The sequence below is a fragment of the Pseudomonas sp. NPDC087614 genome, assembly GCF_044743485.1.
Taxonomy (GTDB): Bacteria; Pseudomonadota; Gammaproteobacteria; order Pseudomonadales; family Pseudomonadaceae; genus Aquipseudomonas; species Aquipseudomonas baetica_A.
The window spans coordinates 1-53563 of record NZ_JBIUWN010000040.1 but is presented as its reverse complement, the minus strand read 5'-3'; the positions used below and the strand labels follow the sequence as shown (position 1 = coordinate 53563).

Below are 53563 nucleotides of genomic sequence, written 5' to 3'. Positions count from 1 at the left end.
GGCGTCGGCGAAGGTCATCTGCTTCATCGGAAAACTCGGCGGGTGGAATCTGGGGATTTTGCCAAAATCAGAAAGTCTTTTTCAGAGTTTTCCTAAAGGCTGGTACGGCTTGTGCCGTGAGAAATAATGTTTTCGACGTTAAATTCTCAACACCATTTCCGATGGTCGAGGAGGTTTTTCGGCGGCTCAGTTTATATATGAATCATTAAGCGAGGGCACTATCAGCATCATCGGTCGTAGCGCGCCATTGGATGAGTTTGTACAGCTTTCGATTGTGCTTGCGCGATCTATGGAAGATGGCACGTACGAATTCGTTCACCTTGGCGAAGGGGGTTCGGGAGCCTTTGTATCCCATGCCGGCATAATTACCCTTCTCAAGGGCGCAGTTTCTTTCAAGAGAGATAAAGTATCTAAAACAATTGAGGTGGTTTTTGAAACGGACTTCGAATATGACGAAGAGCATTATCATATTTCAAGTGAAAGCGTCTTTCTCAAAGCAACAGGTCCACTTTGAACTCAACGTGCTGCTTTACCCTTGAGGGCGGCGATACATTCAGCGTCGATGTCGCCTGCCCGCAAGCCTTAATGCGCAAACTGCTCATTAAGGAATTTGTGGTGTGATGTCAGGCCTTGGCGGCCATTGCGGTCACTTCCACGCGCATGCCTTCTACGGCCAGCGAGGCAACGCCTACGGCTGCACGAACCGGCCACGGCTTGGCGAAGAAGCGCTTGTAAACCTCGTTGAACGCGGCGCGATCAGCCATATCGGTGAGGTAGATGGTCAGGTGCATGACCCGATCCATCGAACTACCGGCACGTTCCAGGGCAACTTTCAGCGCTTGCAGTGTGCATTCGCTTTGTTCGGTAATGCCACCCAGTTCCAGGCTGCCATCGGCGCGGGTCGGAATCTGGGTGGAGACCATGATCCCGCCGAACGTCGCGACGTCGGAGGAAATGGAGTCGGCGTCCGGATCGGGGGTGAAGGTGATGTTTTGGTTGGCCATGGGGGTCCTTGTCTGAGCGAGTGAATATCGCGGCAGTTTACAGATTCCCTACGGACATGGCCCCTTCAGAGAAAACGTACTGGCAATCCGGATCACACAGGCAGCGTCGCCGCCTCTGCCGCGATGGCTGACAGGACACTGGGTCGTGTAGCTACGCGGCGACTATAACTGGCGAGGGCCGGCCAGTTTTCTATGTCGATATTGAAGGTCGGTAGCCATGTGAGCACGGTGAACAGATAAGCATCGGCAACTGTGAACGTACCCATCAGATAGTCCCGATCCGAAAGGCTGTCGCTCAGGTAATCCAGACGTTTGAAGAGCTTTTGCCTGAAAACGGTTTTGATCGCTTCCGGGAACTCAGCACTGAACAGCGGGGCGCTGCCACCATGGATTTCGGCGCTGATGAAGTTCAGATGTTCCTGCAACCTCGAGCGCTCCCAGGTGCCGTTGGCCGCTGCCATTGCGTGGCCCGGGCCCTGATCCGCCAGATATTGAAGAATCGCCGGCCCCTCCGTCAGGACCTCGCCGTTATCCAGTTCCAGCGCTGCAACGTACCCCTTGGGGTTGATCTTGCGAAAGTCGCGCCCGTCGGCGGTGCATTTGCTCTGGTTATTGACGCGAATCAGTTCGAACGGCAAGCCCAATTCCAGCAGGACAATGTGCGGGGAGAGGGAGCAGGTCATGGGCGCGAAATACAGTTTCATGGCACTTCCTGGCTGAAAGAAGGTGTCAGGATCACTCGTCGTCTCAGGCTTCGCAAAGGTCATTTCGAGTGTTAGCGTATGACAAAATCTCATGGCCATTGAACTTCACATGTTTGCCAGACTTCCTTCTCTCAACGGCTTGAAAGCCTTCGAATCCGCCGCTAGGCACATGAGTTTCACTAGGGCAGCCGAAGAGCTTAACGTCACGCAAACCGCCATCAGTCATCAGATTCGCCGGCTCGAAGAGGCGTTGGACGTGCCTCTGTTTCTGCGCCTCAAGGACGGTTTGGCACTTACTGAGCATGGTCAGGCCTATTTGCCCGGTATCCGTTCGGCATTCCAAGGGCTGCGCTATTCGACCGAACAATTACTGGCGTCGCGCAACAACAGTGTGTTGACCCTCAGTACCTTGGTATCGGTGGCGTCGAAATGGTTATTGCCACGTCTGCCGTCGTTTCAGCAGGCGTATCCCCATATTGATGTTCGGGTCAGCGCCTCCACCGATCTGGTGGATTTTCGCAAGGGCGGCATTGACGCAGCGATTCGTTATGGTCGGGGCGACTGGAAGGGTTTGCGCGCCGACTTCTTGATGTCTGATGAAATATTCCCGGTATGCAGTCCCGCATTGCCTGGCGGGGCGAAGGCCTTGAGCACACCAGCCGATCTTGCGAACCACACGATGCTGCAAGTCAGTGGCATGACCGCCGGAGACTGGAACACCTGGCTCAGTGCCGCCGGTCAGCCAGCGCAACTGGCCGAAGGGCCAAGGTTGACGTTTGATCTGGCGATGATGGCGGTGCAGGCCGCTGTGGACGGGCAAGGCGTATGCATGGGGCGTTCGACCTATGTCGCCGATGATCTGCGAGCAGGGCGACTGGTGGCGCCATTTGCTCTGCGCTTGAAAGATGATTTGGGGTTCTATCTGGTGGCGCCTCATGAAACGGCTGATTCGGAAAAAATAGTGGCCCTCAGGACATGGTTACTGGCGTCGCTGGACAATAACGTGAGCGGTTCAATGGAGCGTGACCACCCTGCGACTTTCTCCAATCCTGATTCTGTCGAGGGCCCTGTTTAACGCATCAAGCGCGTCGAGAAGGGCTTTGGCCTCCGCTTCTCGACTATCCCCCCAGAGGCGTTCGGCCATTTTGTTCAACGCCTGGATGGCGCGTTCGATGTCTGCGGCTGTTGCGGTCTCTTGAACGACCGGCTGTTTCTTCGGCATTGCGACATCCTCGGCAAGTGCGTGCTATGGAAACGAGATAAAAGGGGTTCGATTACTAAAGGGTATAACGTGTCGAGCACGAAGGCGTACGCTGATCATGTCATTGCTGCGCCAGGTGTTATGGGTGATGGCACCACAATCAATCCAGTAAGGCGCGAGTGCCTTGGCTGGCTCCTGCTCAAAGGGGTCGACATGCTGTCAAACCTTGAACTGCGCCACATCATCGAATCGGCTTTTTTGCCGCTCTCGTGCACATGTCAGATTGAGCCACAGGGTTATCTTCAGGCGCAGATCCATGACCCTCTATCGGGGCGGATAGAGTTGATGGTCACAGGCATTTCCATCACGTGTCTGACAGGAAACCAGGCAATAACTGCACTCGTCGATGAAATTCGCGCAGAGCTCAGCCTTGCTCATGAAATGAGAGCGTGGCCGCGTGAAAGGGCGGCGTCTTCATCTCAGGCGTAAAACGGATAGTCGATGTAGCCGCGCTGATCACCACCAAAAAAGCTGCTCGGGTCCGGGGTGTTGAGCGGTAAGCCCTCGTGAATCCGTCGCGGCAGGTCAGGGTTGGCCAGAAAAGGTCTACCGAACGCGATGATGTCGGCGCGACCTGAGATCAGTGCTCGCTCGGCGGACTCGGCGTCATACCCGCCGGCCAGAATCAGAACGCCTTTCCAGGCTTGGCGAAGCTGGGCGATGATCGCGTCCCAGCGCGGGTCGAAGTTTTCGTCCTTGACCGTCCCGACCATCGCAGGCTCCACCAGATGCAGGTAGGCCAGATTCCATTGGTTGAGCATCTCGACGAGATGACCGAACGTAGTCTCGGGTGTGTCATCGCCCATGCCCATGAATCGTCCCATCGGCGTCAGCCGCACACCGACCCGTTCAGCACCTACTTCTTCAGCGACCGCCGCTACCACCTCCAGCAGAAAGCGTGCGCGATTCTCAACGCTGCCGCCGTAATCGTCTTCGCGCTGGTTACTGTTGCTGTTAAGGAATTGATCGAGCAGATAACCATTTCCGGCATGGATTTCCACGCCGTCCATGCCGGCATCCAGCGCGTTGCGCGCCGCCCCAGATACCGTTACCCTTTTCATCGACGATAAAAGTCTTGCCGGGCACGGGTAAGGCGCTGGGCGCAACCGGCAGACCGGCGTCGGGTTGGAAGCTTGGGTGCGAAACCCGCCCGACGTGCCCAGGCAGTGCCAGCAGTTGCATCAACGCGTTGTATTTGCCCAATCATCGTGGATCGAGCCGCATCAATGTGTTTATCGACTTTCTCGTGGAAATCCTCAATCCTGACGCCCCGTCCATAACCAACGCTTGACCGGCTCTATGCGCGAGTGATTATTTTGTCTGGAGCTATTTTATTTGAGCGGGACGAGGTGGTGTTGGAGTGCAGGGCTGCGGAATTGACTGAATAGGTGCTCAAACGGTTCAGAAAGACCGGCTTGACAGTTGCGAATCCCAGAAACGGCAAAACCCTGAATAATCAGGGCTTTGTCGTATAAAGATGGCGGAGGCGGTGGGGTTCGAACGCATGGAACTGCTACCGTCGACGGTTTTCAAGTTTGAAGATTAATCCTTATTTTCAGCAGTTTAGAAGATATTTATTTCTGTTTTGCAGGGCTGGTTATGCGACTCACGCTCTCTATAATGAGTCACCGGCCATGCCTAGAGCGCTTGTTGTGTCAACTTCCCCTGATCAAGAATTTGCTGTCGTTTTACGCCGTGCTTCAAACTGCGATCTAGAAGATCTGGTAGCCATTCGGATTGAAGCCATGCGCGAGAGCCTGGAGCGGCTTGGGCGATTTGATCCTGATCGCGCGCGCGAACGGTTTCAAAGTGGTTTCGACGCTAGCAGCACGCGCCGCATAGAAGTATCAGGTGATATGGTCGGTTTTGTTGTTCTCAAAGACCATCAAAGCGAGCTTCTGCTTGACCACTTGTATGTGATACCTAGCGCCCAAGGAGCAGGGATAGGCACCGAAGTTCTCACTCAGATTTTCAGAGAGGCGGATGAGATCGGACGCCCTATTAAGGTTGGCGCTCTCAAAGAAAGCGCTTCAAATCGCTTTTATATTCGCCATGGTTTCGTATTTGTCGAAAGCGGTGAATTTGATAATTATTATGTCCGCGCCAACAGTAATACCGTTAGTTTGGGTAACTAGGCGAATCTTGATACGGTGACCAGTCAGAGGTTGTACAGCCAGATGGGCATCAACCTGTGCGGCAACAGGTCGGAAATATCACTCGCCCGCTGCGTCGGCAGACGCGTGAGAACGTCTTCCAGATATCGACCTGAGTCATGCATCGTGACTTCGGTGTACGCTTACGCATCGGGCATGTGAAATTGAAGAGCTGCTGCCGCATAAATGGCAACTCGGTTAGCTACGCGAGGCTGGATGCCCGGACAGATACTTTCGGGAGTGAGTAATGAGCAATGACGCCTGTGCTTTAACTGCGCGCATGATTCGCAATTTCAATGATGTGCCGCTGCAATACGAGCGCCGCGACCCTCTTTACGAGAGCCATGGCGCGCGCCTCGGCACTGACACCGTCGCGCAGAAACTCGGTGCGTCGGTGGACATCGTCGCGCCAGGCAAGCGTTCTTGCCCCTACCACTTTCATTATGCTCAGGAAGAGATGTTCGTCATCCTGGAAGGGTTTGGCACCCTGCGCGTGGCGGGTGAAATGTTGCCGATCCGAAGCGGCGACGTCATCTTCATTCCGGCTGGCCCCGAGTATCCGCATCAGATCATCAACACCTCGGATGCGCCGCTGAAGTACCTGTCCATTGGCACCCGAGAAACCCCCGAAGTCTGCCAATACCCGGACTCCGGCAAATATCAGGCGATGGTCACAATCAATGGGGCGCGCGCGTTCACCGCTGTGCAGCGGCCCGGGACTACGCTTAATTATTGGGACGACGAACCATGAGGGCGCCGTGTTGATGAAGCCTGCCAGAGAAATGAATTAGGGAAGTCTAGTGACACTACATCTGGTTGATTACTAACTGCTTGGGTGCGCTCGCCGGGAGGTTACCGAACACTTGCAATCCGTTCCAGTTATCGCCTTCATATCGCTCGTAATCCCATTGGTGACCCGTCTGGCGGAACAAGGATTAGACCGGGTCGGCCTAGTGAAGCTAACTTGAGCGGCGTCCAGTCAGCGCCGGGGCGACGCGATCACGCATGTTCCGCTGCCAACATTGACCTGAACTGAGAAATGATCTTTGAAGATAGCCCGGCCCCTTCGAACACCGCGCAGGTGAAGCTAATGGGTGCAGGGCCTGGAGCAGTTATGATGCGGTCTGCAACCACAGCGACCGGACTGTTTCGATAAAGCGTGCGCCCTTCATAACCTACGGCATTCTGTTGTAAGAAGTCAGCGCTGTTCGAGGTATGAGGAACCGTGTCGAGAAGCCCGGCCCTGGCAAGTGCCAGCGTTCCCCCACAGATACCTGCAATTGTCGCCCCACTTGAGCGACTGGCATGAAGAAAGTCTCGAATATCCGGTGCTTCTGCACGCTCCCAGATCGTTCCTCCAATGATGACAACAACGTCCGGTTTCCAGTCCAGACATTGCTGCAAACTGCTATCAACCGTTACAGCCAATCCGCCCTGCGAGCAGAACTGCCCCGTAGCAGGAGCGAAAAACCTGACGTCGATCCCGTAAAACGGTGACGCAGTTCCAGCAATGAAAGCATATTCCCAGTCCGCAAAACCGGGTGTCAGTATCAAACCCACACGTGCCATCAGTCAGAATCCTCCATGAATGCCAATAACGAATGGCGACAATAAACAGACATCAAGGCTGCTTCGGGTCGGTTGCTGCGCCTTATGATAGGCAGCAATCGGCCAAAAACGGCCTGTCGATAACGCTTGATCAGAACGCCGTCTTCACAACCCTACGCTTCTAGACGGCGAGCAAGTGTACCGCCTTCAGTTTGTCATTGATGCTGCGTTTCACGTACAAACTCGATGAGCGCCTGTAGCGCCGGCGGTACGTGATGCCGGTTGGAATAATGGATAAAAAACCTGCTTGGCAGGGCTTTCCAGTCTTCAAGAATTTCCACCAACTGCCCCTGCGCTATGTACTCCCTTGCCATCTCCTCATACACGTACGCCATCCCGGTACCGTCCTTCGCGGCCTGGATCATCATGGTGTCATCTCCCAGTATCAACGGCCCTGTCACGGCCAGGCGCATGGGCAGGCCTTCGGCAAGACATTCCCATTTGTACAGTTTGCCGCTGGGAAAGCGTCTGCCAATGCAAGCGTGTTCAAGCAGCCTCTGTGGCGTTTCCGGTGTCCCGCACCCCACGAGATAACCGGAGGCAGCAACTGTGACAAATCACCTGGGGAGAGCCCTCCGGGACAGCGACCATTTCACCAGTGAGGATTTCGCCGAAGTGCACGCCGGCATCGAACCCTTTGTCGATGATGTCGCTCAACCCATCGTCAGTCACCAGCTCCACATTGATGCGTGGGTATTGCCTCCCTTCAACCGCCGTATTCAGCCTTGATGCGCGATATCGAGGATCAAAACCTGCCTTATTGTGCAACGGCGCAGGTTGGAGTGATTGCCTACTCGACTTTACAATCTGGCCTACCGACCGCAAGCCTGACCCGTGAGCGGATTGCACAGTTGTCCGACGACGACTGGCGAAAATCGCGTAGCGCCGACTTCCAGGAACCTCGCCTCAGCAATAACCTCGCTTTGGTAGAAGTCATGGCAAAAATTGGGGCCAGACATGAGGTCAGTGCGGCGGCCGTAGCCATCGCTTGGGTACTACGTGATCCGGCAGTCACCGGCGCTATCGTAGGCGTACGTCGGCCCGACCTAGTCCATGAATGGATTGATCGATGCCACCAGCATTCGTCTTAGCCACGCTGAAATAGAAGAAATGAGCCCCTATTTACCTGAAGGTAGAGGGACAAATGTACCCAGCAGCGCGGCCTGAGCAACCAATGTCAATCAATTGATACGTTGCTGACATAACCTCTATGCGGGAGGTAAGGGATGACCGCGAGCGATAGGGATCGCGGCCGACAAAGCAGACACCGCCGGCCCCTTCTGCTTGGCAGCGTGTGATCTCAGGAGTCAGCTGATGGCTCCTGGAGATCCTGCCGGTTACCTGGCAGCAACAAACAGTCGAGCCACGAAGATAGCCAGTTGATTCAATAGCTCGCGTCTAGCGGTCTGTAGTTGTTCACACATGACGCTTAAATCTACGTTGGGTACTTCTTCAAAAACCACAAGTACATCCTGAAGGTTGGCATCAATTAGACCTGTGGTCATCGGCTCAAAATACTCGCGAACTCAGATTGGGCCGCAACTCCTGCGCGAGTTCAATTAACGCGCGCAGTCGCGCCGGCACGAAGCGATGGCCCGAGTAGTAGAGCCTCAACCCACCAAACGACGGGCACCACGGGATCAATACCGGCACCAGGGCGCCGCTTGCCAGTTCTTCCTGGATGAACCACTCGGAAATGAAACCAATGCCAAGGCTCAACAACACGGCCTGTTTGATTGCCAGCATTTCGTTGGAGGCGAAGCACACTGGCAGATCCATCTGTACTTTCTGGCCATCGCGCTCCAATTCCCACTGGTATAGGCCACCATGGGCCATGCGCATACCGATACTCCGGTGGGTGAGTAGATCTCGCGGATGCTCGGGCACGCCGTGGCGTTCGAGGTACTCGGGCGTTGCTACCACGAGCATCCGGACGTCACCCGACAGTGCCACGGCAATCATGTCTTGCGGCACAGACTCTGCCAGGCGAATCCCGGCGTCGAAGCCACCGGCGATGATGTCGACCATGCTTGATTCGCTGACGATGTCGATGCGTACTTCGGGATAGCGCTGCGCGTACTGCTTCAATAACGGCTCCAGCAACAAGTAGGCCGCGCCATGCGGTGCATTGATGCGCAATGTGCCGCTGGGTTCATCGGGGCCGACGCTGGCCTCTTCGCCGGCACTTTTGATCTGTGCCAACGCAGGTGCGATGCGTGCCACATAGCGTTGGCCGATGTCCGTGAGGGCAACACTGCGCGTCGAGCGATTGAACAGACGTACCTTCAGGCGTGCTTCCAGACCAGCCACCGCGCTGCTCACGGCGGTAGTGGACATGCCCAATTCCTGTGCAGCGCCGCGAAAACTGCTGCGGCGCGAAACGGCCAGTACGACTTCCAGCTCGGTCATTCCTGATCTGTGCATGGATTGTCCTGAATATAAGGATGGTTCATATGCCAAAGGATGGCTTATCGGATTAATGAACCCTTCATAGACTTCATCACAATGGCTCGATTCAGGCGAGTCATTTTGAGCGAGGAGTCATCATGCAGCGCATTGAACACATCTACATCAACGGGGAGTTCGTTACGCCACACGGCCAGGAATGGTTCGACCTTCATAACCCGAGCACCGAGGAAGTCATTGGTCAGGTTCGGTTGGGCGATGCATTGGACGCACAGCGTGCCATCGCAGCAGCCAAGGCGGCGTTCCCGGCGTGGGCTCGTACAAGCCGGGAAGAACGCATTTCGGTATTGCAACGCATGCACCAGGCCGTGGCGGCAAAGGAGGAAGAACTGCTGGAAGCCATCCTCGTGGAATACGGCGCACCTGCGAATCGCGCGCGCTCGATGGCGACTTACCCGGCCGATGTGATCGCGCAAGCAATCGATGCACTGGAGGCGTTCGATTTTGAGGAGCAGGTCGGCATGGCCAGGGTCATTCTGACGCCCGTGGGCGTTGCCGGTCTGATCACGCCCTGGAACAGCAATGCGGGTTTCATCTGCAACAAGCTGGCCACCGCGCTGGCAGCAGGCTGCACTGCCGTCATCAAGCCAAGCGAGATGAGCGCGTTACAGACGCAGGTCGTGGTCAGTGCGTTGCACGAAGCGGGGCTGCCACCGGGTGTATTCAATATCGTCAACGGGCGAGGCGATGTAGTAGGTGAGGAAATCGCCCGTCATCCCGATGTTGCCAAGATCTCGTTCACGGGGTCGTCCGCTATCGGGCGACATCTGGTAAAAACCGGTGCTGACACCATGAAGCGTGTGACGCTCGAACTTGGCGGCAAGTCGCCCACCGTTGTGCTTGACGATGCGGATTTCCACGCAGTGATGCCGTTAGTAATGCAAACCGGATTTCTCAACAGCGGCCAGGCTTGTATCGCGGGCACTCGCATCCTCGTGCCACGCAGCCGGTTGGCAGAGTTCGAGCGGATTGCGAAGGAGGGTGTCTCACAGATTCAATCGGCTGATCCGCGAAACGCCAACACCGACATAGGCCCGATGGTGAGCCTGAAACAATGGGAGCGGGTGCAGCGCTACATCCGCACTGGCCAGGAAGAAGGCGCGAGGTTGTTGGCAGGTGGCGAAGGTCGCCCGGACGGCTTGCATGCCGGATGGTTCGTGAAGCCCACGATCTTCACTGATGCCAACAACCGGATGCGCATCGCGCGTGAGGAAATCTTCGGCCCCGTGCTGACGATCATCCCCTACGAGGATGATGCCGATGCGATCAGCATTGCCAACGATACGGACTATGGGCTGAGCGCCCTGGTGCTGGGAAAAAGCTCCGAACGTTGTATGAACGTCGCCCGTCAGATCGATTCGGGACGCGTGCTCATCAACACCTTGGCCCACGAACCGCGTGCCCCCTTCGGTGGATTCAAGCAATCAGGGCTTGGGCGCGAAATGGGCAAGTGGGGGATGAGCGCGTATCTGGAGCCCAAGACATTACTCAGGTACGACCCGTTGGAATGACTGGGCCAGTGGGGTCCGAAAGGCAGGGTTGCGCAAATGGCAGAAAAGATGCGGAAAGGATCCGTGTAGGTCGAAGCAGAAGTCTCAAACCCCATAAACGACAAAGCCCCGAATAATCGGGGCTTTGTCGTACATAAGATGGCGGAGGCGATGGGATTCGAACTCATGGACCTGTTACAGTCGACGGTTTTCAAGACCGTTGCCTTAAACCACTCGGCCACACCTCCGTTGCGTTGCGGGCGCCAGAATACCTGAAAGCAACACCCAGTCAAACTCTCTGCATGGCTTGTTACAGAGCGTCTGTTATGATCTTTGCGACTGAACGTTTCAAACCAACAGGAGTGTCGCCATGCGCGAACAGGATTACGCAGTTAATAACAGCGTGCAGGCTGAGCAGCTAGAGGTTAGCCGCGTCCTGCGCAACACTTACGGCCTACTGGCTCTCACCCTCGCATTCAGCGGTGTGATGGCTTTCGTTGCCCAGCAGATGCGCGTTGGCTACCCGAACATTTTCGTGGTGCTGATCGGCTTCTACGGGCTGTTCTTCCTCACCAACAAACTCCGTGATTCCGCGTGGGGCCTGGTGTCCGCGTTTGCGCTCACCGGTTTCATGGGTTTCCTGCTCGGCCCGATCCTCAACCGTTACTTGGGTATGCAGGGCGGCGCTGAAGTGGTCAGCTCGGCGTTCGCGATGACTGCACTGGTGTTCGGTGGTCTGTCGGCTTACGTACTGATCACCCGCAAGGACATGAGCTTCCTCGGTGGTTTCATCACCGCTGGGTTCTTCGTGTTGCTGGGCGCAACGCTGGCCAGTTTCTTCTTCCAGATCAGCGGCCTGCAACTGGCGATCAGCGCAGGTTTCGTGCTGTTTTCGTCCGTCTGCATCCTGTTCCAGACCAGCGCCATCATCCACGGCGGCGAGCGTAACTACATCATGGCGACCATCAGCCTGTATGTATCGATCTACAACCTGTTCATCAGCTTGTTGCAGATCTTCGGCATCATGAGCCGCGACGACTGATCGCAGCCCGCTTCAACAAGAAACCCGCTTCGGCGGGTTTTTTGTTGCCCGAGAAAAAGGGTTGTGGCTATTGACTCTCGAAATGCCGGGAAAGGCTGGCATCTTTTGAAATGACCTGCAGCCGTGAGCATGCAAAAACGGCTGCCAAAACTCAGGCCCGCCTTCTGAAGCACCAACACGAGCTGCGCCAGTGGTACTAGAGGCTGTGGCAGCATTGCGGTCCGTTAGCGGCCAGACCTACACATCAGGTCTCGACATCGACCTCGGCGCCTCCACCATCGGCAGGTCTGGAAAGATCCGAGCAATTGCGCCCCAGACCTGCAACAACTGCTCGAATAAACCGCTGTAGCCTCTGGATGTCTTGGCGTCCGGAGGTTTCAATCAGTTGACCACGATGCTGCCGTCGGCCTGTTGTTTGTAAATCGTATAGGGCAACAGCAAAGTGTCGAGGATGCCCGAGGCGGCCGCATCGACTAACAGGCCGAACGAGGCGTTGTTGTGGCTGAACGCATCGACGTCTTCCGGCTTTTCTGCGTGCAGCATGCAGAAGTCGTAGGTCACGCCGCTGTAGATTCGGGGGACGGCGCCGCAGTAGGTTTTCTTGGTTTTGAGCTGCTCGGTCGCACTCTTATCGCTCAAAACAACGGTCTGTACCGTGCCGCACCCGGTCAGCAACATCGCTACCAGCATCAATGCCTGAATTTTCATACCGCCAATCCTTGCCGGAAAAACCTCAATCTACCCCGATCTTGCGCCCAATGCACTCAAGCCATCGGTGGCAAACGACGCTTGACCGGGGTCTTCTTGACGATTGCCGTATTGGTTTCGGCCAGGGTATTGAGGCGATCGAGCAGGGTGTCGAGTTGCTCCATCGAGCGCACATGCAGTCGGGCGATAAAGCAGTCCTCGCCCGTCACCTTGTCGCACTCGGTGAATTCTGGAATCGACATGATCTGCCGCTCAACCTCTTGAAGCTGCCCCGGCAGCGGACGGACGCGGACGATGGCCTGTAATTGATAACCGAAGCACTTCGGATCAATCTCCACGGTAAAGCCCTTGAGCACGCCGCGTTCTTCCAGGCGCCGCAAGCGCTCGGCCACGCTGGGCGAGGACAGGCCACTGATCTGGGCCAGCGCCTTGAGCGAGCGCCGCGAATCTTCCATCAGTGCGCTGATGAGTATCCGGTCGATATCGTCGGTCATGAATTCAACTCCAGTATTAGGCTGTCTGCGTAAATAACCCGCGATAAGAAAGGCAGAAATCGAGTTTATCCTGTTTATTGCGCTGGAGCGGCCGCGTGCCTGCTTGGCATACTTTTGCCACGCTTTCCTCCAACGTAAAGGAGATTTGATGATGGACAACACACTTCGTCGTGGCTCAATCGAGATGACCGCCGCCATGCTGATATCCGGGACAATCGGCTGGTTCGTGCTGATGTCCGGGCAGCCGGTGCTCGATGTGGTGTTCTGGCGCTGCGTGTTCGGTGCCGTCACCTTGCTGTTGATTTGCGCGGCGTTCGGTCTTCTACGCCCGGGCATTGTGACCCGCGCCACGTTCTTGCTGGCGGTACTCAGCGGCGCGGCGATTGTCGGTAACTGGGTATTGTTGTTCGCCTCGTACTCTCGGGCTTCGATTGCCATCGGCACGGCGGTGTACAACGTGCAGCCGTTTATGCTGGTCGGATTGGCAGCATTGTTTCTCGGCGAGAAAATCACCTTGCAGAAGCTGTTCTGGCTGGGGATTTCATTTATGGGGATGCTGGCGATTGTCAGTGCCCACGGCCAGCAAGGCGAGGGCGGTGATGACTATCTGATCGGCGTCTCCCTGGCGTTAGGCGCGGCGCTTCTCTATGCGATGGCAGCGATGATCATCAAGCGCCTGACTGGCACGCCGCCGCACCTGATCGCACTGATTCAGGTGTGCACCGGGGTACTGCTGCTCGCGCCGTTCGCGCATTTCAGCGAGTTGCCGCAAGCGCCGGGTGCGTGGGCCAGTCTGCTGGCGCTGGGCATCGTCCACACCGGCCTTATGTACGTGCTGTTGTACGGCGCGATTCAGAAGTTGCCGACCGCACTGACCGGCGCACTGTCCTTCATCTACCCGATTGCCGCGATTTTCGTCGACTGGTTCGCCTTCGGCCATCGCCTGGAAGTGCTCCAGTGGGGGGGAGTGGCCGCGATCCTGCTGGCGGCCGCCGGTATGCAAAGGGGGTGGGGGTTCAAGAGTCGGCGACTGGTAACGCCGTAGCCCTCAGATGTTCCAGCGCGGCGCGGTTTTCGCCAAGCGCTGGCGCATCTCAGCGACGTTCGCGGCGAGTTGCCGGGTCAACAAGCGATAGCCATCCAGCGGGCTGTAGACGGGGGCGTCAAGGCTGGCATCCGGCAACTCCAACGAGCGATCCAGTCGCTGCGTTGCGCCGGATTTCAGGGCGCGGGCCATGCCGATCAATTGCACGCGAATCTGCCGGTGCTCGGCCTGTAACGCCGATTGCAGGTGCGCCATGGCGTGCGGGTCGTTGGCATCCGGGCGGGTGTTGCCGAGGATCTCCAGCGTGCTGATGCACATGCGCAGGTTGCGCTGAATCGCATCGAGCTCTGTCATCGAGACTTTCACTTCCTTGGACACCGACGGCATCAGAGAGCGCAGTTGCACCATTACACCGCTCAAGCGCCCCATCAGTTTCAGATGCTCATCAGCGCTGACCGCTTGGCCACTGATGATCCGCCCATACACGGTGGCGCAGTCGCGCAAGGCGTCGGCCAGTTTGTAGCGCCAGGAATACACCGCGTACAGCGGCAGGGCGAAGGAGAACGCCAGGGCCAGCGCAATGCCGATCAGAATATCGACCCCACGCCATAACCCGTCAGTGATCGGATTGTCGCCGTGCCCGGCGACAATGAAAACGGTAATCGCCGAGAGCAGGGCGGTGTAGCCACCCTTGCCGATGGCGTGATAGGAGAAAAAACCGCAGACCACCGCCATGGCGAAGTACGTCAGCCACGGCATCCCAAGCCACGCCTGCTGAGCCACCAGCAGCAAACCCACACCGGCGCCGATCAAGGTGCCGGTGGCGCGTTCGGCGGCTTTCTTGCCGATATTGCCGTGGTGCTGCAAGCCACCGATCACCACCAGCATGGTCACGGACGCCCACTCGCCGTGGGGCAGGTTGATGCCGGTGGTCAGCAGGATGGTCGCCAACAACCCCAATGCCACCCGCACCGCGTGGATCAGTCGGGCGTGTCGGTAGCGCCGATACGGGTCCAATAACGGACGCAGGATTCGGCGCAACAGCGGTGGCAGTCGGTGGTTGCTGAACGTACTCAGTGCATGGCCCTCGTCAGAAGATGTAATCGGTGGTCAGGAAGCTCGAATCGCGTCCTCGAATGATTTCGCTGATCAGATCCTTGTTGCTGTCCTGGTACTTGGTCGCCACCAGTGTGCGGATCGAAAACACCCGCAGTGCATCGTGTACCGACAACGTACCTTCGGCGGAGTTCTTGCGACCGTTGAACGGATAGGTGTCCGGGCCGCGCTGGCACTGGGCGTTGAGGTTAATCCGTCCGACCTGATTGGCGAAGGTGTCGACCAGACGCCCGACCGCTACCGGGTTGGTGCCAAAGATACTCAGTTGCTGACCGAAGTCCGATTCCAGCACGTAATCGATCACGGTATCGAGATGGCGGTACGGCACGATCGGCACCACCGGGCCAAACTGCTCCTCCTGATAGATGCGCATCTGCGGATTCACCGGGTACAGCACCGCCGGGTAGAAGAATGACTCGCGGGATTCACCGCCGTTGGGGTTGACCACCTCGGCGCCCTTGCTGCGCGCATCCGCCACCAGAGCATGCAGATAATCGACCTTGCCCGACTCTGGCAGTGGCGTCAGCGACACGCCGCTGTCCCACGGCATGCCGGGTTTGAGCGTAGCCAGTCTGGCGTTGAATTTCTCTATGAAGCTATCAACGACATCCTCATGGACAAACAGGATCTTCAGCGCCGTGCAGCGTTGGCCGTTGAACGACAGCGAGCCGGTGACGGCTTCGCTGACCGCATTGTCCAGATCGACTTCCGGCAGGACGATGCCGGGGTTCTTTGCATCCAGCCCCAACGCGGCACGCAAACGGTGAGGTTTGGGGTGCAGTTTTTTCAGGTCGCTGGCGGCTTTGTTGGTGCCGATGAACGCGAAGATATCGATTTTGCCGCTGGCCATCAGCGCACTGACGGTTTCGCGGCCGCTGCCGTAGATCACGTTGATTACGCCCGTGGGGAAGCTGTCGCGAAACGCTTCGAGCAAGGGGCGAATCAGCAGGACGCCGAGCTTGGCCGGTTTGAACACCACGGTGTTGCCCATGATCAGCGCCGGGATCAGCGTGGTGAAGGTCTCGTTCAGCGGATAGTTGTAAGGCCCCATGCACAGGGCCACGCCGAGCGGCACGCGGCGGATCTGGCCGAGCGTGTCCTGTTCCAGCTCGAAACGGCTGGAGCGGCGGTCGAGTTCTTTCAGGGCATTGATGGTGTCGACGATGTAGTCGCAGGTACGGTCGAACTCTTTTTCCGAGTCCTTGAGGTTCTTGCCGATCTCCCACATCAGCAGTTTGACCACGGCATCACGCTGCTGACGCATCCGGCCGAGGAAGGCTTCGACGTGCTGGATACGTTCGGCCACACGCAGGGTCGGCCACAAGCCCTGGCCCCGGTCGTAGGCGCGGACGGCGGCGTCGAGGGCGGTGAGGGCGGTGTCGGCGTCGAGCAGCGGTGTGCTGCCGAGGATCACTTGTTCGTCGCCGTTCTCGCCGTGATTCAAGTACACCGGGCTGCGCACGGTGGCGAGAGGGCCATCCCAGCGGCGCAGTTCGCCGTCGACCAGGTATTCGCGTTGCTCGACCTGACCGTCGAGGCGGTATTTTTCCGGGATGTCGCTGACAGAAGGGAACAGGTTGCCAAGGATATTTGCTGTGGTCATGTCGCTACCCCGTGTTGGATGTCCGCGTGCATTTGGAAAAGTCTGTACAGGTTATACGCCTGAATGCGCCGAAATTTAAACCTGCAAATGTCACCTGAATGTCACGCAGAGGCGCGGAACAGAGCTTTAAGGCACATATGAAACCTCATCCCGGCTTTGGACCGTGGTGTGTCGAAAATCCGCTGCTGGCCCCCGAAGCCCCCCTCACTGTCCCGCAATGCCCTCAACCCGCTGACGTGCCTGCCTTAAGGTTTGATCACAACAATAAGCGGTATCCCACGCGAGGATCGTTATGCGGGCATTGCGGTTTACCTTCCTGATGGTGCTGTCGATGGCACTGCTCGGTTGTGGCGATGAGGTCAACTCCCCAGCCACCCACAGCAGCGCCACCCCCGCCGATCCGGCGCTGGCGCAGATCTACAGCAACAGTTGCCAACTCTGCCACGCCAATCCCGCGGCCAATGCACCGCTCACCGGCGACCGTAAAGCGTGGGAACCGCGTATCCAGCAAGGTGCCGACACGCTCCTGGACCACGCCATCAACGGTTACAACGCGATGCCGCCGATGGGCCAATGCGTCGAGTGCACCGAAGACCAATTCCTGCAATTGATCGGTTTCATGGCCGACCAGCCCCTCCCTCAATAAGGTGCCCGGCATGACGATGGATTTGACACGGCGTCAGTTGTTGCAACGGGCAGGCATCTTCGGCGCCTTCACTGCGTTGGCGAGCAACCCGGCCCTGGGCCAGTTGATGCGCGCGCCACGGCTGATTCCCTGGCGCAACTGGTCGGGGGGGCAGAGTTGCCTGCCGGCGGCGCGACTGGCGCCGAAAAACCTCGATGAACTGACGATGTTGATCCGTCAGGCCCAAGGCAAAATCCGCCCGGTCGGTTCGGCACATTCCTTCAGTGCTCTGGTGCCCACCGACGGCACGCTGATATCGCTGAGCTACTTCAACGGTCTGCTCGACCACGACCCGAAAACCCTGCAAGCCGAATTCGCCGCGGGCACTCCGATGTCGCGCATGGGTGTGCCGTTGAAAGAGATCGGCCAAGCCCTACACAACATGGCTGACATCGATTATCAAACCCTCGCCGGAGCGATTGCCACCTCGACTCACGGCACCGGCAAAACCTTTCAGTCCTACTCGGCTCACGTCTGCGGCCTGCAACTGGTCACGGCCAACGGCGAGGTGCTGGACTGCGACAGTCAGCGCCATCGCGAAGTGTTCAACGCCGCTCGCGTCTCCCTCGGTGCGCTTGGCGTGGCGACAAGAATCCGTTTGCAAAACCGCCCGGCCTATCGTTTGCGCGAAACCCAATGGATCGCCAGGACCGAAGAACTGCTCGAAGATCTGGACAAGAACACCCGTGAAAACCAGCACTGGGAAATGCTCGTCGTCACCCATTCCGATTACGCCTTGTCCATCGCCCTCAACGAAACCGACGACCCGGCCACGCCACCGATCAGCCCTGAAGAGGAGGGCGGCAACGCGTTCGTGACCCTGATCGAGAAGATCGACAAGTACGGCAGCGACTTCCCTGATTTGCGCCGCACGCTGCTCAACAACCTGCGGCATCTGGCGAGTTTCGATGAGCGGGTAGGCGACTCGTTCGACATCTACGCCAACGTACGCACCGTGCGTTTCAATGAGATGGAGTACTCGGTGCCCGCCGAACACGGCCCAGCGTGCCTGCGCGAAATCCTCAAGCTGATTCAGGACAAAGACCTGCGCACCTGGTTTCCCATCGAGTACCGCTACGTCAAGGCTGACAACATCCCGCTGAGCATGTTCGAGGGCCGCGACAGCTGTTCGATCTCGGTGCATCAGCACTATCAAATGGACCACCACAACTTTTTTGCGGCCGTCGAGCCGATCTTCTGGAAGTACAACGGCCGGCCACACTGGGGCAAGTTGCACACGCTCAATGCGAGCACCTTGCAGCCGCTGTACCCGCGCTGGCGCGAGTTTGTCGAGGTGCGTCAGGCACTGGATCCCAGCGGGCGGTTTCTCAATGCGCATCTGTCGTCGATATTGGGGGTGAGCTGATGGCGGTCAATCGACGCAATTTTCTCCTCGGCACGCTGGGTGTCGGCGCTTTGTCAGTGGGCGTGGGCGTCTGGCTGCGACCGAGTGATCGTGGCGGCCCGTACAGCGAGTATTTCCGCGCGCTGAATAAAGAGTTGAAGGACAACGGACCGATGCGCCCGGTGTTGTTGATCGATCTGGATCGCCTCGATCACAACATCGACGTGGTGATGCAGTCGGTCAAACGCGGCGGCAAGCAATTGCGTCTGGTGGAGAAATCTCTGCCGTCACCGGGGTTGTTGAGCTACATCGCACAGCGGGCCGGGACGCAGAAGCTGATGTCGTTTCATCAGCCGTTTCTCAATCACGATGCTGTCACGTTTCCCCAGTCCGACATCCTGCTCGGCAAGCCGTTGCCGGTGAGGTCGGCTGAGCTGTTTTATCAAACCCACAAAGGTCCGTTCGACCCGTCGAAGCAATTGCAATGGCTGCTCGACGGGCCTGAACGGCTGCAGCAATACCTGGCGTTGGCACAGGGGCTGGGCACGCGGATGCGCATCAACATTGAACTCGATGTCGGCCTGCATCGCGGCGGCGTCAGTGATGTGAATGTGCTTGGGCAGATGCTCAGCCTGATCAGCACCAATGCGCAGCATCTGCAATTCGCCGGGTTCATGGGTTACGACCCGTTCGTGGGCATGGGCGTGCCGGACATTCTCGGTTCGCCCGAAGAGCTTCTTGCCAAGGTCATGATGCGTTATCAGCGTTGCGTCGATTTCACCCGGCAGCAGTTTCCCGCGTTGTGGCACGACGGCTTGTGTCTTAACACCGCTGGCAGTCCGAGTTATCGCATTCATGAAAACGAGAAGCTCAGCACTGAAGTTTCGGTGGGGACGGCGATGCTCAAACCGACCCACTATGACCTGCCATCGCTGCTCGAGCACGAGCCAGCGGTTTATATCGCCACCCCGGTATTGAAAAGCACGGGCGCGGTGAACATCCCTGCACTGGATGACCAATCGAAGCTGTTTTCGTGGTGGGACACCAACCAGCGGCAGACCTTTTTCATCTATGGCGGCAACTGGATGGCCGAATTTGAATCGCCACCGGGTTTGCAAAGCAACAGCGTATACGGTCGCAGTTCCAACCAGGAGATGGTCAACGGCTCCAACGCCGTGGGCCTGACCCTCGAAGACCAAGTCTTCCTGCGTCCGACTCAGACCGAAGCCGTGCTGCTGCAATTCGGGGACTTGTTGGCGGTGCGCGGCGGAAAAATCGTCGACATCTGGCCGGTCTACACCTGAAAACGTGTGTCTGCCAAACACCCCAAAACCTGTGGGAGCAAGTCAGCGCCCACAGGAGGCGGGGTGCCTTTCAGATTCCATTCCCAAACGTCTGTAATGAAGCTTTTATGACAAAAGTTCGGTAGCACATCGCCATTCCGGTCATGCCTATGTAACGCGCTTGAGGGCCTTTCGGGGCGCTTTTCACAAGCCGAGGCGGGACGCCGGGAGTGAGGCAATGGGGACTATGGAACGCTACTCGAAAGTGGGCATGCAGGAGCTCGATCAGCGCTTGTCGAAGATCGTCGAGGCCGCGCGCAAGAAGCCGGTTTCGGTGTATCGCTACGGCGCGCCGTGGGTCTGGATCGTCTCGCAGGATGACTGGCAGGGCGCCTTGAAAGAGGTGTCCAGTTACATTCCGCCGGGCCATTCGCTGGTCTTGCTGCGCCCGCAGATCGATGACCTGCTCGACGCCCACCGCAACATCCTCCATGACCTCGACGCCGAACCCGGCATGTTGATCCCCGCGCAAACGGTCATGCACATCCTGTTGCTGCAGTTGCTGTACTCGGTACCCAGCGAGCAGCAACTCTACGAGCAGCTCAATTACAACCTGTTGTTCCGCTGGTTCGTCGGCCTGGGCCTGAACCATAAAGTCTGGAGCTTCAACATCCTCAGTCGCGACATCGCCACGCTGCTCAACAACCCGCGTGCGGTGCAGCTCATTCAAAAAATCATCGGCGAAGTGTTCTGCGGTGCCTTGCTGCAAATGCCTGAGTTCTCCTTGAACTTCGCGCTTCTGCACACCTGGCTCGGCAAGCACGCCTGCGCCTCAACAGCCAGCAATTGATGCAACACAGAGGGCGCTGAGGCGCCAACAGGTCATCGCGAATTCAGGGGGTAGTGTGGAACAGATTTTCACGTCACGGCTGGCGCTGTGGGGCTGGCTGCTGGTGGCGGTTGGCGCGCAGCCGGCATTGGCCGCGCCGGCCACCGAAAGTGCAGCGGCGCAGCGTCTGGTCGACGTCAACGAATACTTTGTGCGCGGCAACACCGTGCTTGATGCACGGGCCATCGAAGAGGCGGTGTACCCGTTCCTCGGTCCGCAAAAAGCGCTGAGCGACATCGAAGGTGCGCGCGACGCGTTGCAGAAGGTCTATCAGGAACGCGGCTATCAATCGGTGTTCGTCCAATTGCCGGAGCAAGCGGTAGCGGACGGCATCGTTTATCTGCAAGTCAGCGAAACCAAGGTCGGCCGGGTGCGCGTGGTCGGCGCCAAGCACTATTCGCCGCTTGACATCCGTGACGAAGTGCCAGCGCTCAAGGAGGGCGAGGTACCGGACTTCGCCAAGGTTCAGGGTGAACTGGCGCAACTGAACAAGACGCCCGGCCGGCAGGTCATGCCGCTGGTTCGCGAGGGCCAGCGCCCCGGCACCATGGACGTCGATTTGCAGGTTGAAGATCAGAACCCGTGGACGGCCAGCGTCGGTCTGAACAACGACTACAGCGCCGACACCGAAAAGCTGCGCACCGTCACCAGCCTTGGCTACAACAACCTCTGGCAGCTCGGCCACAGCATTTCCCTGACCTACTTCACCGCGCCGCAAGACACCGACAACGCCAAGGTCTGGTCGGGCGCTTATACCGCCCCGCTGACCGATCGCTGGAGCGTGCAGTTGTCCGGTTACCAGTCCGACAGCAACGTCGCCACCATTGGCGGCAGCAACGTGCTGGGCAAGGGCCATTCCTACGGGGTGTCGGCGATCTACATGCTGCCATCCAGCGGCAGTTGGTCGAACTCGTTGTCGGCGGGCGTCGACTTCAAGGACTTCGAAGAACGCCTGACCCTCTCCGGCGAGAGCGACAAGGTGCCACTGAAATACGCACCGTTCACCTTCGCCTACAACGGCTATCGCTACACCGAAAAGAGTCAGCTCGGCCTCGGTTTGAGCCTGGTCGCGGCCACTCGCAGCCTTTTTGGCTATGGCAGTTCCGACGAAGACTTCGACTACAAACGCTACCGCGCCAAGCCGAGTTTCGCCGTGCTCAAGGGCGACACCAGTTACACCTGGACCTTCGACAACGACTGGCAGAGCGCGAGCAAAGCCGCGTTTCAACTGGCGTCGGGGCCACTGGTTTCCAACGAACAATTTTCTGCCGGTGGCGCGACGTCGGTGCGCGGCTATCTGGCCGCCGAGCGCACGGGCGATGACGGTTTTCTGCTGAGCCAGGAACTGCGCACGCCCTCGCTGGCCAGGTTCGCCGGCACCTGGATGCAGGACTGGCGTTTCTATGCGTTTGCCGAAGGCGCGCAACTGTACCTGCGCGACGAACTGCCTGATCAGGACGCCAATTACGCCCTGGCCAGTGTCGGCCTCGGCACCCGCGCCAGCCTGAGCAAATGGCTGTCGGGCAGCCTCGACTGGGGTTATCCGCTACTCGAAGGGCCGAACACCTCGAAACAGGAATCGCGCCTGCACTTCAACCTTCAAGCCACTTTCTAAAGGAGCACGTTCATGCAGCGCCTCTTTCTTTCGTTGTTGATCTGCCTGGGCTTCGTGCTCCCGGCCACGGCTCAGGCCTGGTGGCAGGACGACTGGCACTACCGCAAACAAATCGCCGTCGACACCACGCCGCAAGGGGCGGCGATCAATCAGCCGCTGGGCCGCACCGCGCTACTGGTGCGCCTGCACACCGGCAACTTCACCTTCGACGGTGTGAAGGAGGACGGCTCGGACCTGCGCTTCGTCGCCGCCGATGACAAAACCGTACTCAACCATCAGATCGAAAGCTTCGACGCGCTGATGGGCATGGCGTTGATCTGGGTCGATGTGCCGAATGTCGAGGGCGGTCAGCGTCAGGACATCTGGATGTACTACGGCAATCAGAAGGCCCCGGCCACCGGCAACGGCCAACTGACCTTCGATCCGAATTACACTGCGCTGTATCACCTCGACGGTGCCACCGGCACCCCGGCCAAAGACACCACGGCCTACGGCAACACCGCGCAAAGTGCGACCGGCACGGCGATTGACGGTGTCATCGGGCGGGCCTTGCAGTTCAGCGGCCAACCGTTGCTGTTGCCGGCCAGCCCATCGTTGCAGCACAACGCTGGCAGTGCATTCACCTTCAGCGCCTGGCTGCGACTGGATCAGGCCGATGGCGAGCAACTGATTCTGGCCCGCCGAGAAGGTGCCAACAGTTTGCTGGCGGGGGTGAATCAGGGCGTGCCGTTCGTGGAAATCGACGGCCAGCGCGCCGTTGCCACGCAGCCGCTCAACCCCGGCCAATGGCAGCACGTCGCGCTGACGGCCGAAGGTGCCAAAGTCACCCTGTACATCAACGGTCGTGAGGGGGCAACACTGGCCCTGGCCATGCCGGCGTTCAATTCGGTCATGGCCATCGGCGCTGATCTGCAAGAAGGCCCTTATCTGCCGTTTGTAGGCGCCATCGACGAACTGCGCCTGTCAAAAGTCGCCCGCCCGGCGCCGTTGCTGCTCGCCGATGCCACCTCGCAGGGCGCCGAGTCGAAACTGGTCGCCTACGGCGTTGATGAAGAACAATCGGGCTTCGGGTTCGGCAGCCTCGGTTTCCTGCTCAACGCGGTACCGGTGGACGCCTGGGTGATCATCGCCGTGCTGGTGCTGATGATGTTCCAGTCATGGATCATCATGCTGCGCAAAAACCGCACCCTCAGCCGCGTGACGTCGGCCAACGAAGATTTCCGCGTGCAGTTCGCCAAGGTCGGCACGCGCCTGGAGATGTTTGCCGACGACGCGCAACTTGCCCAGCGCCTACAGCATTCGTCGCTGTGGCGCCTGTATCTGGTGGCCGTGAAAGAAATCCGCACCCGCCGTGAACAGGGCGCCGACACGTCATCGGTTTCGGCGGCGACCATCGAAGCCATTCGTTGCTCCATGGACGGTGTGCGTACCCGGGAAAACCAGCAACTGAGTTCGAAGCTCTCGACCCTGTCCAACGCCATCGCCGGTGGCCCCTACATCGGCCTGCTCGGCACGGTGCTGGGGATCATGGTGGTGTTCCTCGGTACCGCCATGGCCGGCGACGTCAACATTAACGCCATCGCACCCGGCATGGCCGCTGCCTTGCTGGCGACAGCGATGGGTCTGTTCGTCGCGATCCCGGCGCTGTTTGGCTACAACCGCCTGATCACCCGCAACAAGGAAGTCAGCGCCGACATGCGCGTGTTCGTCGACGAATTCATCACGCGTCTGGCGGAGATGCATGGCGAAAGCCAGTTCAGTGAGGCGTCGCACTCGCGCGGCCATCACGCCAACCACTCCGTACCGGCCTGAGGAGCACTGACATGGCGTCCGTAAATGCCTCCCACGACGATGACGAAGATTCAGCCGTCGACAGCATCAACATCACGCCGCTGGTGGACGTGCTGATGGTGGTGCTGGTGATGTTCATCCTCACAGCCACCGCGCAGGTGTCGGGAATCCAGATCAACCTGCCCAAGGCCAGCGCTGCGGTGTCGTTGTCCGAAGCCAAGACCAAGGCCATTTCGGTCAACGACGGCGGCCAGGTGTTCCTGGATGCCTACCCGGTGACCTTGGCCGAACTGGAAGAGCGTCTGCGCATCGAGAAGGCACAGAGCCCGGACTTCCCGGTGATCGTGCGCGGTGACGCCACGGTGCAGTACCAGAAAGTCATTGAAGTGCTGGATCTGCTGCGCCGGCTCGAACTGTCCCAGGTCGGTCTCGTCACCGGCAAACCGAGTCAGGGCTGAGTCATGACCGCACAACTTCCGATCGAACCGCTGCCGGTGAAGAAGTCGCCCTTGCGCTATGCGAAGTGGGGCGCGGGGCTGATTCTCGCCGCACTCGCCGCGTGGTTCCTGTGGCAGTGGGCCAACGACATGAGCGGCATCCGCCGGGAAGCGCCGAAGGTGCCGACGATCATCCCGTTGCCACCACCACCACCACCTCCGCCGCCGGAGAAACCGCCGGAGCCGGAAACCCCGGTCGAGGAAAAAATCGTCGAGCCCGAACCAACGCCAGAGCCGCAAGAGGTCAAGCCCGAAGAGGAAGCACCGCCATCGCCGGCGGACGATCTGGCCAACCCGATGCAAATGGATGGCGATGCGCAGTCCGGCAACGACGCCTTCAACATCGGCGCGGGCAAGGGCGGCGGCATGGTGGGCGCCGGAGGCGGGCGGTTGGGTAACGGCACTTACAGCCAGTTCCTCGCGTTCACGTTCCAGAAGCTGCTGCGCGAGAGCCCTGAACTGCGCAACCTCGCGTTCACCTTGCAGGCCGATGTGTGGCTGAGCAGCGTCGGCGAGATCACCCGGGTCGAGCTGATCAAGTCCAGCGGCAACCCTGAAATCGACACGCAGGTTTTGGCGGCGCTGCGCAATGCGCCGCACTTAAGCGAACGGCCACCGGCCTCCATGACTTTGCCTGTGCGCCTGTCCCTGCAAGGGCGGCGTGCGGGTTAACCGAATTCTTACAGTTTTGCCAAAAGGAGTTGTGTGCAGATGATTTCCAATGTGAATCGATTGTCCCTGGCGGTCGGCATGGTCATCGCGACCCTGGTCGGTCAGGCCGCAGCAGCGCCTGCGCCTTCGGAAAACGCCACGATCAATCTGATCCGCTTGCTGGTCGAGCAGGGCATTTTGAAGCAGGACAAGGCCGACGCACTGATCGCTCAGGCGCAGAACGAGGCCGTCCAGGCCAAGCAGGCCGCTGCCTCCACCGCCGTGGCGGCAGGCCCCGTCGCCGCGCCTGGCGATGTGCGTGTGCAGTACGTGCCGGCGGCGGTGCGTGATCAGATCCGCGATCAGGTCAAAGCCGAAGTCATGGCCACCGCCAAGCAGGAAAACTGGGCTGCGCCCAACACCTTCCCCGACTGGGCATCGCGCATCAGCTTTGACGGCGACATTCGTTTGCGGGACGAATCGCGCTACTACTCCGACAGCAACAGCAACGAAATCGTCGACTTCGCCAAGCTCAACAACAACGGCCCGTATGACGTGAACCCCAACAGCAGCACCAGTCTGCCGCCGCTGCTCAATACCCGCGAAGATCGCACCAACCAGTTCCGCATTCGTGCACGTCTGGGCATGAAAGCGGTGATCTCGCCAGAGTGGACCGCCGGCATCCGCATCGGCACCGGCTCGGACAACAATCCGGTATCGACCACGCAAAGCCTCGGCGGTGGCTTCGCCAAAAAAGACATCTGGCTCGACCAGGGTTATCTGACCTGGAAACCGTCGGATAAGCTGACGCTCACCGGCGGGCGTTTTGCCAACCCGTTCATGTCCACCGACATGCTCTATTCCAACGACCTTAACTTCGACGGTGTGGCGGCGATTTTCGACCACAAACTCAATCGTGATTGGGGCGTGTTCGGCACCGTCGGCGCGTTCCCGGTGGACTACACAAACGACACCACCAGCAGCAACGGTTTCGACAAGCAAGAGAGCGACAACAAATGGCTGTACGGCGCGCAAATCGGCGCCAAATGGGCGGTCAACAGCAACAACCGCTTGAAGGGTGCGCTGGCTTATTACCGCTTCGACGACATCGAAGGCCAGCGCTCCAGCCCTTGCGAACCGTGGGCCGGCGCACCGGGTTGCGACAGCGACGGCAGCCGCGCAGCGTTCATGCAGAAGGGCAACAGCGTGTTCCTGCTGCGTGACATCACGTCGAACCCGCTCAACCCGACGACCACGCCGCAACCGCAATACGTCGGCCTGGCGTCCGAGTTCAACCTGCTCGATCTGAACCTGGTGTGGGACGCCGACTTGCCGCAAGACTTCAAGCTGCGCAGCCAGGGCAACTACATCCATAACCTCAGCTACGACGAAGGCGACATGCGCAAGCGTTCGGCCGGGCAAATCGTCAACAACCTCGACAGCAATGGCGATATCGAAAGCGGCGCCAATGCGTGGATGGTGCAGTTCACCCTCGGCAACGCCCTGGACCTGAAGAAGCAGGGCGACTGGAATATGTTCGCCGGCTACAAGTACATCCAGCCGGACGCCTTGCCGGACGGCTTTAACGACTCGACGTTCCACCTCGGTGGCACCAACGCCAAAGGTTATTTCATTGGCGGCAACTACGGTCTGGCGAAGAACGTTTTTGCGACCGGCCGCTGGTTGAGCACCGAGGCGGTATATGGCGCGCCGTTCGACATCGACGTCTTGCAGCTTGAGATCAACACGCGCTTCTAAGGCGCCGGGAGAGGGTTATGAACACGCGATTGTTGTTGCTGGGCCTTGGGATGTTGGTTGCCACCGGCGCCAGTGCCGAGGGCATGGAGGAGCGCTTGCGTACGCAATTGCGTAGCACCACCCAGCAGTTGCAGGCCTTGCAAAGTCAGCAGGCTCAGGCCAGCGCTGCGCAACTGGCAGCGCAAAACGAGGCTAAGGCTGCGCAGGCGCAAATCAAGCAATTGACCGCTGAACTGGCCAAGGTCAAAGGCGTCGCCGAGCAATTGGCCGGGCAGCAGCAGAGCCTGCACAGCCAGGCGCAGGCGCAAGTGGCGGCCAGCGCTGAGCAGACCGGCAAGTACAAGAAGGCCTATGACGAGTTGTTGGTCATGGCCCGTGCGAAAGAAGCCGAGCGTTCCAGGCTACAAGCGCAATTGACTGAACGTGACACACAAGTGCAGCAATGTTCAGTCAAGAATCAGCAGATGTACGGCGTCGCCAAGCAGATCCTCAGTGCCTACGAAAACATCGATGTGGCCGAAGTGATAAAGATCCGCCAGCCCTTCGCGGGCAGCGCCCGGGTCAAGTTCGATGAACTGGCCCAGGGGTTTGGCGACGAGCTCTACAAGACTCAATTCGACGCGCCGCAAGCCGCGCTCGCGCACTGATAAACAAGGAAGAAACAATGACTCAATTGATCACCCACGTTTCCCCGCAATCGCTGACCGACGTCCTGCAAGCGGCCGGTTATCGCGTCAACCAGACCGAACAGAACGGCATCGTCCAATTGCTCAGCGCCAGTCAGGGCATCGGTTATGCCGTGCGTTTCGGCAACCCGGCGGTGGAGCAGGGCACCTACGTCGATTTCACGTTCAGTTGTGCGCTGCGCGTGCAGGGTGAGCTGCCACAAGGTGTGGCCGAGCAGTGGAACGCGACGCGACGTTTTGCACGGCTGTCGTTGCAGGGCGAGTTTCTGGTGATGGAAATGGACGTGGTGCTGGCCGCCGGCGTGAGCAGCGATCACCTGCGCGGCAATCTGGAACTGTGGGATCGCTTGCTGCAGGAATTCATCGTTTATCTGCGTGACTTCAGCCAGGCCGCTCACGCCTCGACTGCAAAAGTTGCCGTCGCCGAGCAAGAGGAAGTCGCGCTGTGAAAAAGCCTGCCATGGTGATTGGCGCTGGAGCAGTGGCGCTGTTGGTGGTAGCCCTGGCACTGGTGCTGCGGCCGGGCAGTGATCCGGTCGCCGCCCAGCAACCGGCACCGGTGTCGACGGCGGTAACGGGGCCGGCGGTCGCGCGGTTGGGTAATCAGCAGGTTTCGCCTGACGAATTGCAGGCACTGCTGGCGGCCGTACCGCCAGAAACCCGCGAACAACTGCGCGGTAATCGTGAAGCGCTGGAGCGCTGGATACGCACGCGACTGGCCGAGAAAACCGTGCTGGAGCAGGCCGATGCGCAGGGTTGGGCGCAGCGCCCGGACGTCGCGCGACAAACTCGGGCGGCGACTGAGCAGATCGTCTTTCGCGATTACCTGCGTTCGGTCAGTGAGGTGCCGGCCGATTACCCGAGTGCGACCGAGTTGCAGAAGGAGTATGACGCCGGCAAGGTGAACTGGCAGACCCCGGCGCTGTATCGGGTCAGCCAGATTTTTCTTGGGGTGAATGAAACGCAGACTCTTGACGCCGTGCGCAAGCAGGCGCTCGATCTGAGCAAAAAAGCGCAGGCGACACCGGCGGAGTTTGCCGCGCTGGCGATTCAGTATTCCCAAGATCGCGTCACCGCTGAGCGTGGTGGTGATACCGGTTTGCAACCGTTGCAGCAACTCGTTCCTGAGGTGCGCGGTGCTGTGGCGCGGCTGAAGGTCGGCGCGGTGTCTGAGCCGGTGCAAAGTGCGGCCGGTTTCCATGTGATCAAACTCACCGAACAACAACCCGCGCGCACTGCGACACTGGATGAACTGCGCGATCAACTGACGCAGGCCTTGCGTGCCCAGCGTCAGGAGCAGATTGCGCAGGCGTATCTGGACGGGATGCTCAACACGGCGACGCTGAGTATCGACGGGGCGCAACTCAATAAAGTCCTCGAGGAAAAACACTGATTTTTTATCCGATACAAAAACTTTGGGAGTCTGATTCAGAAATTTTTCACAGTGCATAAAGCCAATAAAATACAAAGATCGACAGGGAGTCATCGATGTCATTCAACGAACCCGCAGGACGACAGGGCAGCGCCGATTTTCGCTGGGCGCAGGACGGCAGCGAACCCTGGCTGTCACACACCGCGAGCATCGACGCTGAGGTCGCGCAGTATTTTCTGGTCAGCGCTCGCTGCGGTTGCTTTATGCAGGCCGCGCGCAGCCTCAACGTGCGTTCGACCCTGCTGCGCAAACAACTGGCGCAGCTTGAACAGGAACTCCAACACACATTGTTCAGCTTTCAGGGAAGCGCACTGAGCCTGACCCGCGAAGGCCAGCAACTTCAGGCCAAACTGGTCGCCCTGGCCAACGAGCGCAAACTGCCGGTGGTTGAGCAGCCGCTGATTCGCCTGGCCGTCGCCGAGTCCATCCTGCACGACATCCTCGGGCGCGATCTGATCGCACTGCTGCGCCGCAATGCCAGTGTGCGTCTGGACATCATCGCCCTCGACAGCGAACTGTCACTGCGCGCCGTCAGCGCCGATGTCATCCTGTGGCTGGCCCACGGCGAAACCCCCAACCCTGGCCCGACCTTCGCCACCCAGCCACCGCAGCGCCTGGCGAGCCTGGACTACCTTCCCCACATCGCCAAACGCTACTCCCGCGTCACCGCACGCCCGGCGAGTGCCGATGACCTTGCCGATTTCATGCTGGTGCAATGGCAGCATGACCGGCAGATCGACAGCTTTCGCCCATGGAACGATCTGGTCGAACAACGTTTGGCGGGTGTGGTGCAGATGCAGTCTTATGAATTGATGCTGGAGATGATTCGCTGCAGCGCTTGCATCGGTTTGTTGCCGGCTTACATGAGCCGGTTTGATCGTGGGTTGGTGGCGTTGCCCGGATTGTTCGATGAGCCGATGCGATTGCAAGCGTGGCTGGCGGTGAATGCCCAATCGCAAGACATCGCCGAAGTACAAACCCTGATCGAACTCATCCACAACACCTTCAACGAGCGCCACGAATGGTTCCAGACTTAACCCCGCCCCCTGTGGTCGCGGGCTTGCTCGCGAAAGCGGCCGAACAATCAACAACAGCGTTGAATGACACACCGCATTCGCGAGCCAGCCGAATCGTCGCCACGCCGCTCTCACCGTTTTGCACCTCGCCAAATTGATAACCGCCGGTTTAGAGTGATCGGCCACCCATCGATCCAGGAAGGATCCGCCATGCCCGAGCACAGCCCCGCGATACATCTCGAACGTTTCAACGAGTCCCACGTTGAGAGCGTTACCGCGCTCTATAACGATCCAGCCGTTGCCCGGCAGGTGTTGCAGATGCCGTTTCAATCCGCCGAGATCTGGCGGCAACGGCTGATGGCGGAAAACGAGCGAACGGTGAAACTGGTGGCGCTGCATCAGGGCGCGGTCATCGGCCATCTGGGGCTGGAAAACTATTCGCGGATTCGCCGCAGCCACGCCGGCAGTCTCGGCATGGGCGTAGCGCTCGCCTGGCAGGGCAAAGGCGTGGGTTCGAAACTGTTGGCAGCGGCGCTCGAGGTTGCCGACAACTGGATGAACCTGCACCGCGTCGAACTTTCGGTGTTCGCCGATAACGAGGCGGCCATTGGTCTTTACCGCAAGTTCGGTTTCGAGACCGAAGGCCTGTTTCGCGATTACGCGGTGCGCGACGGGCAATGGGTCGACACCCTGAGCATGGCCCGTCTGCGCAGCTCATCGAAAGGGTGAGTCAGTCGCCCAAGGCAAACGCCACCGCCGACTGTGCATGCAGCTCGGTGGTGTCGAGCAGGGGCACGGCGCTGTGTTCGGGTTTGATCAGCAGGCCGATTTCCGTGCAACCAAGAATGATCGCCTGAGCGCCGCGTGCGGTCAGCGATTCGATCACCCGTTGATAGATTTGCCGCGACTCGTCACTGATCACGCCGACACACAACTCGTCGTAGATAATCCGGTGCACCTCCTTGCGCTCAGCATCGTCCGGCACCCATACCGTCAGGCCTTGGGCGATCAGGCGCTGCTTGAGAAAGTCCTGTTCCATGGTGAACGCGGTGCCGAGCAGCCCGACGGTGCGCGCATCAATCGCCAAAGCCGCCTGGGCCGCCGGTTCGGCGATGTGCAGGAACGGAATGGTGATCGCCGCCTGAATCTGATCGGCCACCTTGTGCATGGTGTTGGTACACAGCACCACGCATTCAGCACCACCGGCCTGGAGCTTGCGCGCCGCATCCACCAGAATCGCCGCCGCGTCATCCCAGCGCCCGGCATGCTGTGCCTGTTCGACCGGGCCGAAGTCGACGCTGTGCATCAGCACCTGCGCCGACCGTAATGGACCAAGGCGATCACGCACTTGCTGATTGATGAGTCGATAGTATTGGGCGCTGGACTCCCAGCTCATGCCGCCGATCAGGCCTATGGTGCGCATTGAAAATCCTCGGGCAATGGCCTGCATCGGTCGATTCAGGCGTGCCCCGAGTGTCTTTCGGTTCAATGACGGATACCAGCGTAAAATCAACTGTATCGCTGAAGTTTTGCTCAGGTGTCAGGGTGCTGGTTCTGGCAATGGGGCGACGTGATTACATCCGGCTGCCAGCGTTTTGGCATACCCCACATCCGGGCGCCAAGGCTCCAGATTCCATTCTGGTTTGTCGCGAGCGATGGCCAGGTGGCAAATCAACTGGTGACGCATGCCATGGGTGTTTTGCCAGTAGCGACTATTGGAGTAATCGCGTGTGAGTTCATTCCACAAGTAAGCAGTGCCCGATTCCAGCGTTCTCCTGGCACACGGGGTGGGGCTGATGGAAAACGACCACTGGTAGTCTCTGTAAAACCAATGGGCACTTTCGATGTATTTATTGCAGCGCTCTGCGACCACAATGACGCTGTCACCGGACGCAGTGTCTTGCGCATGGGCGGTAGAAATGCCGAGCACTGTCAGACAGGCACCTGCCAGTGCACGCGCGAGGAGGTTCGAGGGCGGGTTGAGTATGTTCATTGCGTGATTCCCTGATCTGCTGCTACGTAGGTAAATGTGGTCTTACCGGTTATGACGGTGGGAAGTGCTACACGAATGATCGGTACGGTAATTTTCGGGTTGGTGGCGTTATAAAAATCTCTTTGGTTGTATCGCGCATCGGCGAGCGCATTAGGATCGTTTTTTGCTGGCACGTAAAAGAACGCAAGTATTGGTAAAGCGTTTGGCTTACCGGCGACCCAGGTTTTAACGAGTATGTCGTTCCATTGGTCGAAGCCTGTTGCGCCTAGCAGTGATTTAGCGCGTAACGACTGATAAAACGCCGGGCCGGCTAGCATATTGCGCTCGTCCCTCACGTCGAAATCGCACTGGCGCCTGTTTTTGTCGCCGGGTGCCGAACTCCAGGCGTTCTTGAATTGCTCGGCTGTGGTGATACCAGCGTCCTGGCAATGTCCACTATCAGGATAAGACCGGTCGGCCACACACACTGCGGTTGAACTGCGATGCCACCCGTAGGAGTCCATGGGATAGGAACACAGCACCTGCAGTTGCTCGGTATTCGCAGGCCTCTCCAGTACGGGATAAAGAATGTAGCCATTGGCATTGGTTTTATTCCAGGCGAACTTGTTAAAGTTGCTATCAACCCGCAAGTAGGAAAAGTTGATACCGCCATTTTTGATGGAAGTGGGGCTGGGGTCCCAGACTTTATAGGTGTTGTTCGGATCTTTGTCCGTGACCCTTATCATGACACCTGAACACAGAAACGCAGGTTGCGAATTCACTTTGTTGCAATTCGGAAACTGGCGACCGTACAGCGTAGTGAGATAAGCAGCGGTGGCCGCGCCATCCATTCTCTGGCTCTGAACACTGGTCCCGCTGATGACATCAGGCGTTTGCGATGCAGGTTGTGAGCAACCAACCAAAAGAGCGAAAAACAGTAATGCAATTATTTTGTTCATGGTTTGTCTTCGTCCGGTTAAAAACAGGTGGAAAAATCGACTGCACGTTGTTTGTGGAACTGCACTCGTTAGCCATTACGAGAATATGCCGCGTACTTCGGTGCTGCGCTGCAAGCGCTTATGGCGTAACTGTTTGATCCGCAGGGATATATTCGAACTTCGCTGTGCCTGGAATGCTGGTCGAGAGCACAAGACGAATGATCGGCACGATGATTTTCGGGTTGGTCGAGTTGTAGAAATCCCGCTGATTGTATTGAGCATCCGCCAGGGCCTGGCCGTCTTGCGTGTAGAAGAAGGCCATGATCGGAAACTTGTTCGCCGGGAACGATTGCGCACAAGACTTCTGTGGATTGGTGCTGAGGGGATCGCACCAGGTCTTGATCGTGAGCTCGTTGTGTTCATTGACTCCACTCCCGTTCACCAGGCTTCTGGCGCGGATCGACTGATAAAAAGCAGGGCCGGCGAGCGCATTGCGATTGTCATTCACGTCGAATCCGCACTGCCGCTGGTTGGGGTTGCCCTCCGGTATCCTCCACACGGCGAGCCACTGTTCTGCGGTCGTTACCCCAGTGTCTTGGCACAGTCTGCTTTGAGCCGGATAGCTTGGGTGCGGACCGCATGGCTTGTCTGCCTCACGGGTCTGGGACCAAGCGTCATAAGGGTAAGCGCACAAATAGTGCATTTTGTATTTATCGACCGGCGCTTCGAGGACGGGGTAAAGGATGTAACCGTTTGCACGCGCATAGGCGAAGCGACCGAAGTCCGCATCCGCCCGCAAGTATGAAAATGCGACACCACCCTGTCTCACTGAAAACGGGCTGGGTTCCCAGACTTTATAACTGGTGCTCTTCAAAGTGACCCGTATGGTCACGCCGGAACAGAGAAATGCAGGTTGCGAATTTACTTTGTTGCAGTTGGGGAATTTGCGCCCGTATAGCGTTTGCAGATAAGCAGCGATGGCGAAGCCATCCACTACTTGCGTACTACTGGCGTTAATCATTGTCGGGGCTTGTGGACTGGTTTGGGAACAACCGGCCAACAGGCTGATAAATATTAAGGCTATTAGATAACGCATGACACTGTCCCTACGTTTATTCGTAAACCGAAACCGTTAATGGGGAGCTGTTGTGCAGAGTTCTGGCCTGGTCAGAGCGTCACGCGTAAGTACCAGGAAAAGATGATCGGCTCGTTTGTGCCGGTTTTTCTGAGGGTGTAGTTGAATAACCCCAGCTTCCCTTTGTTCGATATGATCCAACTCGCCGGGACGGGAACGTTTGTATAAGACGCCTGGGTGATTTCAAATTCTTCACTGTCTTGGCGATCTGTTCCAACGGTCAAAGAGATCCGGGCTTTGTAATCCGCTTCAAGGGTAGGGTAGTAAATTCTAAGGTTGTCCTTGGCGGCGTTCAGCGTCGGTTCCGGCAGATCGTGTCTTTGCCTGGTGACTGTCAATCGCAGGTCTTTCGATGGCAGATCTTCATCGGTGCCGGGCAGCCGGACGGTGTAGTAAACCGCAGCGCCGCTTCCCACGGTGTCCACCACTTCCTGGCGAGGAACAAGAAAACGCAACGTCTGGCCAGCGACAGTTATGTTCTGAATTTCGCTGCCATAAGTGGAATTACGCCCCAGCCAATACACCTTGACGCTCTGTCCTTCATCGGAGCCGGTGTATTTCACCTCGACCGTCGCGTGCTGCGCGGAATAAAAATCGCGCACAAAATTTAATACCGTGCCGTTGGCGTCCTTGGCTTCCAGGACTTTGGGTTGGAGCAGATCCAGCTCAATCTTGCGGATGTGTACGTCAACAAACGTGGTTTTTGACAAGATTGCCCGCGGCCCCGAGCTATTACCGAGCTGGTCGACCACCCTGAAACGCAGGGCGAACTTCGGGTTGTCTTGCCAGAAGTCGGCGGTGGTGAGCGTCAAAATCACACGGCGGGCGGTCACTTGGGCCGCGGTCACCTTATGCGATATGTTTCGACCGTCACAATCGAGCGTGATGACGTCGTGTTCTCGCATGTAAACGTAACTCAGGGTGACCTCCACTCCGCGCGCTGCCCGGTCGGCATCGATGCCATGGGCAATCACGTCAGCCGGAAGGTTCAGGAGCAGATTCGGGTTGTCCCCGGGGCCGGTTATCTCGCCGGCCGGTCGAGGCGTGTGGTAAAGCACAACCAGTGGATCAGAGGTATTCTGGTTCCCGCTGATCCGCTCTACCCGTAAACGAAGCTGATTGATACCGTCCTTCAAAAGATCTGCCGGCAAATTCATATCGAATCGCTTGTTCATATCACCCGGCTGAATTGTTTTATGGGCCACCGAGGTATCGGAATCATTGAGCAACACATCGGCGAAGTCAAAAGCGGACTGATCGGTCCAGGGGTCGATGACCAGTTGGATGTTTCCATCCGAGATCAAGGAAAGTCTCAAGCCGCAGTGCGGTTTCGCCGGGTGCTCCACTGGCGAAACGCAGCCGGGAATATTGACCCGGTCGATTTTCAACGGTCCTTCGTCATCGATCTGCTGCGCCATCGCGAATGCTCCAATCTGTGTCATTAATGGATAGGCGTATCTAAAACCTATGGGGGACGGGTGCCTACTGTCAGATCTGACAGGTGAACACGGTGGATACATACCGTCCGTCGCATTAAGACGTGGTACAGGACTACGAAACTGACGATTGCCGTACGCGCAGACTTCGATCTGCCACTATCGAAGTTCGCAGGCTCCCCTGAGGAATGCAGCAAATGAACGATGTACAGCAACTGGGCGAGATGCTTCGTCACTACGCCGAAAGCGAAGCGCACAAGAAGCAACTGTTCACAACGCAGTCGGAGGCATGGGCGACGCGAATCACCGAATTGTTCGGCAATATTCAGCAATGGCTGCAACCGGTGCAGGCACCGAATCTGCTGGAGGTTAACCGCGAAGCCTATGTCGCCTTCGGACCGAGCACTCCGGTCGAGACCTCGACCTTCAAGACAGAGAAGCTGACGATCGTGATTGCTGGCAAACCAGTGGAGTTCGTGCCCGATGTGATGGGCAGCGCGGGGCAGATTTCACTGGCGGTGATGGGCTTGACGGCGGCGCGTTACGGCAGTATTTCGCTGGTGGGATTGCCGGGCGCAGAGTGGCAATGGCGCAAGACCAATGGCTTGAAGGATCCGGATACGTTTTTGTTTGATGCGGATTTTCTGGCGTTGCAACTGCAGAGCCTGATCCCGCGTGATCGCGCGTAGTTTCAAGGGCTCACACCTTCCCCCTGTGGGAGCCGGCCAGCCCGCTCCCACAGGAAGTAAGGGGTAACGCTACATATCCAGGTTGATCCAACCCGGTTTCGCCTCTTCCGGCGCCACCGCTTTCACGGTTTTACCTGTTGCCAGCTCAACTCGCCGAGCCACCTGCGGATCATCAGCAAAAGGCACCATGCTCGCATCGTCCAGACTTTGCGCGGTCTCGTGCCGCAAGCAGTACTCCACCGCCAGCCACAAAAACACCACCCCCAGCACATTCAAGAAAATATCGAACATCACCGGCTCCCTGCCTCAGGCGATCTGCGCTTCACTGCGCGCCAGCGCAATATCCGCTACTCGCACCGTGCGCCAGACGTTGTAGGCCATCAACAACATGCCGCTGAGGAAGAACACCCCACCGGCAAAGCGCACGATGAATCCCGGGTGACTGGCCTGCAGCGCCTCGACGAAGGAGTACGTCAGCGTGCCGTCCTCGTTGATCGCTCGCCACATCAGGCCTTGAGTAATGCCGTTGACCCACATCGAAGCGATGTACAACACCGTGCCAATGGTCGCCAGCCAGAAGTGCAGGTTGATCAGCGGCGTGCTGTACATCTGCTCGCGGCCAAACACCTTGGGCACCATGTGATACGTCGCGCCGAAGGTGATCATCGCCACCCAGCCCAGAGCGCCCGCGTGTACGTGGCCGATGGTCCAGTCGGTGTAGTGGGAGAGGGCGTTGACGGTTTTGATCGCCATCATCGGCCCTTCGAACGTCGACATGCCGTAGAACGCCAGCGACAGCACCAGGAAGCGCAAAATCGGGTCGGTGCGCAACTTATGCCAGGCGCCCGAGAGCGTCATCATGCCGTTGATCATCCCGCCCCAGCTCGGCGCCAACAGGATCAGCGACATCGCCATGCCCAGCGACTGCGCCCAGTCCGGCAGTGCGGTGTAGTGCAAATGGTGCGGGCCGGCCCAGATGTAAAGGGTGATCAGCGCCCAGAAGTGCACGATCGACAATCGGTACGAGTACACCGGCCGGTTGACCTGTTTGGGCACGAAGTAATACATCATCCCCAGGAATCCGGTGGTCAGGAAGAACCCCACTGCGTTGTGCCCGTACCACCACTGCACCATCGCGTCGGTGGCGCCGGAATACACCGGATAAGACTTGAACCAGTCCACCGGAATCGACAAGTGATTGACCACATGCAGCATGGCGATCACCAGAATGAACGCACCAAAAAACCAGTTGCCGACGTAGATGTGCTTGGTTTTGCGCTGCACCACAGTGGTGAAGAAAACCACGGCGTAGGCGACCCAGACCACGGCCATCCACACGGCGCCCGAGAATTCGATCTCGGCATATTCCTTGGTGGTGGTGTAGCCCATCGGCAGGGTGATCAGCATGATCACGATCACCGATTGCCAACCCCAGAAAGTGAACGCGGCCAGCGTGTCCGAATACAGCCGCACCTGGCAGGTGCGCTGCACGGCGTAGTAACTGGCGGCGAATTGCGCGCTGCCGGCGAAACCGAAAATCACCAGGCTGGTGTGCAGCGGTCGCAAGCGACCGAAGGTGGTCCACGGCAGGTCCAGATTCATTTCCGGCCATACCAGTTGCGAGGCGATCAACACGCCCATCGCCATGCCCACCACACCCCAGAAAACCGTCGCGATAACGAATTGGCGGACGACCTTGTAGTTGTAAGCCTGTCCGATTGTTGCTGTGCTCATGGTCAGTTCATCCACGGTTGCAAAGTCTTGCCAGGCCACCCGGTCTGGCACGAGCTGCACTGTAGAAACCTCGTCAAAAACAAAACAGGCTCAGGAATCTTTCATTTGTGCGGATCAGATTTGGCTACTGCCTGCGGCGATCTGCCGCGCCCTGATACGGTATTTATACGTTCAGGTGAATCTGTAACGTGCTGCGCTGTAACGGCATAGTGGCTATCTCCCACAGTTCTGATATTCGTTCAACCTGATGAGGTAGCCGCTGCATGTATCAATACGACGATTACGACCGCGCACTGGTGTTCGAGCGCGTTGCGCAATTTCGCGATCAGGTCGAACGGTTCATGGCAGGAGAATTGAGTGAAGAGGAGTTCCTGCCGCTGCGTCTGCAAAACGGCCTGTACATGCAAAAGCACGCGTACATGCTGCGCGTGGCGATTCCTTACGGGACGCTGAGCGCTGAGCAGATGCGCACGTTGGCCAGCATTGCCAGTGATTACGACCGAGGTTACGGCCACTTCACCACGCGGCAGAACATGCAGTTCAACTGGATCGAACTGGCCCAGGTGCCGGACATCCTTGAACGTTTGGCGCAAGTGAACATGCATGCAATCCAGACCTCCGGCAACTGCGTGCGCAACATCACCACCGAAGCGTTCGCCGGGGTCGCAGCGGACGAGATGATCGACCCGCGTCCGTTAGCGGAGATCCTGCGCCAGTGGTCGACGATCAACCCGGAATTTCTGTTCCTGCCGCGCAAATTCAAAATCGCCATCTGCTCGGCCAAGCAGGATCGCGCGGCGATCATGATGCACGACATCGGTCTGTATCTTTATCCCGGCCGCGACGGGCAAATGCTGTTGCGAGTGATCGTCGGCGGAGGGTTAGGGCGCACGCCGATCCTTGGTTTGCAGATCCGCGAAGGTTTGCCGTGGCAGCATTTGTTGTCCTACGTCGAAGCGGTGCTGCGGGTCTACAACCGCCACGGGCGGCGCGACAACAAATACAAGGCGAGGATCAAGATTCTGGTCAAGGCGCTGGGCATCGAGGCGTTCGCCAAAGAAGTCGAAGAGGAATGGCAACACCTCAAGGACGGCCCGGCGCAGTTGACCGACGCCGAGTATCAACGGGTCGCCAGCGCTTTTGTACCACCGACCTATCGCACGCTGGCCGACACCGATCTGGACTTCGGCACGCGACTGGCCGAAAGCCCGGCTTTTGCCCGCTGGGTTGCGCGTAACGTGAAGCCGCACAAAGTGGCCGGTTACACCAGCGTCGTGCTGTCGACAAAACCGGGTCTGGCGGCACCGCCAGGAGACGTCACCGGGTTGCAAATGCTCGCGGTGGCGCAGTGGTCGGAACGCTTCGGTTTTGGCGAGATTCGCATCGCCCATGAGCAGAACATCGTCCTGCCGGATGTGCCGAAAGCGGATTTGTACGCCCTGTGGCAACTGGCGTGTGAGCAAAGTCTAGGCAGTGCCAACGTCGGCCTGTTGACCGACATCATCGCCTGCCCGGGCGGTGATTTCTGCGCGCTGGCCAACGCCAAGTCGATCCCGATTGCCCAGGCGATTCAGTCGAGTTTCGATAACCTCGATTACCTGCACGACCTGGGCGATATCAGCCTGAACATCTCCGGCTGCATCAACGCTTGCGGCCATCACCACATCGGCAATATCGGCATCCTCGGCGTCGATAAGAACGGCAGCGAGTGGTACCAGATCACCCTCGGTGGCGCCCAGGGCAAGAACAGCGCGTTGGGCAAAGTCATCGGCCCGTCGTTCAGCGCCGCCGAGGTGCCACAAGTGATCGAACGGATCATCGGCACGTTTGTGCGCTATCGCGAAAGCGAAGAGCTGTTTGTCGATACGTTGGCGCGTATCGGGCTGGAGCCGTTCAAGGAGCGTGTGTATCCGAAGGCGCTGGAGGTGCCGGCATGAACAATCTGCTGCGACTTGAGCAGGGAGTGGCGCGGATTGAGCTGAATGATCCGTGGAGGCTGGTGCGCGAGCCTTCGACACCACGGCCCGCAGGGTTGTTGATTCTGCCGCTGGCCCATTGGCTGGAGTCACCGTCCACCCACGCGGTGTGGCTGGGGCCGGACGATGACGTCGAAAGCCTGGTCCCGTGGCTGGCCTCGCTGCCGCTGATCGCGTTGGACTTCCCAAGCTTTCGCGACGGCCGCGCCTACAGTCAGGCGTATCTGCTGCGCAGTCGTTTTGGCTGGGCAGGGGAGTTGCGCGCAATTGGCGATGTGCTGCGTGATCAACTCAGCCATATGCGCCAATGCGGGTTCGACAGTTTTGCCGTGCGTGAAGACAAATCGGCTGAAGATGCGCTCAAAGGGCTGGCGGGGATGAGTGTGTTGTATGGCCGTTCGGTGATTGAGCCGCGGCCGTTATTCCGCCGCCGCTAACCCTTTGCCGGTACAGGGGAAACCCTTAGAGCGCTGACGTTTCGGGCTTTTTTTCTTGGGTCGATGGTGGCCTTTTGGTAGAGTCGCCGTCGCCAGCGGGTTTTCGGCTGGCCGATGGGACCGAAGAAGGGAGTCTGTTCAGTGAGTCCGGGCAAGAAAATCCTGAGCCTCACCGCGTCGCTTTTGATGCTGACGCTGTGGGCCAGTTACTTTTATGTATTCAAGGAAAACCGCGACGGCCAACTCGGCGGTGCCGGTGAAAGTACCGCGTGGTGCGGCACACCGCCGACCAACGAGGCGGCGTTGCTGGGCAAGGACCAGTTGACCTTGCGCGTCACCAACAACCTGCGCGGCGAATTCATGCTCAGCGGTTCTGTGGTGGTGTCCGAACGCACGTTCAACCGTTACGACCTGGGCCGCAACGAACTGCGCCTGCGTCTGGAACCGTTGCAGTGGTCCTACGGCGTCACGCCGATCTTCCTGGAGCAGGTCAAGGTTCAGCCACTGAGCCGCAATCTCTCGTCCTCCAACAAAAGTGCCTACGCTGAACTTGAGCCTCGCCCGATCGGCGTTCAGGGTCAGGTCACCGAATTTCCGTTCGATACCTACCGTTACGGTTATAAACCGGTGCTCTATTACCTCAAGGGCAGCGAACGCATTGACTTGCGTTTCAAGAACATCACCACGCTGATGGCGATGTCCAACACCTTCACACCGATCCAGAAATACAACCGTGTCGATTACATCAACGAGAAAAACTCGATGATCCGCGACGAAGACTACAAGGCCTACGGCCCGCACGAGTGCGCGTTCAGCGTCGAGCGCAAAGGCTCGTTCAAGGTTGTGGTGCTGTTGATGCTGCTGGTGCTGTGCCTGCCGTTGATGCTGGTGTTCTATCGCGATGAGCCGGGGATCGACTTCCTTGCCACGCTGGCGGGCATTGCGGTGGTGCGGGTGCTGCTGATCGGACCGGTGCAAGACTTCCAGTTGTACAACATCGACTTCCTGTTTGGCGCCGCGATTTTGTTGGTAGGCACGGTGTCGCTGATCAAGGCGATGCGCGCCAACAGTCGGCGTGAGATGGCGTTGAGAAGTGGCGAGACGTCTTCCTGGTGAAATGTCGCAGGGGGCAACAGCCCCCTGATTCGGCGCCAGTGCAATTTTGCGGACTTTAGCTATACCTGTAACTCCCCCTGACGCAATACATTCAGGCCTTGTTGAAAGGAGTTACAGCATGAAGCCAGCCGTAATGATGGGCACCTTGTGCATTGCCACCCTCGCAGTGCTCGGGTGCGCCAGCAAAACCGTTGCTCCCGATGAATACTCCGGGTTTCTCAAGGACTACAGCCTGCTCAAAGAGGCCAAGTCACCGTCCGGTGCCGACGTGATGCGTTGGATCGACCCCAAAGCCGACATCAACAAGCTCACCAGCGTTTACATCGAACCGACCCAGCTCTATCCCCAACCCCAGTCAACCGCCAAGATCCCGCAACAGACGCTCAACGGTATCACCCGCTATTACGATCAGGCACTCAAACGCGAAATCGGCAAGTCCTTGCCATTGGCCACCGGTCCAGGCCCGGGCGTGATGGTGGTGCGAGCGGCGATCACCGCCGTCAGCAGCAAGACCGAAGGTCTCAAACCCTATGAAGTGATCCCGATTGCGCTGGTGGCCGCGGCTGTCAGCACGGCGAGCGGTATCCGTGATCAGGAAACCACCCTGGCCACCGAAGCGGTGTTCCTGGATGGCGCTAACAACAAAGTGGTTGCTCAGGTGGTACGCAAGGGCACCGGCAAGCCGCTGGCAAACGAATCGCAGGTCATGAAGGCTGATGACGTGAAAAGCGTGATCGATGGCTGGGCGTCGGATCTGAACCAGTCGTATCTCAAGCTCAAATCCAAATAAGCCGACGCTTTCAGGCATTGCCTCAGGCGTGATCCGAGGCAATGCCTAAGGGCTTGGGAGCTGAGTTCTCAAGTACCGACGCCACAGCTGACAAACGCAATCGCGGGCAAAAGAGCCCCCGCCAATAGCCATGCATGCCTTCTCATTTTCTTCGCCATGAATTCACGACTCTCTGATGAACATTGTCGATGCCGGCACGCCTGTGCCGCTAATGAGTAATCCTGCTTTACCAAGCGTTCAGGACACCTGCGATTGAAGCTAGCAGGTAATCGCGGCCAGGCCAGCGGCAGGCGGGTGAGACTGTGGATATTTACACCCTGTCAGGTTTGACAGTTGTCGGAATGGTATTGGTTTTTGATGGTTGGGTGCCGCGCAAAATTATCGGCTTGCGCGTAAATGAAAGAAGGAAGGCAAATATGGCTACGGGAACGGTGAAGTTTTTTAACGAGGCGAAGGGTTTTGGCTATATCACGTCGGATGAGGACAGGAATACTATTTTTGTGCATTTCTCTGAGCTTCAACGTACAGATATAGAATTGCTTCGAGATGGTCAAAGAGTTTCGTTTGATGTAACGGTAGACAAATCAGGCAAACAAGCTAAAAACATACATCTCATCTGAACCGCAACGATCTTGATATCTGCCGCAGGCTGCGATTTTTTGATCTTGGTCTTTAGAAGCAAGATCAAAAGATCGCAGCCTCGTTTCACTCGACAGCTCCTAAAGTTAATCGAGCGCGAGGTGGGCAGGGGCGGTCAGGGCTTCTTCGCCTGTTCGCGAATGCGCTCTTCCTGCTCGCGCAGTTGCGGGGTGAATTCGGCGCCGAAATCCTCGGCGGAGAATATCTGGCGAATCTCGATATCCGAGTCGGTGCCCGGCATCGGGTTGGGGCAACGCTTGACCCATTCGATGGCTTCTGCTTTCGACTTCACGTCCCAGATCCAGTAGCCGGCCACCAGCTCTTTGGTTTCGATGAAAGGGCCGTCAATGACCGTGCGTTTATCACCCGAGAATTGCACCCGAACACCTTTGCTGCTCGGGTGCAGGCCATCGGCCGCTACCAGGATGCCGGCTTTGGCCAGTTCTTCGTTGAAATTGCCCATGGCGCTAAGCAGTTCTTCGCTGGGCATGATGCCGGCCTCGGAATCGGCGCTGGCTTTTACGAGGATCATGAATCGCATAGTGGTGACTCCGTGGAGTGTGGGGGATTCACTGCTTAGTCGAACGGGAACGCCGCGAATCGACACGCGGGATAAATAACGATGCAGCAACCGCCAGTGTAGGAGTTGCCGAGTTACTGGTTCTGGATATCTAACAACCAGTCCGGCGTCCCGCTCAATCCGCTGGGCAAGGTTTCAAAGGGCGCGCTCAATGCAACCCTGCCGCTTTGCAGGCATCGACGAAATTCACACCTTTTTTGTCCATGGCGTGTTTGACCTGTGCATTGGCCTTTTGCAGGGCTGGGCTGGGTTTGGCCCATTGTTCCGGGGGCAGGGGTTGCGACCAGGCTTGCACGTTTTCCGGCAGGGTCGGGCGGCCCTTGCGGTGCGCCCATTCGGCGATCAGGTAGGGCATTTTCCAGAAGGTCAGGATGCGGCGCACGTACCACCAGCGCAGGGGCCATCTCGTGGGTTGGGGATATCCATAGCGCTTGCGATAGTCATCATCCATGCCGTCATCGAGATCGCCCATAAATCGGGCGTCGAGCCGTTCGATTTCGAAGGTATGCAGCCCTTCATACGGTTTAAGTTCATCTTCGCTCAACGTGATGCTTAACGCGGCGAGCATGGGGCTTGGCGTATCCACCAATTCCCCTTCTTCCATGTAATTGCGAATGGACGTCCACATACCCAGTGCATGCACATCGCTGGGTTGGGCCGACAGGATAAATTGCACGGTGTCGTGCTCTTCGTCCTCCAGCCCCATGCCGAAAGTGTAATCGCGCATGGCGCCGTAACTGGTGACGCCCTGACTGCGGGCGACCCAGGCCACCACGCTTTCCCACGGCACGATGAGTACGCGATGGGTGGTGTCGTCGATGTAGCAGACTTCGCGGCGCTGGCGGTTGAAGCGCACGGGGTAACTTTTGGCGAGGGCGCGGACGTTGGAGAGCATGCCGTAGATGAAGGCGCCAAGGGGGATCATGGATACAAGGCAAACCACGACGCCAACTTGAAAAAAAGTCAGTATTTCATGCAAAGGGTTCCTGAAGTTTTCTGGATAAAAGAGCACCCCATAGATGATGAGCAGGCTCGGGACTACAAAAGCTCCGAACAAAACAAATCCAATCAGGATCGCCAGTCTTTTTCCGAGCTCAACCATCCCGAAGTTGCTACCGCCCAACTCAAGATAGGTTTCGTTCATTGCTGAAAAGTTACGCCGAGATACTTGTGCCTGTCCGGTGTAAACCGGCAACGGCGCCAGAAATAAGGTCTCATTCAAACCCTTCACCCGTCGCTCCCCGGCACTAGGCCGCTGGCTTCGAATGTCCGGTGCCGAGTCTTTGGCTTCAGGCTTCTTTTTGCGCTTGAACAGTTTGCTAAACATCGACAGTCGCCATTTCATCGCGGGTGAACAACCAGTACGGGGCTTTGCTCAATCCGCTGGGCAAGGTTTCAAAGGGCGCGCTCAATGCAACCCTGCCGCTTTGCAGGCATCGACGAAGTTGACACCTTTTTTGTCCATGGCGTGTTTGACCTGTGCATTGGCTTTTTGCAGCGCAGGACTGTGTTTGGCCCATTGCTCGGGGGGCAGGGGTTGCGACCAGGCTTGCACGTTTTCCGGCAGGGTCGGGCGGCCCTTGCGGTGCGCCCATTCGGCGATCAGGTAGGGCATTTTCCAGAAGGTCAGGATGCGGCGCACGTACCACCAGCGCAGGGGCCATGGGGTGCGTTTGCCGTAACCGTAACGGTGACGTTGTTCGGCGGTCAGGTGCTCGGCGCCATCGTCAAGCGAACCCGTGAAGCGCGCACCTTTACGTTCAATCTCGAACGTGTGCAGGCCTTCATAAGGCTTGAGTTCGTCTTCGGTTGGAGTCAGTCCCAACAGAACGAGCATGGGATTGGGGGCATCCACCAATTCGCCTTCTTCCATGTAATTGCGAATGGACGTCCACATACCCAGTGCATGCACATCGCTGGGTTGGGCCGACAGAATAAATTGCACGGTGTCGTGTTCTTCGTCCTCCAGCCCCATGCCGAAGGTGTAATCGCGCATGGCGCCGTAACTGGTGACGCCCTGACTGCGGGCGACCCAGGCCACCACGCTTTCCCACGGCACGATGAGTACGCGATGGGTGGTGTCGTCGATGTAGCAGACTTCGCGGCGCTGGCGGTTGAAGCGCACGGGGTAACTTTTGGCGAGGGTGCGGACGTTGGAGAGCATGCCGTAGACGTAGCCGCCAATTGGAATAATGGATAGAAGCGATCCCGTGGCGAATACGTACAATCCATCCCAAATAAGCTCTAAGAATTTCCGGTTGAATTCTGACGGGCTAAAAAATGCCAACCAGACTGAGATCAGCACTGGCATTAAAAAGGCGAGGAATAAAACCATCCATATTCCAGCAGCCAATATTTTCGCTTGCTCAACTGTGCCCCGGTTATTCCCCCCCAACTCTAGGTAGATCTCGTTCATCTCCGAAAAGTTACGCCGAGACACTTGTGCCTGCCCGGTGTAAACCGGTAATGGCGCCAGAAACAGCGTTTCGTTCAAGCCCCTGACCCGCAGTTCACCGGCACTAGGCCGCTGGCTTCGAATGTCCGGTGCCGAGTCTGTGGCTTCAGGCTTCTTTTTGCGCTTGAACAGTTTGCTAAACATCGACAGTCGCCATTTCATCGCGGGTGAACAACCAGTACGGGGCCTTGCTCAATCCGCTGGGCAAGGTTTCAAAGGGCGCGCTCAATGCAACCCTGCCGCTTTGCAGGCATCGACGAAGTTGACACCTTTTTTGTCCATGGCGTGTTTGACCTGTGCATTGGCTTTTTGCAGCGCAGGACTGGGTTTGGCCCATTGCTCGGGGGGCAGGGGTTGCGACCAGGCTTGCACGTTTTCCGGCAGGGTCGGGCGGCCCTTGCGGTGCGCCCATTCGGCGATCAGGTAGGGCATTTTCCAGAAGGTCAGGATGCGGCGCACGTACCACCAGCGCAGGGGCCATGGCGAACGTTTGGAGTAACCCCAACGCTTTCGTTCTTCGGCAGTGAGGTGACCGCCACCATCGTCCAATCGACCCAGTGCTCTGGCGTCAAGGCGTTCGACTTCAAACGTGTGCAGCCCTTCATAGGGTTTGAGTTCGTCCTCACTCAAGGTGATACCCAATGCGGCGAGCATGGGGCTTGGCGTATCCACCAATTCCCCTTCTTCCATGTAATTGCGAATGGACGTCCACATACCCAGTGCATGCACATCGCTGGGTTGGGCCGACAGGATAAATTGCACGGTGTCGTGCTCTTCGTCCTCCAGTCCCATGCCGAAGGTGTAATCGCGCATGGCGCCGTAACTGGTGACGCCCTGACTGCGGGCGACCCAGGCCACCACGCTTTCCCACGGCACGATGAGTACGCGATGGGTGGTGTCGTCGATGTAGCAGACTTCGCGGCGCTGGCGGTTGAAGCGCACGGGGTAACTTTTGGCGAGGGCGCGGACGTTGGAGAGCATGCCGTAGACGTAGCCGCCAAGAGGGAAAATTCCACCAAGAGAAGCCAGCATTGCAGCTTTCGAGAGCGTCAGCAGATCATTCAATGGTGCTGGGAAGTTTTCTGGATAAAAAAACACCCCTTGGATGACGACAAGCCCTGGAAAAACGAAAGCTAAAAACAATGGAATCCAGATATATATCGCCAGCCTTTTTCCCAGCTCGACCATCCCATAGTTGGTTCCTCCCAACTCCAGATAGGTTTCATTCATTGCGGAAAAATTGCGCCGAGACACCTGTGCCTGCCCGGTGTAAACCGGCAACGGCGCTAGAAACAATGTTTCGTTCAAGCCCCTGACCCGCAGTTCGCCCGCACTGGGGCGCTGGCTTCGAATGTCCGGTGCCGAGTCTTTGATTTCGGGTTTCTTTTTGCGCTTGAACAGTTTGCTAAACATCGACAGTCGCCATTTCATCGCGGGTGAATAACCAGTACGGCGCCTTGCTCAATCCAGTGGGCAAGGTTTCGACAGGGTCGAGTGTGAACAGGCCTTGGGCCGGCAACCGTACACCACGTTCTGTGGCAATGCGCAGATCGCGCAGGACAAAACAGGTGCGATGGATCAAATCGCGTTCGGCTTCCAATTGGTAGCCAATGTTCAGGGCCAGGGCGAAATCGGATGTTTGCAGGACATCGGGGATCGGCAGGTGCAAGGTCAGTGCCTCGTCTTCCTGGCTGACGACTACGGCCACCGCGGCCCATGCGGCGCTGCATTCCTGCCAGCGCCGGGGTGGCAACTGGCTGTTGTAGGGGCCAGGGATTGGTACCGCGCGGGTTTGTTGATAGGCCAGCAGTTGCAGTCGGCGGCTGTCCATTTCCCGTGTGCGGACGCCGGGCAGTCTGAGTTGCAAATAGGTGCGCTTACTCTCGCGGATAAGCTCGCAGGTCGGTTGTTGCACCACGGTAGCCAGTGCACTCCAGTCCTCTGGCAGGCTGCGTTGCTGGTTGGCGGTGCCCCAAGCGCTGGTCTGCAACCATTTTTGCAAGGCGTCCAGGTTGAAGTAGTTGTAGAAGCCTTCGCCCAGCAGTTGCAGGGCTGTGCCGATCAAGCCTATGAGATTGGCTTGCGCAGCGATGCCCAGCAGCCGGGGGCTGGCTTCGGCCCAGGCAATAGCTCGCAATTCGGCGGGTTTTTTCAGAACCTGACTGATGATCGACGTCGTGTGTTTGGCGCCCCAGGTGTTGGTGCCTACGAGGGTAGCGTCGCCGGCGATTTGTATAGTCGTGGCGGCCAAGGCTTGGTGGTTGCCTTCGGCCAGTGCTTTAGTCCATTGCCCGTAGTGTTTACCTAGATCGATCGCAGCTGCCAATGCTCCGAACCCAAATGCAGCACTTCCTGCAATACCGCTCCAGCGCCCCAACCGGCTCATAGTGTTGAGTTTGCCCGCGGCACTGTCCATTTGCTCGATATGCACTTGTAGGATCGTCACCGACAAGCCCTGTACTGCTGCAAAACCAGCAGCCGACATGCCCAGGAAAGATTCGATGAGGGGCCACGTTTCTGAAAAAGGGCGATCAGTTTTTTTATTAAGCGCACTCAACGCTTCCAAAAACTTCTGCCCCTGATAAACAAACAGCAACAACGCAATCCCGTCACCCTTGGATTTCAGCGCACTGACAATAGGTTTGCCAAACGTCCCCGTCGCGCGGAAATCACGCACGGTTCTGTGCATCTCCTCTCGCAACGCCGGGGCCATGCCATCGATCACCGTGCCGATTTGTCCCGGCCCGCTTGAGCCGACGGTCAGGGCGCGGCTCAGATTATCCTCCAGCGGTACCAACGCAGCCCTGAGCTGATTGATGCGCTGGTTATGCACCTGCTCGCTACCGGATGGGGCCAAGCCGTGGATCTGCCGCGACAACTCGCGGTGACGCAGTTTGTAGCTGTCCTTGAGTTGGCGGCGCAGGTCGAGCGCGGTATCGCGGGCTTTGTTGAAGGCCTGGAATTCGGACGCCGACGCGGCCCGCAGGGTCAGGCCACTGCGGGAGAATTCGCGCAGCAGTTGCAGACGAGTTGAGATGCCGAGGCCACGGATGAAGCTATTTGGATCGACGGTTTGCCGTTGTTTGAATGCTTTATAAGCAGTGTCTAGCTCGTCCGAAATACTGAGTTGCCGCGCCGGGTTATACGCCCCATCCAACAAACTCTGCAGCCCACTAAACCGCGTATTCAAATCCGCAAAGTTCGGTAACCGCTCATTCATCAAGCTTCTGAACTGATTGGTCAGCACGTCCACCGCATCAAGGCTTTCCTGCGCCGCCGCGACCTTGATCGAGAAGTTGCTCAGGTCCATGAGCTTTTTACTCACCTCCATCTGATCGGCCAAGGTCAGGGTCTCCAGCCCCGGCACCACGGTCAGCAGGTTGCTGTCGAGGAAGGTCGCCAGTTTTTCGGTGGCTTCGCGGTTCCAGCACAGGGCGGCCACGCAAAGGAATTCGGTTTCCAGCCGATGGCGGATCTGCTCGTCGTTGCGCAAGTCGTAGTACCAAGCCGCTCGGTGAAAATGACCACCAACGATCATGTTCAGGCGATCTTCGCGAATGGCCTGCAAGCGCTTTTGCCAATGGCTCAGCAGCGTCTGCTGCCGGCTGACGAACGCTTGCATGTCGCTGCGGTTGATCAGGTGATCGATGCCGCGTTGGCCGATCTCTTTTCCGTACAGCGCCTCCCAGGTTTGCAAGTGAAGTGCCGTGACAGTGCCTTGGTGTTTTTGCCAAAGCACTTCACCCAATGCGTCCTGCAAATTGACGGCGGCGCGTGCGTAAGGATTGCTCAGCGCCGCTTTTCGCCAATGAGCCTCGTCGCCAAAGATTGACGGTCCGGCGTTGTCACGTTTCGCCCGCAAGTAGTCGTCAACGGCCGCTTGTTGCTCGGCGTTGGTGTCGTCCTTCAGGGCTTTGACGGCGGGGTCGGTGCTGGCCAGTGCATCAAGGCGTGCCGGGGTCACTTCGTACAACGACTGAATGTAGGCGCCGGTCAGGTACTGGCGCTGGGCGGCATCATCGCGGCTCCATTGATCGAGCCAGTGCGCGACATTCAGTTGGGCGCTGGCCAGATCGCGCATCACGCCGAAGTCGTCGCGCAAGACCAGAAACAGGTAATCGTTCTGATAGGCCCCCAGCACTTGGCTGGTGAGGGTTTCAATCGACGTGTTCTTGAACAGTGACGTGTCTTCCCAGGCGTAAGACTGGCGCTCTTGCGGGTTGGCGCCCTCGGGCAGATCGATTGGCGCGGATTTTTCGGCGACCTCGGCCAGCCAGGTATTCGCCTGCCGTTGGCTCAACAAGTGCGCACCGCCCTTGTCCGGACAAGCACTCGCCGGTTCGATGCGTTGCATCAGACGTTCACGCTCTGTGGCGTCCTTGAGTACTTGCGAACATTTGTAGGCCGTCCACTGGATTTCCGAATAGCCAGCGAACAGCGTGTGCTGCCGGGTGAAGATCAGTTGCGGCTCACCGACCGATGCTGTGCGCGTGTCGCTGGCCACTTCCTGGCCTTTCCAGACCAGTTTGCTGATCTGGCCTTGCTCAATGCGGTGTTCGTGCAAGTAACCGGTGCCGTTATCGATGATGTACAGGTAGCCGTCACGCAACAGCCGAATGCCCAGCGGTTGGCTGCTCAGGCTCAGCGGCATGCTCAATTCAGAAGAAGGATCAAGCTGTTCGACCAGGCCATAGCGCAGCGGTAACAGCTGCACTTTTTCGCTCATCAAGTGACACATTTCCAGAGGGGAACGGGTGTCCTGGGCGCTCTTGGCCATGGCGGCAATATTGGCGTCGGCTGTCATGGCAAGTCGCTCGGTGAATGGGTGGTGCGCTCATGCGCCAATTGGGCGGCGCGTCGCACGCGGCTCAAGGGAGATTGTTGGGAGGGCGCTGTCAGCAGTTGTGCAATGTCCGGGTGGGCGCTCAGTGGTTGTTCGCCCAGATAGCCGAAAACGTTGGCGTAGAGGGTGATTTCCTGTTCCGAGGTGAAGCCTTGTTGATAGGCCTGCTGTGCTGTTTTCTCGGCAAATCGAAGGCGTTCCCAGGCTGAACAGGCCGCCATGAATCCGGGGAAATATCGCTGCAAGTGATTGTTGAGGCTGAGCACCGACTGATGAAACTGCGCCTCTCCCAGAGCGGTGAGTTCCTGTTCGGTCAACTGATAGATATCGGTGGTGTCGGGCGCAGCAGCGTCCGCACGTTGATGTTGTTGCCAGACGGCGTGTAGCCCATCGGGCAGGCACAGGTGCTGAACCGGGCCGAACCAGCGCGCGCTATTGGCTTGCTGCGCAAGGTTCAGCAATGGATGCATGACGGCTGGATCGGCGATGCGCAGCATGACCTCAATCGAACTCGGGTGCTTGACGGTGAGCAGGCGACGCCAGTGTTTGCAGAGCGTTGGCGCATCGGCCTTGCTGAACAGCAAGAAGCCCCATTCCTGCGTGGCGTTTTCCTGAAAGTACGTGAGCAGCGGATCGTCTGCGCCTTTGAGAGTGATCAGGTACGGCGAAATATCCGCCAGCTCCTGCCAGCGTGTGCCTTGGTAGAGGCAGTAAGCCGGATTGTCCCAGCGGCGCAGGCATTGCGGCAGGTTGGGGACACTTACACCATCCAGCAGCAAATAGGCCTGCACGGACCATGGCAAGTCATCGGGTAAGGACGGTAATTCAAGCATCGGCTTCTCCACGCTGCTGTTTGGCGGCTTCGCAAACAGCGCAGATCGGCCTCTTGGCCATCAGGGTCAGACGCTGCGTTTGAATTAATACGGGGGCTTGGAGGGCGATCTCGGCTGATGGGATAGCAGATAACGCCGTCACTCCAACCACTGGCGCGCCGCCCTCGACGATAGCGACGCTGCTGAAGATCCCACCCGAATTGATCACGATGTGATGACCGCCAGCACTCAGCGTCAGGCTTGTCCCGGCATCAATCACCACTTGGCTCGCGGTAACCCGCGCATGCGGCCCGGCCTGAATCACCAGCGTTCCATCCGCCGTGGTGCTGCTGTTGCCGCTGATGCTGAGCAGGTCGTCGCTGCCGATGACGGTGTTGCGCGTCCCGTCGGTGGTGTGGTGTTCGTCAGCCTTGATCAGGCTGGTGCTGTGGTGGTCGACCTGTTCGAAACGGTCGCGGCGGATCAGGCTGTGGCTGTCGTTGAGGATCAGTTGTTCAAAGTCACGCTCGGCGCGCAGATAGATTTGTTCCTGGCCGGCGCGGTCTTCGATCTTCAGTTCGTTGTAACCGCCGGTGTGCGGTGAACTGTGGCTGCGCAGTACGGTTCGGGTTTTGTGCTCGGGCAAGGCGTAGGGTGGCGACGTAACCTTGTTGGGCACACAGCCGGTGATCAGCGGTTTGTCCGGGTCGCCTTCGAGATAGGTCACAACGACTTCCATACCGATGCGCGGAATGGTTACCGAACCAAAATGTTCCCCGGCCCAGCTCGATGAAACCCGGATCCAGCAACTGCTGCGCTCGCTGTTGAGTTCAGCACGGTCCCAGCTCAGCTCACACTTCACTCGACCGTATTCGTCACAGTAGATCTCTTCGTTAGCGGGGCCGGTCACACGTGCAGTCTGGGAAACCAGAGGACGACGCGGTGCTGGCAACTGTGGGCGAAACACCACCTCGGCGGGAATCACGCTGAAGGTATTGCGATAGCCCTGGGTGAAGCCGTCAGCGGCTTTGGTGTCGCTGTTGACTGACTCTTCGAGCACTTGTGGCTGGCGGCCGTCGTGCGACACGCTGAGCAACAACCACAGGTCATTGCAGCTGTTGCGCGGGTGTTCGGTCAGTTCGAATAAGTGGCCGCAGCGCAGGTTCGCCTGATCGCTTTGACCTTCGCCCAATTCATAGTCGCTGCGATGGCGCTCCAGCGCCTGACGGGCCCGTTGCTTGCCGGACTTTTCGCTCTCGATCAACAGCGGATATCGATAGTCCTCCAGTGCCGGGGTGAATTCGGCGGTGAAGTGGCTTTCGAGCAATAGACTTGGGCGTTTCAAATCATAGTCGCGGCGGGTGACCGTGCTGGTGCGGGTGCTGGTTCGCACACTGAAACGGCTGACCACCGAATGCTCGGCGACCATCCCGGAATCCTGCTGATACGGCGTGGCACCGAGTTTGGGCAGGAACACCTGATCGTCGGTGAATACCAGCAAATGCCCGTCCGGTGAGTGCTGGTGGTGCCAGGCGATACCGTCTTCGGCGCATAACCTTTGTATGAATTCCAGGTCAGATTCCGCGTACTGCGTGCAGTATTCGCGAGCGGCGCTGGTGCTGACGTGGAAGGTAAACGCATCGGCCTGAACGCTATGACCGTTGAGCAC

The 53563-nt window shown here is 58.2% G+C and carries 51 protein-coding genes, 1 tRNA gene and 5 pseudogenes; 30 read left to right on the top strand and 27 right to left on the bottom strand.

Annotation, left to right across the window (positions count from 1 at the left end):
- Positions 1–247: 247 nt before the first annotated feature.
- Positions 248–514 (top strand): hypothetical protein, encoded by a 267-nt coding sequence (locus ACIOWA_RS16355; RefSeq protein WP_401160728.1) that lies wholly within the window; start codon positions 248–250, stop codon positions 512–514.
- A 109-nt stretch (positions 515–623) separates the two neighbouring features.
- On the opposite strand, the gene ACIOWA_RS16350 is transcribed toward ACIOWA_RS16355, so the two are convergent.
- Both ACIOWA_RS16350 and gstA read right to left on the bottom strand, forming a co-directional pair.
- Positions 624–1004 (bottom strand): RidA family protein, encoded by a 381-nt coding sequence (locus ACIOWA_RS16350; protein WP_401160726.1) that lies wholly within the window; start codon positions 1002–1004, stop codon positions 624–626.
- Between the two features lie 92 nt (positions 1005–1096).
- On the bottom strand, positions 1097–1708 hold the full coding sequence (gstA, locus tag ACIOWA_RS16345) for a glutathione transferase GstA (RefSeq protein WP_401160724.1): 612 nt from the start codon (positions 1706–1708) through the stop codon (positions 1097–1099).
- A 109-nt stretch (positions 1709–1817) separates the two neighbouring features.
- Here gstA and ACIOWA_RS16340 point away from each other — a divergent pair, with 109 nt between their 5' ends.
- A complete protein-coding gene (locus tag ACIOWA_RS16340) occupies positions 1818–2783 on the top strand; it encodes a transcriptional regulator GcvA (protein WP_339496041.1) in 966 nt (321 codons plus the stop codon).
- Here ACIOWA_RS16340 and ACIOWA_RS16335 read toward each other — a convergent pair.
- Positions 2721–2930 (bottom strand): hypothetical protein, encoded by a 210-nt coding sequence (locus tag ACIOWA_RS16335; protein ID WP_339433034.1) that lies wholly within the window; start codon positions 2928–2930, stop codon positions 2721–2723. The genes ACIOWA_RS16340 and ACIOWA_RS16335 overlap by 63 nt on opposite strands.
- Here ACIOWA_RS16335 and ACIOWA_RS16330 point away from each other — a divergent pair.
- Positions 2904–3398, top strand: a complete 495-nt coding sequence (locus tag ACIOWA_RS16330) for a DUF1652 domain-containing protein (protein WP_401160721.1) — start codon at positions 2904–2906, stop codon at positions 3396–3398. The two genes, ACIOWA_RS16335 and ACIOWA_RS16330, sit on opposite strands and share 27 nt — an antisense overlap.
- Here ACIOWA_RS16330 and ACIOWA_RS16325 read toward each other — a convergent pair.
- A pseudogene (locus ACIOWA_RS16325) lies at positions 3389–4127 on the bottom strand (alkene reductase); the annotation flags it as partial. The gene ACIOWA_RS16330 and the pseudogene ACIOWA_RS16325 sit on opposite strands and share 10 nt — an antisense overlap.
- A gap of 1 nt (position 4128) precedes the next feature.
- On the opposite strand from ACIOWA_RS16325, the pseudogene ACIOWA_RS16320 reads away from it, so the two are divergent.
- Positions 4129–4260: pseudogene (locus tag ACIOWA_RS16320) on the top strand (LysR family transcriptional regulator); the annotation flags it as partial.
- 361 nt (positions 4261–4621) lie between these two features.
- A complete protein-coding gene (locus ACIOWA_RS16315; protein ID WP_401160734.1) occupies positions 4622–5104 on the top strand; it encodes a GNAT family N-acetyltransferase in 483 nt (160 codons plus the stop codon).
- A gap of 23 nt (positions 5105–5127) precedes the next feature.
- Here the strand turns inward: ACIOWA_RS16315 and ACIOWA_RS16310 are convergent.
- A pseudogene (locus ACIOWA_RS16310) lies at positions 5128–5244 on the bottom strand (transposase domain-containing protein); the annotation flags it as partial.
- 125 nt (positions 5245–5369) lie between these two features.
- On the opposite strand from ACIOWA_RS16310, the gene ACIOWA_RS16305 reads away from it, so the two are divergent.
- A complete protein-coding gene (locus ACIOWA_RS16305) occupies positions 5370–5873 on the top strand; it encodes a cupin domain-containing protein (RefSeq protein WP_401137062.1) in 504 nt (167 codons plus the stop codon).
- A gap of 248 nt (positions 5874–6121) precedes the next feature.
- Here ACIOWA_RS16305 and ACIOWA_RS16300 read toward each other — a convergent pair whose 3' ends face one another.
- Entirely contained in the window at positions 6122–6691 is a 570-nt protein-coding gene (locus ACIOWA_RS16300) for a DJ-1/PfpI family protein (protein WP_401160719.1), read from the bottom strand.
- A 194-nt stretch (positions 6692–6885) separates the two neighbouring features.
- Positions 6886–7429 (bottom strand): annotated as a pseudogene (locus tag ACIOWA_RS16295) (LysR substrate-binding domain-containing protein); the annotation flags it as partial.
- On the opposite strand from ACIOWA_RS16295, the pseudogene ACIOWA_RS16290 reads away from it, so the two are divergent.
- Positions 7426–7897: pseudogene (locus ACIOWA_RS16290) on the top strand (aldo/keto reductase); the annotation flags it as partial. The pseudogenes ACIOWA_RS16295 and ACIOWA_RS16290 overlap by 4 nt on opposite strands.
- Positions 7898–8239: 342 nt before the next feature.
- Here the strand turns inward: ACIOWA_RS16290 and ACIOWA_RS16285 are convergent.
- Entirely contained in the window at positions 8240–9154 is a 915-nt protein-coding gene (locus ACIOWA_RS16285) for a LysR family transcriptional regulator (RefSeq protein ID WP_339466719.1), read from the bottom strand.
- Between the two features lie 122 nt (positions 9155–9276).
- On the opposite strand from ACIOWA_RS16285, the gene ACIOWA_RS16280 reads away from it, so the two are divergent.
- Positions 9277–10707 (top strand): aldehyde dehydrogenase family protein, encoded by a 1431-nt coding sequence (locus tag ACIOWA_RS16280; RefSeq protein WP_401160717.1) that lies wholly within the window; start codon positions 9277–9279, stop codon positions 10705–10707.
- A gap of 139 nt (positions 10708–10846) precedes the next feature.
- Here the strand turns inward: ACIOWA_RS16280 and ACIOWA_RS16275 are convergent.
- Positions 10847–10934, bottom strand: a tRNA-Ser gene (locus ACIOWA_RS16275).
- Between the two features lie 122 nt (positions 10935–11056).
- Between ACIOWA_RS16275 and ACIOWA_RS16270 the strand changes: the two genes are divergently transcribed.
- Complete coding sequence (locus ACIOWA_RS16270; RefSeq protein WP_008081508.1) at positions 11057–11728, top strand: Bax inhibitor-1/YccA family protein; 672 nt, start codon at positions 11057–11059, stop codon at positions 11726–11728.
- A gap of 381 nt (positions 11729–12109) precedes the next feature.
- Here ACIOWA_RS16270 and ACIOWA_RS16265 read toward each other — a convergent pair whose 3' ends face one another.
- Together ACIOWA_RS16265 and ACIOWA_RS16260 are read right to left on the bottom strand one after the other, a co-directional pair.
- Positions 12110–12436 (bottom strand): YceK/YidQ family lipoprotein, encoded by a 327-nt coding sequence (locus ACIOWA_RS16265; protein WP_339495912.1) that lies wholly within the window; start codon positions 12434–12436, stop codon positions 12110–12112.
- Positions 12437–12492: 56 nt separating this feature from the next.
- Positions 12493–12930, bottom strand: coding sequence for an Lrp/AsnC family transcriptional regulator (locus ACIOWA_RS16260; RefSeq protein ID WP_339466709.1), 438 nt, complete (start codon positions 12928–12930; stop codon positions 12493–12495).
- 151 nt (positions 12931–13081) lie between these two features.
- Here ACIOWA_RS16260 and ACIOWA_RS16255 point away from each other — a divergent pair, with 151 nt between their 5' ends.
- The gene (locus ACIOWA_RS16255; protein ID WP_339495913.1) at positions 13082–13975 is read left to right on the top strand and encodes a DMT family transporter; all 894 of its coding nucleotides are present in this window, start codon (positions 13082–13084) and stop codon (positions 13973–13975) included.
- A 3-nt stretch (positions 13976–13978) separates the two neighbouring features.
- Here the strand turns inward: ACIOWA_RS16255 and ACIOWA_RS16250 are convergent, their stop codons facing one another.
- Complete coding sequence (locus ACIOWA_RS16250) at positions 13979–15019, bottom strand: FUSC family protein (RefSeq protein WP_339466723.1); 1041 nt, start codon at positions 15017–15019, stop codon at positions 13979–13981.
- A 46-nt stretch (positions 15020–15065) separates the two neighbouring features.
- On the bottom strand, positions 15066–16694 hold the full coding sequence (locus ACIOWA_RS16245; RefSeq protein WP_339466705.1) for an NADP-dependent glyceraldehyde-3-phosphate dehydrogenase: 1629 nt from the start codon (positions 16692–16694) through the stop codon (positions 15066–15068).
- A 292-nt stretch (positions 16695–16986) separates the two neighbouring features.
- Here ACIOWA_RS16245 and ACIOWA_RS16240 point away from each other — a divergent pair, with 292 nt between their 5' ends.
- The 14 genes from ACIOWA_RS16240 (at position 16987) to ACIOWA_RS16175 (ending at position 31071) form a co-directional block, all read left to right on the top strand.
- Positions 16987–17340, top strand: a complete 354-nt coding sequence (locus ACIOWA_RS16240) for a c-type cytochrome (protein ID WP_401160714.1) — start codon at positions 16987–16989, stop codon at positions 17338–17340.
- A gap of 76 nt (positions 17341–17416) precedes the next feature.
- Positions 17417–18745, top strand: coding sequence for a D-arabinono-1,4-lactone oxidase (locus ACIOWA_RS16235; RefSeq protein ID WP_401160732.1), 1329 nt, complete (start codon positions 17417–17419; stop codon positions 18743–18745).
- Positions 18746–18819: 74 nt separating this feature from the next.
- The gene (locus ACIOWA_RS16230; RefSeq protein WP_401160730.1) at positions 18820–20028 is read left to right on the top strand and encodes a DSD1 family PLP-dependent enzyme; all 1209 of its coding nucleotides are present in this window, start codon (positions 18820–18822) and stop codon (positions 20026–20028) included.
- 217 nt (positions 20029–20245) lie between these two features.
- The gene (locus ACIOWA_RS16225; protein ID WP_401160712.1) at positions 20246–20857 is read left to right on the top strand and encodes a transposase; all 612 of its coding nucleotides are present in this window, start codon (positions 20246–20248) and stop codon (positions 20855–20857) included.
- A gap of 55 nt (positions 20858–20912) precedes the next feature.
- Positions 20913–22511, top strand: coding sequence for a ShlB/FhaC/HecB family hemolysin secretion/activation protein (locus ACIOWA_RS16220; protein WP_401160710.1), 1599 nt, complete (start codon positions 20913–20915; stop codon positions 22509–22511).
- A gap of 12 nt (positions 22512–22523) precedes the next feature.
- On the top strand, positions 22524–24323 hold the full coding sequence (locus tag ACIOWA_RS16215; protein ID WP_401160708.1) for a DUF2341 domain-containing protein: 1800 nt from the start codon (positions 22524–22526) through the stop codon (positions 24321–24323).
- Between the two features lie 11 nt (positions 24324–24334).
- Positions 24335–24760 carry a biopolymer transporter ExbD gene (locus ACIOWA_RS16210; protein WP_339466696.1) on the top strand — a complete coding sequence of 142 codons (426 nt, stop codon included), beginning with the start codon at positions 24335–24337 and terminating at the stop codon, positions 24758–24760.
- Between the two features lie 3 nt (positions 24761–24763).
- Positions 24764–25471 (top strand): energy transducer TonB, encoded by a 708-nt coding sequence (locus tag ACIOWA_RS16205; protein WP_401160706.1) that lies wholly within the window; start codon positions 24764–24766, stop codon positions 25469–25471.
- A gap of 39 nt (positions 25472–25510) precedes the next feature.
- The gene (locus ACIOWA_RS16200; protein ID WP_401160704.1) at positions 25511–27208 is read left to right on the top strand and encodes a putative porin; all 1698 of its coding nucleotides are present in this window, start codon (positions 25511–25513) and stop codon (positions 27206–27208) included.
- A 17-nt stretch (positions 27209–27225) separates the two neighbouring features.
- A complete protein-coding gene (locus tag ACIOWA_RS16195) occupies positions 27226–27855 on the top strand; it encodes a DNA repair protein (RefSeq protein ID WP_401160702.1) in 630 nt (209 codons plus the stop codon).
- A gap of 17 nt (positions 27856–27872) precedes the next feature.
- The gene (locus tag ACIOWA_RS16190) at positions 27873–28343 is read left to right on the top strand and encodes a YbjN domain-containing protein (protein WP_339495918.1); all 471 of its coding nucleotides are present in this window, start codon (positions 27873–27875) and stop codon (positions 28341–28343) included.
- Positions 28340–29287 carry a peptidylprolyl isomerase gene (locus tag ACIOWA_RS16185; RefSeq protein WP_401160700.1) on the top strand — a complete coding sequence of 316 codons (948 nt, stop codon included), beginning with the start codon at positions 28340–28342 and terminating at the stop codon, positions 29285–29287. Before ACIOWA_RS16190 ends, ACIOWA_RS16185 begins: the two co-directional genes overlap by 4 nt.
- A 95-nt stretch (positions 29288–29382) precedes the next feature.
- The gene (locus ACIOWA_RS16180) at positions 29383–30363 is read left to right on the top strand and encodes a LysR family transcriptional regulator (RefSeq protein WP_339466685.1); all 981 of its coding nucleotides are present in this window, start codon (positions 29383–29385) and stop codon (positions 30361–30363) included.
- A gap of 189 nt (positions 30364–30552) precedes the next feature.
- The gene (locus tag ACIOWA_RS16175; RefSeq protein WP_339466684.1) at positions 30553–31071 is read left to right on the top strand and encodes a GNAT family N-acetyltransferase; all 519 of its coding nucleotides are present in this window, start codon (positions 30553–30555) and stop codon (positions 31069–31071) included.
- Between the two features lies 1 nt (position 31072).
- Here the strand turns inward: ACIOWA_RS16175 and ACIOWA_RS16170 are convergent, their stop codons facing one another.
- The 5 genes from ACIOWA_RS16170 to ACIOWA_RS16150 form a co-directional block, all read right to left on the bottom strand.
- Positions 31073–31765 (bottom strand): aspartate/glutamate racemase family protein, encoded by a 693-nt coding sequence (locus ACIOWA_RS16170; protein ID WP_401160698.1) that lies wholly within the window; start codon positions 31763–31765, stop codon positions 31073–31075.
- 117 nt (positions 31766–31882) lie between these two features.
- Positions 31883–32335, bottom strand: a complete 453-nt coding sequence (locus tag ACIOWA_RS16165) for a DUF2599 domain-containing protein (RefSeq protein WP_401160696.1) — start codon at positions 32333–32335, stop codon at positions 31883–31885.
- Positions 32332–33273, bottom strand: coding sequence for a halovibrin HvnC (locus tag ACIOWA_RS16160; RefSeq protein WP_401160694.1), 942 nt, complete (start codon positions 33271–33273; stop codon positions 32332–32334). The genes ACIOWA_RS16165 and ACIOWA_RS16160 overlap by 4 nt, the downstream gene beginning before the upstream one ends.
- Positions 33274–33391: 118 nt before the next feature.
- Entirely contained in the window at positions 33392–34348 is a 957-nt protein-coding gene (locus ACIOWA_RS16155; protein WP_339495923.1) for a halovibrin HvnC, read from the bottom strand.
- A gap of 71 nt (positions 34349–34419) precedes the next feature.
- Positions 34420–35805 (bottom strand): hypothetical protein, encoded by a 1386-nt coding sequence (locus tag ACIOWA_RS16150; protein WP_401160692.1) that lies wholly within the window; start codon positions 35803–35805, stop codon positions 34420–34422.
- Between the two features lie 215 nt (positions 35806–36020).
- Between ACIOWA_RS16150 and ACIOWA_RS16145 the strand changes: the two genes are divergently transcribed.
- Positions 36021–36512, top strand: a complete 492-nt coding sequence (locus ACIOWA_RS16145) for a hypothetical protein (protein ID WP_339466761.1) — start codon at positions 36021–36023, stop codon at positions 36510–36512.
- A 69-nt stretch (positions 36513–36581) separates the two neighbouring features.
- On the opposite strand, the gene ACIOWA_RS16140 is transcribed toward ACIOWA_RS16145, so the two are convergent.
- Positions 36582–36803 carry a cbb3-type cytochrome c oxidase subunit 3 gene (locus tag ACIOWA_RS16140; protein WP_339466759.1) on the bottom strand — a complete coding sequence of 74 codons (222 nt, stop codon included), beginning with the start codon at positions 36801–36803 and terminating at the stop codon, positions 36582–36584.
- 15 nt (positions 36804–36818) lie between these two features.
- Positions 36819–38246 (bottom strand): cytochrome-c oxidase, cbb3-type subunit I, encoded by a 1428-nt coding sequence (gene ccoN, locus ACIOWA_RS16135; protein WP_401160689.1) that lies wholly within the window; start codon positions 38244–38246, stop codon positions 36819–36821.
- A gap of 263 nt (positions 38247–38509) precedes the next feature.
- Here ccoN and ACIOWA_RS16130 point away from each other — a divergent pair, with 263 nt between their 5' ends.
- From ACIOWA_RS16130 to ACIOWA_RS16110, 5 genes are all read left to right on the top strand, one after another.
- Entirely contained in the window at positions 38510–40183 is a 1674-nt protein-coding gene (locus tag ACIOWA_RS16130) for a nitrite/sulfite reductase (RefSeq protein WP_401160687.1), read from the top strand.
- On the top strand, positions 40180–40659 hold the full coding sequence (locus tag ACIOWA_RS16125; protein ID WP_221732530.1) for a DUF934 domain-containing protein: 480 nt from the start codon (positions 40180–40182) through the stop codon (positions 40657–40659). Before ACIOWA_RS16130 ends, ACIOWA_RS16125 begins: the two co-directional genes overlap by 4 nt.
- Before the next feature lie 141 nt (positions 40660–40800).
- Positions 40801–41775 (top strand): hypothetical protein, encoded by a 975-nt coding sequence (locus ACIOWA_RS16120; protein ID WP_221732529.1) that lies wholly within the window; start codon positions 40801–40803, stop codon positions 41773–41775.
- Positions 41776–41893: 118 nt separating this feature from the next.
- The gene (locus ACIOWA_RS16115) at positions 41894–42565 is read left to right on the top strand and encodes a DUF3313 domain-containing protein (protein WP_401160685.1); all 672 of its coding nucleotides are present in this window, start codon (positions 41894–41896) and stop codon (positions 42563–42565) included.
- 302 nt (positions 42566–42867) lie between these two features.
- A complete protein-coding gene (locus tag ACIOWA_RS16110) occupies positions 42868–43185 on the top strand; it encodes a cold-shock protein (protein WP_401160683.1) in 318 nt (105 codons plus the stop codon).
- A gap of 134 nt (positions 43186–43319) precedes the next feature.
- Here the strand turns inward: ACIOWA_RS16110 and ACIOWA_RS16105 are convergent, their stop codons facing one another.
- The 7 genes from ACIOWA_RS16105 to tssI form a co-directional block, all read right to left on the bottom strand.
- Positions 43320–43745, bottom strand: coding sequence for a YciI family protein (locus ACIOWA_RS16105; protein WP_339466752.1), 426 nt, complete (start codon positions 43743–43745; stop codon positions 43320–43322).
- 187 nt (positions 43746–43932) lie between these two features.
- On the bottom strand, positions 43933–45111 hold the full coding sequence (locus ACIOWA_RS16100; RefSeq protein ID WP_401160681.1) for a hypothetical protein: 1179 nt from the start codon (positions 45109–45111) through the stop codon (positions 43933–43935).
- An 81-nt stretch (positions 45112–45192) separates the two neighbouring features.
- A complete protein-coding gene (locus ACIOWA_RS16095) occupies positions 45193–45948 on the bottom strand; it encodes a hypothetical protein (protein WP_401160679.1) in 756 nt (251 codons plus the stop codon).
- A 516-nt stretch (positions 45949–46464) separates the two neighbouring features.
- Positions 46465–47271: a hypothetical protein gene (locus tag ACIOWA_RS16090; RefSeq protein WP_401160677.1), complete on the bottom strand. Its 807-nt coding sequence runs from the start codon at positions 47269–47271 to the stop codon at positions 46465–46467.
- A 373-nt stretch (positions 47272–47644) separates the two neighbouring features.
- On the bottom strand, positions 47645–51043 hold the full coding sequence (locus tag ACIOWA_RS16085; RefSeq protein ID WP_401160675.1) for a toxin VasX: 3399 nt from the start codon (positions 51041–51043) through the stop codon (positions 47645–47647).
- Entirely contained in the window at positions 51040–51915 is an 876-nt protein-coding gene (locus ACIOWA_RS16080) for a DUF4123 domain-containing protein (RefSeq protein WP_401160673.1), read from the bottom strand. Before ACIOWA_RS16080 ends, ACIOWA_RS16085 begins: the two co-directional genes overlap by 4 nt.
- Positions 51908–53563, bottom strand: a 1656-nt coding sequence (gene tssI / locus ACIOWA_RS16075; protein ID WP_401160671.1) for a type VI secretion system tip protein TssI/VgrG, incomplete at its 5' end; no start/stop codon positions are given. The genes tssI and ACIOWA_RS16080, both read right to left, overlap by 8 nt.

What these genes read in the sequence shown, in the direction of transcription:
- ACIOWA_RS16350 (WP_401160726.1), bottom strand. Translation starts at nt 1,004, where the DNA reads ATGGCCAACCAAAACATCACCTTCACCCCCGATCCGGACGCCGACTCC.
- gstA (WP_401160724.1), bottom strand. Translation starts at nt 1,708, where the DNA reads ATGAAACTGTATTTCGCGCCCATGACCTGCTCCCTCTCCCCGCACATT.
- ACIOWA_RS16340 (WP_339496041.1), top strand. Translation starts at nt 1,818, where the DNA reads ATGTTTGCCAGACTTCCTTCTCTCAACGGCTTGAAAGCCTTCGAATCC.
- ACIOWA_RS16335 (WP_339433034.1), bottom strand. Translation starts at nt 2,930, where the DNA reads ATGCCGAAGAAACAGCCGGTCGTTCAAGAGACCGCAACAGCCGCAGAC.
- ACIOWA_RS16305 (WP_401137062.1), top strand. Translation starts at nt 5,370, where the DNA reads ATGAGCAATGACGCCTGTGCTTTAACTGCGCGCATGATTCGCAATTTC.
- ACIOWA_RS16300 (WP_401160719.1), bottom strand. Translation starts at nt 6,691, where the DNA reads ATGGCACGTGTGGGTTTGATACTGACACCCGGTTTTGCGGACTGGGAA.
- ACIOWA_RS16285 (WP_339466719.1), bottom strand. Translation starts at nt 9,154, where the DNA reads ATGCACAGATCAGGAATGACCGAGCTGGAAGTCGTACTGGCCGTTTCG.
- ACIOWA_RS16280 (WP_401160717.1), top strand. Translation starts at nt 9,277, where the DNA reads ATGCAGCGCATTGAACACATCTACATCAACGGGGAGTTCGTTACGCCA.
- ACIOWA_RS16270 (WP_008081508.1), top strand. Translation starts at nt 11,057, where the DNA reads ATGCGCGAACAGGATTACGCAGTTAATAACAGCGTGCAGGCTGAGCAG.
- ACIOWA_RS16265 (WP_339495912.1), bottom strand. Translation starts at nt 12,436, where the DNA reads ATGAAAATTCAGGCATTGATGCTGGTAGCGATGTTGCTGACCGGGTGC.
- ACIOWA_RS16260 (WP_339466709.1), bottom strand. Translation starts at nt 12,930, where the DNA reads ATGACCGACGATATCGACCGGATACTCATCAGCGCACTGATGGAAGAT.
- ACIOWA_RS16255 (WP_339495913.1), top strand. Translation starts at nt 13,082, where the DNA reads ATGGACAACACACTTCGTCGTGGCTCAATCGAGATGACCGCCGCCATG.
- ACIOWA_RS16245 (WP_339466705.1), bottom strand. Translation starts at nt 16,694, where the DNA reads ATGACCACAGCAAATATCCTTGGCAACCTGTTCCCTTCTGTCAGCGAC.
- ACIOWA_RS16240 (WP_401160714.1), top strand. Translation starts at nt 16,987, where the DNA reads ATGCGGGCATTGCGGTTTACCTTCCTGATGGTGCTGTCGATGGCACTG.
- ACIOWA_RS16225 (WP_401160712.1), top strand. Translation starts at nt 20,246, where the DNA reads ATGGGGACTATGGAACGCTACTCGAAAGTGGGCATGCAGGAGCTCGAT.
- ACIOWA_RS16215 (WP_401160708.1), top strand. Translation starts at nt 22,524, where the DNA reads ATGCAGCGCCTCTTTCTTTCGTTGTTGATCTGCCTGGGCTTCGTGCTC.
- ACIOWA_RS16210 (WP_339466696.1), top strand. Translation starts at nt 24,335, where the DNA reads ATGGCGTCCGTAAATGCCTCCCACGACGATGACGAAGATTCAGCCGTC.
- ACIOWA_RS16205 (WP_401160706.1), top strand. Translation starts at nt 24,764, where the DNA reads ATGACCGCACAACTTCCGATCGAACCGCTGCCGGTGAAGAAGTCGCCC.
- ACIOWA_RS16200 (WP_401160704.1), top strand. Translation starts at nt 25,511, where the DNA reads ATGATTTCCAATGTGAATCGATTGTCCCTGGCGGTCGGCATGGTCATC.
- ACIOWA_RS16195 (WP_401160702.1), top strand. Translation starts at nt 27,226, where the DNA reads ATGAACACGCGATTGTTGTTGCTGGGCCTTGGGATGTTGGTTGCCACC.
- ACIOWA_RS16190 (WP_339495918.1), top strand. Translation starts at nt 27,873, where the DNA reads ATGACTCAATTGATCACCCACGTTTCCCCGCAATCGCTGACCGACGTC.
- ACIOWA_RS16180 (WP_339466685.1), top strand. Translation starts at nt 29,383, where the DNA reads ATGTCATTCAACGAACCCGCAGGACGACAGGGCAGCGCCGATTTTCGC.
- ACIOWA_RS16175 (WP_339466684.1), top strand. Translation starts at nt 30,553, where the DNA reads ATGCCCGAGCACAGCCCCGCGATACATCTCGAACGTTTCAACGAGTCC.
- ACIOWA_RS16170 (WP_401160698.1), bottom strand. Translation starts at nt 31,765, where the DNA reads ATGCGCACCATAGGCCTGATCGGCGGCATGAGCTGGGAGTCCAGCGCC.
- ACIOWA_RS16165 (WP_401160696.1), bottom strand. Translation starts at nt 32,335, where the DNA reads ATGAACATACTCAACCCGCCCTCGAACCTCCTCGCGCGTGCACTGGCA.
- ACIOWA_RS16160 (WP_401160694.1), bottom strand. Translation starts at nt 33,273, where the DNA reads ATGAACAAAATAATTGCATTACTGTTTTTCGCTCTTTTGGTTGGTTGC.
- ACIOWA_RS16155 (WP_339495923.1), bottom strand. Translation starts at nt 34,348, where the DNA reads ATGCGTTATCTAATAGCCTTAATATTTATCAGCCTGTTGGCCGGTTGT.
- ACIOWA_RS16150 (WP_401160692.1), bottom strand. Translation starts at nt 35,805, where the DNA reads ATGGCGCAGCAGATCGATGACGAAGGACCGTTGAAAATCGACCGGGTC.
- ACIOWA_RS16145 (WP_339466761.1), top strand. Translation starts at nt 36,021, where the DNA reads ATGAACGATGTACAGCAACTGGGCGAGATGCTTCGTCACTACGCCGAA.
- ACIOWA_RS16140 (WP_339466759.1), bottom strand. Translation starts at nt 36,803, where the DNA reads ATGTTCGATATTTTCTTGAATGTGCTGGGGGTGGTGTTTTTGTGGCTG.
- ccoN (WP_401160689.1), bottom strand. Translation starts at nt 38,246, where the DNA reads ATGAGCACAGCAACAATCGGACAGGCTTACAACTACAAGGTCGTCCGC.
- ACIOWA_RS16130 (WP_401160687.1), top strand. Translation starts at nt 38,510, where the DNA reads ATGTATCAATACGACGATTACGACCGCGCACTGGTGTTCGAGCGCGTT.
- ACIOWA_RS16125 (WP_221732530.1), top strand. Translation starts at nt 40,180, where the DNA reads ATGAACAATCTGCTGCGACTTGAGCAGGGAGTGGCGCGGATTGAGCTG.
- ACIOWA_RS16115 (WP_401160685.1), top strand. Translation starts at nt 41,894, where the DNA reads ATGAAGCCAGCCGTAATGATGGGCACCTTGTGCATTGCCACCCTCGCA.
- ACIOWA_RS16105 (WP_339466752.1), bottom strand. Translation starts at nt 43,745, where the DNA reads ATGCGATTCATGATCCTCGTAAAAGCCAGCGCCGATTCCGAGGCCGGC.
- ACIOWA_RS16100 (WP_401160681.1), bottom strand. Translation starts at nt 45,111, where the DNA reads ATGTTTAGCAAACTGTTCAAGCGCAAAAAGAAGCCTGAAGCCAAAGAC.
- ACIOWA_RS16095 (WP_401160679.1), bottom strand. Translation starts at nt 45,948, where the DNA reads ATGCTCTCCAACGTCCGCACCCTCGCCAAAAGTTACCCCGTGCGCTTC.
- ACIOWA_RS16090 (WP_401160677.1), bottom strand. Translation starts at nt 47,271, where the DNA reads ATGCTGGCTTCTCTTGGTGGAATTTTCCCTCTTGGCGGCTACGTCTAC.
- ACIOWA_RS16085 (WP_401160675.1), bottom strand. Translation starts at nt 51,043, where the DNA reads ATGACAGCCGACGCCAATATTGCCGCCATGGCCAAGAGCGCCCAGGAC.
- ACIOWA_RS16080 (WP_401160673.1), bottom strand. Translation starts at nt 51,915, where the DNA reads ATGCTTGAATTACCGTCCTTACCCGATGACTTGCCATGGTCCGTGCAG.